This is a genomic window from Klebsiella sp. JB_Kp004, from assembly GCF_040065795.1.
Classification (GTDB): Bacteria; Pseudomonadota; Gammaproteobacteria; order Enterobacterales; family Enterobacteriaceae; genus Klebsiella; species Klebsiella quasipneumoniae.
This window is the reverse complement of the sequence record NZ_JBEAKW010000049.1, coordinates 57,377-98,153: the sequence shown is the minus strand read 5'-3', so window position 1 is coordinate 98,153 and position 40,777 is coordinate 57,377. Positions and strand designations below refer to the sequence as shown.

34 protein-coding genes and 1 pseudogene (1 of these 35 only partly in view) are annotated in these 40,777 nt (G+C 62.2%); 23 read left to right on the top strand and 12 right to left on the bottom strand.

Annotation, left to right across the window (positions count from 1 at the left end):
* Positions 1–356: 356 nt before the first annotated feature.
* A complete protein-coding gene (entS, locus tag ABLX76_RS23345) occupies positions 357–1,598 on the bottom strand; it encodes an enterobactin transporter EntS (RefSeq protein WP_048334354.1) in 1,242 nt (413 codons plus the stop codon).
* Between the two features lie 112 nt (positions 1,599–1,710).
* On the opposite strand from entS, the gene fepD reads away from it, so the two are divergent.
* From fepD to fepC, 3 genes are read left to right on the top strand one after another with little or no spacing between them, the layout of a single operon-like run.
* Positions 1,711–2,718 (top strand): Fe(3+)-siderophore ABC transporter permease, encoded by a 1,008-nt coding sequence (fepD, locus tag ABLX76_RS23340; protein ID WP_023288781.1) that lies wholly within the window; start codon positions 1,711–1,713, stop codon positions 2,716–2,718.
* On the top strand, positions 2,715–3,707 hold the full coding sequence (fepG, locus tag ABLX76_RS23335; protein ID WP_065882562.1) for an iron-enterobactin ABC transporter permease: 993 nt from the start codon (positions 2,715–2,717) through the stop codon (positions 3,705–3,707). Before fepD ends, fepG begins: the two co-directional genes overlap by 4 nt.
* Positions 3,704–4,498 carry an iron-enterobactin ABC transporter ATP-binding protein gene (gene fepC, locus ABLX76_RS23330; protein ID WP_032455067.1) on the top strand — a complete coding sequence of 265 codons (795 nt, stop codon included), beginning with the start codon at positions 3,704–3,706 and terminating at the stop codon, positions 4,496–4,498. The genes fepG and fepC overlap by 4 nt, the downstream gene beginning before the upstream one ends.
* 64 nt (positions 4,499–4,562) lie before the next feature.
* Here fepC and entF read toward each other — a convergent pair whose 3' ends face one another.
* Genes entF through fes form a run of 3 tightly spaced genes read right to left on the bottom strand, consistent with a single transcriptional unit; the run spans position 4,563 to position 9,894 of the window.
* Positions 4,563–8,444, bottom strand: a complete 3,882-nt coding sequence (entF, locus tag ABLX76_RS23325; RefSeq protein ID WP_348875358.1) for an enterobactin non-ribosomal peptide synthetase EntF — start codon at positions 8,442–8,444, stop codon at positions 4,563–4,565.
* A gap of 10 nt (positions 8,445–8,454) precedes the next feature.
* Entirely contained in the window at positions 8,455–8,658 is a 204-nt protein-coding gene (locus tag ABLX76_RS23320) for an MbtH family NRPS accessory protein (protein WP_032455062.1), read from the bottom strand.
* Positions 8,659–8,685: 27 nt separating this feature from the next.
* Positions 8,686–9,894, bottom strand: a complete 1,209-nt coding sequence (gene fes, locus ABLX76_RS23315) for an enterochelin esterase (RefSeq protein WP_348875357.1) — start codon at positions 9,892–9,894, stop codon at positions 8,686–8,688.
* Between the two features lie 259 nt (positions 9,895–10,153).
* Here fes and fepA point away from each other — a divergent pair, with 259 nt between their 5' ends.
* Both fepA and entD read left to right on the top strand, forming a co-directional pair.
* Entirely contained in the window at positions 10,154–12,382 is a 2,229-nt protein-coding gene (gene fepA / locus ABLX76_RS23310; protein ID WP_087826796.1) for a siderophore enterobactin receptor FepA, read from the top strand.
* A 66-nt stretch (positions 12,383–12,448) separates the two neighbouring features.
* Positions 12,449–13,078: an enterobactin synthase subunit EntD gene (entD, locus tag ABLX76_RS23305; protein WP_348875355.1), complete on the top strand. Its 630-nt coding sequence runs from the start codon at positions 12,449–12,451 to the stop codon at positions 13,076–13,078.
* 34 nt (positions 13,079–13,112) lie between these two features.
* Here the strand turns inward: entD and ABLX76_RS23300 are convergent, their stop codons facing one another.
* On the bottom strand, positions 13,113–14,048 hold the full coding sequence (locus tag ABLX76_RS23300) for a transketolase C-terminal domain-containing protein (protein WP_032455057.1): 936 nt from the start codon (positions 14,046–14,048) through the stop codon (positions 13,113–13,115).
* Positions 14,041–14,871: a transketolase gene (locus ABLX76_RS23295; protein WP_032455056.1), complete on the bottom strand. Its 831-nt coding sequence runs from the start codon at positions 14,869–14,871 to the stop codon at positions 14,041–14,043. Before ABLX76_RS23295 ends, ABLX76_RS23300 begins: the two co-directional genes overlap by 8 nt.
* A 382-nt stretch (positions 14,872–15,253) precedes the next feature.
* Here ABLX76_RS23295 and ABLX76_RS23290 point away from each other — a divergent pair, with 382 nt between their 5' ends.
* The 8 genes from ABLX76_RS23290 (at position 15,254) to ABLX76_RS23255 (ending at position 24,195) form a co-directional block, all read left to right on the top strand.
* Positions 15,254–16,204 carry a sugar-binding transcriptional regulator gene (locus tag ABLX76_RS23290; RefSeq protein ID WP_002893602.1) on the top strand — a complete coding sequence of 317 codons (951 nt, stop codon included), beginning with the start codon at positions 15,254–15,256 and terminating at the stop codon, positions 16,202–16,204.
* Between the two features lie 347 nt (positions 16,205–16,551).
* Positions 16,552–18,072: an FGGY-family carbohydrate kinase gene (locus ABLX76_RS23285; RefSeq protein WP_023288770.1), complete on the top strand. Its 1,521-nt coding sequence runs from the start codon at positions 16,552–16,554 to the stop codon at positions 18,070–18,072.
* Positions 18,073–18,232: 160 nt separating this feature from the next.
* Positions 18,233–19,168 carry a D-ribose ABC transporter substrate-binding protein gene (locus tag ABLX76_RS23280; protein ID WP_023288769.1) on the top strand — a complete coding sequence of 312 codons (936 nt, stop codon included), beginning with the start codon at positions 18,233–18,235 and terminating at the stop codon, positions 19,166–19,168.
* 43 nt (positions 19,169–19,211) lie between these two features.
* A complete protein-coding gene (locus tag ABLX76_RS23275; protein ID WP_032455053.1) occupies positions 19,212–19,832 on the top strand; it encodes a DUF2291 domain-containing protein in 621 nt (206 codons plus the stop codon).
* 1 nt (position 19,833) lies between these two features.
* Positions 19,834–21,378: a sugar ABC transporter ATP-binding protein gene (locus ABLX76_RS23270; protein WP_023288767.1), complete on the top strand. Its 1,545-nt coding sequence runs from the start codon at positions 19,834–19,836 to the stop codon at positions 21,376–21,378.
* Positions 21,379–21,395: 17 nt separating this feature from the next.
* A complete protein-coding gene (locus tag ABLX76_RS23265) occupies positions 21,396–22,463 on the top strand; it encodes an ABC transporter permease (protein ID WP_023288766.1) in 1,068 nt (355 codons plus the stop codon).
* 60 nt (positions 22,464–22,523) lie between these two features.
* Positions 22,524–23,321 (top strand): SDR family oxidoreductase, encoded by a 798-nt coding sequence (locus tag ABLX76_RS23260; protein WP_002893589.1) that lies wholly within the window; start codon positions 22,524–22,526, stop codon positions 23,319–23,321.
* A gap of 88 nt (positions 23,322–23,409) precedes the next feature.
* Positions 23,410–24,195 (top strand): SDR family oxidoreductase, encoded by a 786-nt coding sequence (locus tag ABLX76_RS23255; RefSeq protein ID WP_023288765.1) that lies wholly within the window; start codon positions 23,410–23,412, stop codon positions 24,193–24,195.
* 52 nt (positions 24,196–24,247) lie between these two features.
* Here ABLX76_RS23255 and ABLX76_RS23250 read toward each other — a convergent pair whose 3' ends face one another.
* A complete protein-coding gene (locus tag ABLX76_RS23250; RefSeq protein WP_348875354.1) occupies positions 24,248–24,853 on the bottom strand; it encodes a glutathione S-transferase family protein in 606 nt (201 codons plus the stop codon).
* 254 nt (positions 24,854–25,107) lie between these two features.
* Here ABLX76_RS23250 and ABLX76_RS23245 point away from each other — a divergent pair, with 254 nt between their 5' ends.
* Complete coding sequence (locus ABLX76_RS23245; RefSeq protein ID WP_348875353.1) at positions 25,108–26,001, top strand: LysR substrate-binding domain-containing protein; 894 nt, start codon at positions 25,108–25,110, stop codon at positions 25,999–26,001.
* Here the strand turns inward: ABLX76_RS23245 and ABLX76_RS23240 are convergent.
* Both ABLX76_RS23240 and ABLX76_RS23235 read right to left on the bottom strand, forming a co-directional pair.
* Positions 25,998–26,726: a mechanosensitive ion channel domain-containing protein gene (locus tag ABLX76_RS23240; protein ID WP_322938080.1), complete on the bottom strand. Its 729-nt coding sequence runs from the start codon at positions 26,724–26,726 to the stop codon at positions 25,998–26,000. The genes ABLX76_RS23245 and ABLX76_RS23240 overlap by 4 nt on opposite strands.
* Positions 26,727–26,833: 107 nt before the next feature.
* Positions 26,834–27,254: pseudogene (locus ABLX76_RS23235) on the bottom strand (hypothetical protein).
* Positions 27,255–27,479: 225 nt separating this feature from the next.
* Between ABLX76_RS23235 and ivy the strand changes: the two are divergent.
* Entirely contained in the window at positions 27,480–27,926 is a 447-nt protein-coding gene (gene ivy, locus ABLX76_RS23230) for an Ivy family C-type lysozyme inhibitor (RefSeq protein ID WP_023288761.1), read from the top strand.
* Positions 27,927–27,972: 46 nt separating this feature from the next.
* Here the strand turns inward: ivy and betT are convergent, their stop codons facing one another.
* Positions 27,973–30,006 (bottom strand): choline BCCT transporter BetT, encoded by a 2,034-nt coding sequence (gene betT / locus ABLX76_RS23225; RefSeq protein ID WP_023288760.1) that lies wholly within the window; start codon positions 30,004–30,006, stop codon positions 27,973–27,975.
* Positions 30,007–30,134: 128 nt separating this feature from the next.
* Between betT and betI the strand changes: the two genes are divergently transcribed.
* From betI to betA, 3 genes are read left to right on the top strand one after another with little or no spacing between them, the layout of a single operon-like run.
* On the top strand, positions 30,135–30,722 hold the full coding sequence (gene betI / locus ABLX76_RS23220) for a transcriptional regulator BetI (RefSeq protein ID WP_023288759.1): 588 nt from the start codon (positions 30,135–30,137) through the stop codon (positions 30,720–30,722).
* 13 nt (positions 30,723–30,735) lie between these two features.
* Positions 30,736–32,208 carry a betaine-aldehyde dehydrogenase gene (gene betB, locus ABLX76_RS23215; RefSeq protein ID WP_243805539.1) on the top strand — a complete coding sequence of 491 codons (1,473 nt, stop codon included), beginning with the start codon at positions 30,736–30,738 and terminating at the stop codon, positions 32,206–32,208.
* A 13-nt stretch (positions 32,209–32,221) separates the two neighbouring features.
* Entirely contained in the window at positions 32,222–33,886 is a 1,665-nt protein-coding gene (gene betA / locus ABLX76_RS23210) for a choline dehydrogenase (protein ID WP_085551163.1), read from the top strand.
* Positions 33,887–34,026: 140 nt separating this feature from the next.
* Here the strand turns inward: betA and ABLX76_RS23205 are convergent, their stop codons facing one another.
* Positions 34,027–34,722 (bottom strand): GNAT family protein, encoded by a 696-nt coding sequence (locus ABLX76_RS23205; RefSeq protein WP_048296987.1) that lies wholly within the window; start codon positions 34,720–34,722, stop codon positions 34,027–34,029.
* 205 nt (positions 34,723–34,927) lie between these two features.
* Between ABLX76_RS23205 and ABLX76_RS23200 the strand changes: the two genes are divergently transcribed.
* From ABLX76_RS23200 to ABLX76_RS23180, 5 genes are all read left to right on the top strand, one after another.
* The gene (locus ABLX76_RS23200; protein ID WP_032455044.1) at positions 34,928–36,496 is read left to right on the top strand and encodes an ABC transporter substrate-binding protein; all 1,569 of its coding nucleotides are present in this window, start codon (positions 34,928–34,930) and stop codon (positions 36,494–36,496) included.
* Between the two features lie 120 nt (positions 36,497–36,616).
* Positions 36,617–37,639, top strand: a complete 1,023-nt coding sequence (locus ABLX76_RS23195) for an ABC transporter permease (protein WP_065882575.1) — start codon at positions 36,617–36,619, stop codon at positions 37,637–37,639.
* Positions 37,639–38,472 (top strand): ABC transporter permease, encoded by an 834-nt coding sequence (locus ABLX76_RS23190; protein ID WP_065882576.1) that lies wholly within the window; start codon positions 37,639–37,641, stop codon positions 38,470–38,472. The genes ABLX76_RS23195 and ABLX76_RS23190 overlap by 1 nt, the downstream gene beginning before the upstream one ends.
* Positions 38,465–39,301, top strand: coding sequence for an ABC transporter ATP-binding protein (locus ABLX76_RS23185; protein WP_023288752.1), 837 nt, complete (start codon positions 38,465–38,467; stop codon positions 39,299–39,301). Before ABLX76_RS23190 ends, ABLX76_RS23185 begins: the two co-directional genes overlap by 8 nt.
* A complete protein-coding gene (locus tag ABLX76_RS23180) occupies positions 39,288–39,992 on the top strand; it encodes an ABC transporter ATP-binding protein (RefSeq protein WP_348875351.1) in 705 nt (234 codons plus the stop codon). Before ABLX76_RS23185 ends, ABLX76_RS23180 begins: the two co-directional genes overlap by 14 nt.
* Positions 39,993–40,512: 520 nt before the next feature.
* Here ABLX76_RS23180 and ABLX76_RS23175 read toward each other — a convergent pair.
* Positions 40,513–40,777: the 3' end of an aspartate aminotransferase family protein gene (locus ABLX76_RS23175; RefSeq protein ID WP_348875350.1), read on the bottom strand. It continues 1,073 nt past the right edge of the window; 265 of the gene's 1,338 nt are visible here — the last part of the coding sequence; the start codon falls outside the window, past its right edge — the gene reads right to left on this strand; it ends in the stop codon at positions 40,513–40,515.

Sequence of the window (40,777 nt, the reverse complement as noted above, 5' to 3'; positions counted from 1 at the left end):
GACGGGTACGCGGTCGGAACACCTTGCCGGGCGGCGCGGCGCTTGCCCGGCCTACTGAGCTTGCACCGACCTGCCGTACCCCAGGCCCGGTAAGGCGCAGCCGCCACCGGGCATCATGACGAGTATGCGGTCGGAACGCTTTGCCGGGCGGCGCTGCGCTTGCACCGGCCTACTGAGCTTGCACCGGCCTGCCGTACCCCAGGCCCGGTAAGGCGCAGCCGCCACCGGGCATCAGGACGGGTACGCGGTCGGAACACCTTGCCGGGCGGCGCGGCGCTTGCCCGGCCTACAACGCCCGAGGCCCCAGTACCGTAGGCCCGGTAAGGCGTAGCCGCCACCGGGCAATCACACCGTACTCAGCTTTCGTTGACTATTTCCGGGCGCTGGAAACGGCGCAGCTCGCGTAGCAGCCCCACCAGCAGCACGCCGACGAGGGCCAGCGCCCAGCCGCTGGCGCTGGCGGAAGCGACCGGCGTCATCACCGCCCCTAACCCGCCGAGCAGCGCCGCGCCGATGGCGTCGCCGGTAACGTTTTGCGCGGTCCACAGACCGTTAATTCGCCCGAGCATATGTTCCGGCGTCTGGGTCTGGATCAGGGTGTACTGCAGCAGCGAGCTAATAGCGCTCAGCCAGCCAAACAGCGCCAGGCACAGCGCGCCCAACGCCCAGTGCGGCATCAGGCTGAACAGCGCAATGGCGACAAAGGAGCACACCGTCGTCGCCAGCATCAGCGCACCCGGCCGCACGGTCTGGGCCAGCTGGCCGCTGGTCAACGCCCCCAGCGCCGCGCCGAGCGGGATCGCGGCGTACAGCAGGCCAATCTGCCCTGCCGACATCTGCCAACTCCCGGCCAGCGCCGGATAGAGGACCCGCACCGCGCTGGCCATGGTCAGCAGGCCGCCGAGCAGCGCAATCCCGCCGATAAGCGGACTCTGGCAGAGGAAGGTCAGCCCTGCCAGCAGGGAACGCAGCGGATGCTCGCGCGGCTGCGGAGGCGGCGGCAGCTGTGGCAGACGCAGCAGGGTTAAGGTGGTGATAAAGGTCCCCGCCGCCGCCAGGCCGAAATTCCAGGCCACGCCGCCGGAGGCCAGCAGCAGGCCGCCGATCATCGGCGAAATCACCGAGCCCAGGCGCACCGTGAGCATAGTGATGGCCCCGGCCTGCATCAGATTTTCCCGCCCCACCAGCGCCGGCGTCGCCGCCAGCAGCGCGGTCACCCCCAACGAGGCGAAGAACCCATCCCAGATCCCCAGCAGGTAGATCGCCGCCAGCGACGGCTCCGGCAGCAGGGCGTTCAGACACAGGCCGACAAAGCCCACGCCGCAGGTGCCGCGCGCCAGCAGGATCAGGCGTTTGCGCTCATAGCGGTCGGCCAGTACCCCCCCCACCATCAGGCCAATAAACATCGACGCGCCGGTCAGCGTCACCGACAACCCGACCTGCCAGGTCGAATGGGTCATCATCTGGATCTGCACCGGAATCGCCACGCCCAGCAGGCCAAGCGACAGAATAGAGATAAAGCGAGCGATAAAAACGGCGCGAAACGCCGGGTGAGTTTTCAGCAGGCTGAGGTTGAGCAGCCAGGATTGTCGGTTCATTACAGCGCCTTGTCGTTATTTTTAATACCCTTTTTACTGTGGGTCATGCTACCATAGCTGAATAAAATCGATAACGATAATTACTATCATTATCATATCAGGGATGTCAGTTATGTCGTTTTCTACGACCGCGGTACGCTCTGTCGCCGTGCCCGGATTGTTGCTGTTACTCGCCTTAGCCGCCGCGCTTAGCCTGACCATCGGCGCCAAATCGTTGCCGATCGGCACGGTATTCACCGCCTTTAGCGGAACCTGTCAAAGCGCCGACTGCACCATCGTGCTGGACGCGCGCCTGCCGCGCACCCTGGCCGGTCTGCTGGCCGGCGTCGCCCTCGGCCTCGCCGGCGCGCTGATGCAAACGCTCACCCGTAACCCGCTGGCCGACCCCGGCCTGCTGGGGGTCAACTCCGGCGCCAGCTTCGCCATCGTCCTCGGCGCGGCGCTGTTCGGGATCACCTCCCCGCAGGAGCAGCTGCTGCTGGCGTTTTGCGGCGCGCTCTGCGCCTCGCTGCTGGTGGCCTTCACCGGCAGCCAGGGTGGCGGCCAGCTGAGCCCGGTGCGCCTCACCCTCGCCGGGGTCGCCCTTGCGGCGGTACTGGAGGGGCTGTCCAACGGCATCGCCCTGCTCAACCCGGACGTCTACGATCAGCTGCGCTTCTGGCAGGCCGGTTCGCTGGATATCCGCACCCTGCAGACGCTGAAAATTGTCCTGCTGCCGGTGGCGATGGCGGGGATCGCCGCCCTGCTGCTGAGCCGGGCGCTTAACAGCCTGAGCCTCGGCAACGATACCGCCACCGCCCTCGGCAGCCGCGTCGCCCGCACCCAGTTGATCGGCCTGATCGTTATCACCGTCCTGTGCGGCAGCGCCACCGCCGTGGTCGGGCCGATCGCCTTTATCGGTCTGATGATGCCGCATATGGCGCGCTGGCTGGTGGGGGCCGATCATCGCTGGTCGCTGCCGGTCACCCTGCTCGCCACCCCGGCGCTGCTGCTGTTTGCCGACGTGATTGGCCGCCTGCTGGTGCCCGGCGAACTGCGGGTATCGGTGGTGAGCGCCTTTCTCGGCGCGCCGGTGCTGATCTGGCTGGTGCGGCGCCAGCCGCGCGGAGGTGGCCTGTGATTGCCCCGTCCCGCCGCCTGATAGCCAGCTGTCTGCTGCTGTTGGCCGCCAGCCTGTTGATTTCCCTGCTCGGGCTGGCGCAAGGCCCGGTGCCGCTAACGATTGACCAGGTCTTCTCCGCCCTGTTCGGCGACGCGCCGCGCAACGTCGCGATGGTGGTGAACGAATGGCGGCTGCCGCGGGTGTTAATGGCGCTGCTCATCGGCGCCGCGCTCGGCGTCAGCGGCGCCATTTTCCAGTCGCTGACCCGTAACCCGCTCGGCAGCCCGGACGTGATGGGCTTTAACACCGGCGCCTGGAGCGGCGTGCTGGTGGCGATGGTTCTCTTCGGCCAGAACCTGACGGCGATTGCCCTGGCGGCGATGGCCGGCGGGGTACTCACCTCGCTGGTGGTCTGGCTGCTGGCCTGGCGCAACGGGATCGAGACCTTTCGCCTGATTATTATCGGCATCGGCGTACGCGCCATGCTGGTAGCCTTCAACACCTGGCTGCTGCTGCGCGCCTCGCTGGAGACCGCCCTTTCTGCGGGCCTGTGGAACGCCGGATCGCTTAACGGCCTGACCTGGGGTAAAACCTGGCCGTCGGCGCCGCTGATCCTGCTGATGCTGGTGGGCAGCGCCCTGCTGGTTCGTCGGATGCGGCTGCTGGAGATGGGCGACGATACCGCCTGCGCGCTGGGCGTGCAGGTTGAGCGTTCGCGCCTGCTGCTGATGCTGGTGGCGGTGGTGCTCACCGCCGCCTCGACGGCGCTGGCCGGGCCCATCTCATTTATCGCGCTGGTGGCGCCGCACATCGCCCGCCGCCTGAGCGGCACGGCCCGCTGGGGATTGAGCCAGTCGGCCCTGTGCGGCGCGCTGCTGCTGGCGCTGGCCGATTACGGCGCCCAGCGGCTGTTTATGCCCTGGCAGCTGCCGGTGGGCGTACTAACCGTCAGCCTCGGCGGTATTTACCTTATTGCATTGTTGATTCAGGAGTCCCGCAAAAAATGAGTGCTGTCCCCTCCCGTTTGCGCGGCGAGCAGTTAACCCTGGCCTACGGGAACAAGACCATCGCCGAGTCGCTGAACGTGACCATCCCTGACGGCCACTTCACCGCCATTATCGGCCCCAACGGCTGCGGCAAGTCGACGCTGCTGCGCACCCTCAGCCGTCTGATGACGCCGGCCAGCGGCCATGTCTGGCTCGACGGCGCGCAGATCCAGCAGTACGCCAGTAAAGAGGTCGCCCGCCGCATCGGCTTGCTGGCGCAAAATGCCACCACTCCTGGCGATATTACGGTGCAGGAGCTGGTGGCCCGCGGGCGCTACCCGCACCAGCCGCTGTTCACCCGCTGGCGCAAAGAAGATGAAGCGGCGGTGAATAATGCGATGCGGGCCACCGGGATCAGCGACCTGGCGCTGCAGAGCGTCGATACGCTTTCCGGCGGCCAGCGGCAGCGGGCGTGGATTGCGATGGTGCTGGCCCAGGAGACGGCGATTATGCTGCTGGATGAGCCGACCACCTGGCTGGACATCAGCCATCAGATCGACCTGCTGGAGCTGTTGAGCGAGCTGAATCGCGAGAAGGGCTATACCCTGGCGGCGGTGCTGCACGATCTTAACCAGGCCTGCCGCTACGCCACCCACCTGATCGCCCTGCGCGACGGTAAGATCGTCGCCGAGGGGGCGCCGAAGGAGATCGTCACGGCGGATCTGATTGAACGGATTTACGGTCTGCGCTGCACGATCATTGAGGATCCGGTGGCGCATACGCCGCTGGTGGTGCCGCTGGGCCGCCGGTAATTTCCCCTTTCCCCGGCTTGCGCGACGCTGAGCCGGGCTACCTGCTGTAGCCCGAACTCAACCGTTATCCCAGAATCTCCCTGACCACCGGGCCGATGGCTTCAAAGGCCTGCGGGGAGATAATGTCGACGTGGGCGCAGTTCTGGCTGAACACCTCCAGCTCGCCCACCCACGGGCCCCATACGACCTGCGGATCCATCCCCGCCTGCCGCGTCTTCTCCGCCACGAACAGCGTTGCCTTGCCGTCAAACTTCGCGCTGTGCGCGGTGGTTAACAGCCGCACCGCGTCGGCATAGTTGCCTTCGATGGCGCTGAACAGCTCGCCGGAGGCTTGCCCCTGCTGGGCGGCGAGGAACGCTTCGCGCTCGCGGGCAATTTCCGCCAACACCGCCGGATCCAGCCCGTTCGCCTCTTTCTCCGCCCAGTTTTGCGTCTCCGGCGGCCAGGTATCCAGCAGGCCGAGGAAGGCCACCGCTTCGCCGCGCTGGCGCAAGCGGGCGGCAATGCCCTGGGCTAAGGTACCGCCGAGCGAATAGCCGAACAGGTAATAAGGACCGTGCGGCTGCTGCGCCAACAGCGTTTGCAGATGATGCTCGCACACCTCGTCGAGGCTGGCGGCGCCGGCCATCGGCCCCTGCGGGCGCGGCGACTGAATACCGGTAATCGACCAGCGCGGGCTGAGATAGCGCGCGAGCACGCTGAACTGCCAGGCGAAGCCGGAGGCCGGATGGAAACAGAACAGCGTTGGGCCGTCGCTCTCGCGCAGCGGCAGAAGCGCATCCAGCCCCAGGCGCTGAGCCTGCTCATCGCTGAGATCGGCGGCCAGCAGCGCGCTCAGTTTGCCCACCGTCGAGGCCACCATCACCTGCCCCGGGGTCACCTGCCGCGCCAGCTGGCGGCTGAGCTGCGCCGCCAGGCGCATCGCCAGCAGCGAATGGCCGCCGAGGGCGAAGAAATCGGCGTCGATATCATTCACCTCGCAGCCCAGCAACTGACTGAAGGCGGCGGCGACAACGGTTTCCATCCCGGGCTCCGGCGGCCGGCCGCTGCGCTCGCCGCCGAGGGTCGGCAGCGGCAGCGCTTTGCGGTCCAGTTTGCCATTGGCGCTGAGCGGCAGGTCGGGGAGCTGCATCAGCACCACCGGGACCATATGCGGCGGCAGCTGTTCCGCCAGCCGCGCTTTCAGCGCCGCGGTATCCAGCGGCAGGCCGGAGTCAGAGACCAGATAGCCCACCAGCTGCCGGGCATCGCCGCCGGTCGCCGCCGCCTGGTTGAAGACACAGGCGTGACTCACCGCCTGCGCCACGTCCGGCAGGGCCGACATCACCCGGTCAATCTCGCCAAGCTCGATGCGCTGCCCGCGGATCTTCAGCTGATCGTCGCTGCGGCCAAGATACTCCACCGCGCCGTTCGCCAGCCAGCGCGCCACGTCGCCGGTGCGATACATCCGCTCGCCGGGGGCAAACGGGTCGGCGATAAAGCGGCTGGCGGTGAGGTCCGGACGCCCCAGATAGCCCTGCGCCAGCTGAATGCCGGTGAGATAGAGATCCCCGGCCACCCCCGGCGGCACCGGGCGCATCGCGGCATCAAGAATGCGCAGCCCGGTGTTCCATACCGGCCAGCCAATCGGCACGCTGCTGCCAGTCACCTCCGCCAGCTCAGGCCCGCAGGCCGGATACCAGCTGACGTCCACCGCCGCTTCCGTCGGGCCGTACAGGTTATGCAGCGGCGCGCCGGTCAAGCGCTCCCATTCGCGGCACAATTCTGTCGGCAGCGCTTCGCCGCTGCAGAATACCCGCCGCAGCGTGCGGCAGGCGGCCACGCTGTCGGCATCCAGCGAGGCGACAAACGCCGCCAGCATCGACGGCACAAAGTGGGTGGTGGTCACGCCGTAGTGGGCGAAGAACTGCTGCATCGCCTGCGGGTCGCGGTGCGCCTCCGGCTCGGCCATCACCAGCTGCGCGCCGGCGATAAACGGCCACCAGAACTCCCACACCGAAACGTCAAAACTGCACGGCGTTTTCTGCGCCACCACGTCGTCGGCAGATAACGTATAACGATCCAGCATCCACAGCAGGCGGTTGACGATGGCGGTCTGGCCGACCATCACCCCTTTTGGCCGCCCGGTGGAGCCAGAGGTAAAGATGATATAGGCGGTATGCTCCGGTTTTGACAGCGCCAGCGGCGCGTCATCCGCAACGGCCAGCGGCTGCTGGTAGCAGAGGCTCTCCAGCCCGGGGATATCGCTGAAGCGGGCCAGCTGATCCTCCGTGGCGATCAGCAGCGACGGCCGGGCGTCTTCCAGCATCATCCGCAGGCGGTCGTCCGGGTAGCCAGTGTCCAGCGGCAGCCAGGCGGCTCCCGCTTCGACAATGCCATGCAGCGCCAGGGTCAGGAACACCGAGCGCGGCAGGGCCACCGCCACGCTGTCGCCCGGCTTCACGCCTCGCTGACGCAGCAGCTGCGCGAGCGCCACCACCTGCTGACGCATCTCACGATAGCTGAACTGCCAGTTAGCATCCGCCAGCGCCGGGGCATCCGGGGTCTTCCGCGCCTGGTCGGCCACCAGCGCGCTGAGGGTGGTGGCGGGCAGCGGCATAGCGGTATCGTTGACCGCCGCCAGCCGGGCCTGCTCGTCGGCGGAGAGCATCTCCGCTTCGCCGCAGCGTAGCGTCGGATCGGCGGCAAACTGCGCCAGCAGCGCGGTCAGTCGCGCCATGTGGCGACGCAGCTCGGCTTCATCGTACCGGGCCTTGTTAGCGAGGATCTCCAGCGACAGCCCGCCGGTCTCATCCGGGAACAGCGCCAGCTCGAGATCGTTGACCGGGCCGGTGGCGAGGGTGTGAGTCACCGCCTCGACGCCGTCGATATCCACCTGGTAATCAAAGACTTTGACGTTCAGCACCGGGCCGAACAGCGGTTCGTCCCCGGCCGCTTTGCCGCTGTCGCGGACGATCTGCTCGGCGTCATAGCGCTGATGGCGGCGCATCTTTTTCAGCTGCGCGGCGAGGCGCATCGCCAGGTCCGCCAGCGTCTCCTGGGCGTCAATATGCACCGCCAGAGGCAGGACGTTGAGCACCGGCCCCGTCGAGGTCAGCGCCGCTGAGCCCATCCGGCGCATAAAGATAAAGCCCGCCGCGTAGTCCATCCGGTTGCACAGGCGGCCCAGCCACAGCGTGGTGAGCGCCAGCGCCAGGTCAGCGGGCTGACACTGCGGCGCATGGCCGGCCAGGCGGCGGAAGGCGTCGGCGTTCATCGCCAGCTTCATCCGCCAGATATCGCTCCCGGCGGCGCGCCCGCCCAGCGGGGCGGCAGAGAGCGAGGCGGGAGCCGGTAACGCCTGGCGCTGGGCCTGCCAGAAGGCTTTATCCCTCTGCCAGGCCTCGCTGCCGGCGTAGCGCTGGTACTCGTCCACCACTTCGGCAAAGGGGGTGAAAGGCGATTCCGGGGTGGTTTCTCCACGCTGCCAGGCGCGGTAAATGGCGGCGATCTGTCGGGTAATCGCCGGGAAACTGAAGCCATCCACCAGCAAGTGGTGATAGCGCTGATACCAGTACCAGTGGTCGTCGCCGACGCGCAGCAGCTGATGGCACACCAGCGGGTTGCCGCCATCGACGCGCAGATCCTGCGCCAGATCCGCCTGCATCCGCTCCGTGGCGGCGCGGTGCGGATCCGGCGCCGTACGCAGGTCAACGATCGGCGGTTCGCCAAAGGTGCGTTCCGCCGCCAGCCACTGCCAGACTTCCCCTTCCTCTTCCTCAAAGCGCAGGCTGAGGGTATCCGCCTGCTGCAGCCCGGCGACAATCGCCTTACCCAGCAGCGCCGGGTCGAGCGCGCCGCGCAGTTCAACATAGTGGGCCACGCTCCAGGCGCCAGGCAGAGTGGAGAGGCGCTCGGCCATCCAGATCCCCGGCTGCGCGGCAACCAGCGGTAAACGAGTGGTCATGGTCAGCTCCTTATGCCGCATGATGGGCGGGGGTCAGTGTCGGCCAGTTGGCCGCCAGCCAGGCGTTGCACGCCTCGACCGACTGCGGAGGGCACACCACCGTCCAGCCGGCAGGCAGCGCGCAATGCCCCGGCCACAGGCTGAACTGCCGCTGGTCATTGCGCAGAATGTAAAACTGCCCTTGCGGATTGTCGAAGGGGTTACTGAATTGCATATCAAACTCCTGTCGTAAAGCGCTGTGCTAAGGGGGCGACAGCAGAGGCTGCCAGAGCTGGATCAGCCCCGCCGTCAGCCCGCCGCGCCAGCAAAGCGCATCATGCCCGCCGTCAACCTGACGCCAGAAAATCGTCTGCTGCGTTGTGGTAAGTTGCGCCAGCAGCGCCTGGTTGGCGCGAAAAATAATCGGTTCACGCTGGCCCGCCTCCAGCCAGATGCGCAGCCCGGCCGAGGACGCCTCGCCCTGGCGGAGACGTTCGCCGATAAAGCCCGTCCCGCTGCCATCGCGATGCGGCCACCAGTAGGAGCCTGACTGGCTGAGCACGCAGCCAAAGCGCTGCGGCCAGTTGAGGGCGGCGAACATTGCCGCCAGGCCGCCGAAGCTTTGCCCGGCCACCACCGTCCGCTCCGGGCGGTCGCTGAACGGGACGTGACCGCGGACCAGCGGCAGGAGCTCCTCCTGCACCGCCAGCCAGAAATCGCGATGACAGGGCAGCTCAACCCCGCGGCGCTGGTTGTCGATCGCGTCGATCAGCAGGTAGACCGCCGGCGGCAGCCTCCCCTCGCGGGTCAGCGCGGCCAGCGGCGACCACACCGGCATGCTTTCGGCCCAGAACTGGCCGTCAAGCAGGATCGCCAGGGGCCGCGTTTGCGGGTCGACGGCCTCGCCGGGGGTGTAGATCCAGACCCGGCGATGGTTGCCCAGACGCGCGCTGCGCCACTCAAGGCAACGGGCGGGAGGATGCGCCTCATTAAGCTGATCCCAGCCGGGCTGCGCCGGCGCCTGCGGCATCTCCAGGGCGGAGACGCCATGGCCGCGTCCGCCCCGCCAGCTGTGCGGGTTCAGCGGATCGGCTATCGCCCGCGGCAGCAGTTTGCGCCAGCCTTCGCGCAGCAGCGCGCGGTCCGGCTTATCGGCGCTGAACACCTCAGGGGAAAAATCATCGTCACGGTCGGAGGGAATAAAGCAGTAGCTGCCGCGCCAGGTCGGCGACAGCGTGGTTCGCCAGCACCAGGCGTCGGTCCCGGGCAGACGTTGCAGCGATTGCGGTCGCGCATTTTGATGGTGGTCGGTCACGCCGGTGATATAGAGCCATACCCGACGGCGTGGAGAACGCGTTTCATCCCCCGCCGGATCCCGCCACCAGAACGTCACCTCGATGGCGTCATCCACCGCCCGGGACTGCGGTCCCTGCAGAGTTCGCCACCACTCCTCGCTTCCTGTCGTTAACATTCAGTCATTAACCCTATGTATCGCGTGACTTTTTTAATTAATTGTCATTCTTTATTGATAATATTATTGATAACTATTTGCATTTGCAATAGCGTATTAGCGCGCCGTGGGAAGCGCGTCTTTCACAACACATGTCGAAGAGAGCTTATTCAGCTAGCAACGGAGTGCCTTTGCCCTCTTCCGGCAACATTTATGCCGCCTCCCCTCCCGGTGGGAAGGGGCGTTTGGGGAACGTGGCGACAAAAAAGCAGGAATAACAATGAATAACAGGATCAAATCCCTGGCCTTGCTGGTCAATCTGGGAATTTACGGGGTTGCTTTTCCGTTAAGCGCAGCGGAAACCGCCACCGACGATAAAAACAGCGCCGCGGAAGAGACCATGGTGGTCACCGCCGCCGAGCAGAACCTGCAGGCGCCGGGCGTCTCCACCATCACCGCCGATGAGATCCGCAAACGTCCGCCGGCGCGCGACGTCTCGGAGATCATTCGCACCATGCCGGGGGTCAACCTGACCGGCAACTCCACCAGCGGCCAGCGCGGGAATAACCGCCAGATTGATATCCGCGGCATGGGCCCGGAAAATACCCTGATCCTGATCGACGGCAAGCCGGTCACCAGCCGCAACTCCGTGCGTCTCGGCTGGCGCGGCGAGCGCGACACCCGCGGCGACACCAGCTGGGTGCCGCCGGAGATGATCGAACGCATCGAAGTGATTCGCGGCCCGGCCGCCGCCCGCTATGGCAACGGCGCCGCCGGCGGCGTGGTGAATATCATCACTAAAAAAACCGGCGATGAGTGGCACGGCTCCTGGAACACCTATATGAACGCCCCGGAGCACAAAGACGAAGGCTCCACCAAGCGCACCAACTTCAGCCTCAGCGGCCCGCTGGGCGGCGATTTCAGCTTCCGCCTGTTCGGTAACCTCGACAAAACCCAGGCCGACGCCTGGGACATCAACCAGGGCCATCAGTCCGAACGTACCGGGATCTATGCCGACACCCTGCCGGCCGGGCGCGAAGGGGTAAAAAATAAAAACATCGATGGTCTGGTGCGCTGGGAATTCGCCCCGATGCAGTCGCTGGAGTTTGAGGCCGGCTACAGCCGCCAAGGCAACCTCTATGCAGGCGACACCCAGAACACCAACTCCAACGACCTGGTAAAAGAGAACTACGGCAAAGAGACCAACCGTCTGTACCGCAACACCTACTCGGTCACCTGGAACGGCGCCTGGGACAACGGGGTGACCACCAGCAACTGGGCGCAGTACGAACGTACCCGCAACTCGCGCAAAGGCGAAGGCCTCGCCGGGGGGACCGAGGGGATCTTCAACAGCAACCAGTTTACGGATATCGATCTGGCGGATGTGATGCTGCACAGCGAAGTCAGCATCCCGTTCGACTATCTGGTTAATCAGAACCTGACGCTGGGCAGCGAGTGGAACCAGCAGCGCATGAAGGATAAGGCCTCCAACACCCAGGCGCTGTCGGGGGGAGAAATTCCGGGCTACGACAGCACCGGCCGCAGCCCCTACTCGAAGGCGGAGATCTTCTCCCTGTTCGCTGAGAACAACATGGAGCTGACCGACACCACCATGCTGACCCCGGCGCTGCGTTTCGATCATCACAGCATCGTCGGCAACAACTGGAGCCCGTCCCTCAATCTGTCTCAGGGCCTGTGGGACGACTTCACGCTGAAGATGGGTATCGCCCGTGCCTATAAAGCGCCGAGCCTGTATCAGACCAACCCGAACTACATTCTCTACAGCAAAGGCCAGGGCTGCTACGCCAGTAAAGACGGCTGCTATCTGCAGGGGAATGAAGATTTAAAAGCCGAGACCAGCATCAACAAAGAGATTGGCCTCGAGTTTAAACGCGACGGCTGGCTGGCGGGCGTCACGTGGTTCCGCAACGACTATCGCAACAAAATTGAAGCGGGCTACGCCCCGGTTTATCAAAATAATAAAGGCACCGACCTCTACCAATGGGAAAACGTGCCGAAAGCGGTGGTGGAAGGCCTGGAAGGTACGCTGAACGTCCCGGTGAGCGAGACCGTGAACTGGACCAACAACATCACCTACATGCTGCAGAGTAAGAATAAAGAGACCGGCGATCGGCTGTCGATTATCCCGGAATACACGCTGAACTCCACGCTGAGCTGGCAGGTACGCGATGACGTTTCGCTGCAGTCGACCTTTACCTGGTACGGCAAACAGGAGCCGAAGAAGTACAACTATAAGGGTCAACCGGTCACCGGCAGCGAGAAGAACGAGGTCAGCCCCTACAGCATCCTCGGCCTGAGCGCGACCTGGGACGTGACCAAATACGTTAGTCTGACCGGCGGCGTGGATAACGTCTTCGACAAGCGCCACTGGCGCGCGGGCAACGCCCAGACCACCGGGGGCGCCACCGGCACGATGTACGGCGCCGGCGCCGAGACCTACAACGAATCGGGCCGCACCTGGTATATGAGCGTCAACACCCACTTCTGATAGCGGGTTCTCCCTGCCCCGCCCTTGCAGGATAAAGGGCGGGGACAACCACGGTATTCTTGCCCTATGCGCATACATCACGCCCCCCTGCCGCTGGCCGGCTATACGCTGCAGCAGATCGATTTCGACCCGGCGACTTTCCAGCCTGAAGATCTGTTGTGGCTGCCCTACCACGCCAGCCTGAGCGGCTGGGGCCGCAAGCGGCAGGCGGAGCACCTGGCCGGGCGCATCGCCGCGGTGTACGCCCTGCGCGAGGTGGGAGAAAAACAGCCTCCCGCGATTGGCGATCGGCGCCAGCCGCTGTGGCCCGCGCCCTGGTTCGGTAGTATCAGCCACTGCGGCCAGCGCGCGCTGGCGGTGGTCGCTGACCGGCCGGTGGGCGTCGACATCGAGCGCCGGTTTACTCCACAGCTGGCGGCGGAGCTGGAGAGCAGCATTATCAACGAGGCGGAAAAAAAGGTGCTATTGCACAGCGGCCTGCCCTTCCCGCTGGCGCTGACGCTGGCCTTTTCGGCGAAAGAGAGTGGGTTTAAGGCGACGCCGACGGCAGGCCAGCGCGCGCTGGGGTTCACCGATTTTCAGATCGTGGAAATAACGGCAAGCACCTTAGCGCTTCGGTTTGCGGGGCAACGCTATCCGCTGTACTGGACAGCGTCGGAGGAGCAGGTCGTCACGCTTTGCGCATTGCAGCAGTAAACGCCCGCGCTTCACGCGACGGGCGTTCAGACCATCAGCCCCTGTTTTGCACCCGGGCGACGATGGCGGCGGCATCAAACCCGTGGTGTTGGCGCATCCAGCCGCGATCGGCGGCGGCGGCGTACTCCCCGTCCGGGATCCCCAACCGCTGCAGGGCAATGCCCACGCCCGCTTCCGCCAGCACCTCGGCCACCAGGCTGCCCAGCCCGCCGTTGACGTTATGCTCTTCGACGGTGATCACCGCTTTGCACGGCTTCAGCGCCGCCAGCAGCGCGGCGGTATCGCAGGGGCGGATCGACGGCACGCTGACCACTTTCGCCTGAACGCCGAGGTCGGCAAGCTGCTGCGCCGCCTCCACTACCTCATGCACCGTCGAACCGGTGGCTACCAGTGCGACGTCCTCTCCTTCGCGCAGAGTCAGCACGGCGCCGGGTACAAAGCGATACGACTCGTCAAGCAGCTCCGGCAGCGCCTTACCATCGAGGCGAATATAGACCGGCCCCTGATAAGCAAGGGCATAGTCGATAATCTGCCGACATTCGCGCGGCGTGGAGGGGGCGAAGATCTGGATATTGCCGAAGCCGCGCATCACCGCCAGATCGTCAATCGCATGGTGGGTGCTGGCCAGCGGACCGTAGCTGGCCCCGGCGTTAAGGCCAAACAGCTTCACGTTGGTGTTGTTGTAACAAACATCCACTTTGATTTGCTCATTGGCCCGCGAAATAAGAAACGGCGCGGCGTTACAGGTCACCGCCACTTTGCCGCCCAGCGCCAGACCGGCGGCGGTGCCGACCATACTCTGCTCAGCGATGCCGACGTTCACCAGCCGGCCGGGAAATTGCTTAATAAAGGGGGCGATTTTGGCCGTCGACGTGGAGTCGGCCACCACCGGCACCAGATCGACACCGCTTTCCACGGCGGCGATAAAGGCCTCGACCATGACGTTAGCCAGGTGTTCTGCATTACTCATCTTTCAGTTCCTCCAGCGCCAGAGCGATCTCTTCACCTTTCGGCACCCGGTGGTGCCACTCCGGGCGCCCCTGGATAAAGGAGATCCCCGCGCCTTTCGTGGTGTTGGCAATAATGACGTTTGGTTTACCCTTCTGCTGCAGCCCCTCGATGGCCGCGACCACCGAGGCCATATCGTTACCCTGGCATTCGCTGACCTCCATGCCGAAGGCGCGCCATTTGTCGGCCAGCGGATCGGTATTCATGATTTCGCGCGTCGGCCCGGCCAGCTGGAGGTTGTTCTTATCATTAATAATGACCAGGTTATCCAGCCCGTAGTGCGCCGCCGCCAGGGCGGCTTCCCAGTTACTGCCTTCCGCCAGTTCACCATCGCCGGTGATCAAAAAAATGCGGCGGGTGCTGTTGCTTTTCTTCGCGGCCAGCGCCAGCCCCACCGCAACAGGCAAACCGTGGCCCAGCGCGCCGGTGTTCAGCTCAATACCCGGCGTTTTCTGCCGCACCGGGTGGCCAGGGAGATGGGAATTGGCATGCTGGTAAGTCTCCAGCCACTCCACCGGGAAGAAGCCGGCTTCCGCCAGGACGCAGTAGTAGCAGCCCACTGCGTGGCCTTTCGACTGGATGTAGATATCGCGCTGCGGGTCGTCGAGCCGATCCGCCGCCACGTTGAGGACCCGGAAATAGAGCGCGGTTAACAGTTCGACCTGCGAAAGGTCGGCCCCGGTGTGGCCGCCGGCCGGACTATTGGCGTTTAAGCGCACAATGTGGCGCCGCACCGCGCGGGCTTTACGCTCCAGCGTCTGAATATCAAATCTGTAGGGATTCATTTCACACCTCTGAATTTATTTTCAGCATGGAATATTTATTCCAGCAAGAACTAAAAAAACCAGATATCCCTATGCCGGGTGGTAAGCCTTCTGCCACAGCGCCCTACTCAGGAACATTCTGCCTCCCGCTCCGGACTTAGCCCGGAGAAACACATTGACTTGAAATCTCCTTGAATATATATTCAATGATGATTCTTTATTCGATTATGACCTGGCTGTTTTGTTTTTGTCCATAGTCGATTTTGAGGATTGGCAAAAGTTAGACGCCTGTCACACTTAAGTGTGATTTTTTTTCGCGTATGATAGAAGCCTCTATACCCTAAATAAAATGGCTGCCGCTAAGCGCCTGAACACAGGCGATAAATGATTTTCGAGGATTAATATGGCTAAGCAGGATGAACAACGGCTATTGGTTAAGATTGCCACGCTTTACTACCTGGAAGGACGAAAGCAGTCTGATATCGCCCAACTTCTCTCGCTCTCACAGTCATTTGTCTCCCGCGCCATCACCCGCTGCCAGAAAGAGGGCGTCGTCAAGATCAGCGTCGTACAGCCGTCAAACATTTTTCTGAAGCTCGAAAAAGGGCTTGAGGATCGCTACGGTCTTAAGCAGGCGGTGGTGGTGGATACCGAAGAAGAGGCCAGCGATCACACCATTAAGCGGGCGATTGGCTCCGCCGCCGCCCACTATCTGGAAACCCGTCTGCGGCCAAAAGATCTGATTGGCGTCTCCTCCTGGAGCTCAACCATTCGCGCGATGGTCGATGAAGTTCATGCGCAGAACCTGAAGGCCAGCGGCGTGATCCAGCTGCTCGGCGGCGTCGGGCCCAACGGTAACGTGCAGGCGACGATTCTTACCCAGACCCTCGCCCAGCGCCTGAACTGCGACGCCTGGCTGCTGCCGTCGCAGAGCATTGAGGGATCCATGGAGGAGCGCAACCGGCTGCTGGCCAGCAAGGACGTCGCGGACGTGGTGTCGCGCTTTGACGAGGTGGATATCGCCATCGTCGGCATCGGCATTCTCGAACCCTCCCAGCTGCTGAAAACCTCCGGGAACTACTATCACGAAGATATGCTGCAGGTGCTGGCGGCGCGCGGCGCGGTGGGCGATATCTGCCTGCACTACTACGACAAAAACGGCCATCCGGTGTTACGCGATGATGAAGATCCGGTGATCGGCATGGCGCTGGAAAAGGTCAAAAAATGCCCGAACGTCGTCGCGCTGGCCGGTGGCACTGACAAAGTCGCGGCCATCAAAGGCGCCCTTACCGGCGGCTACATTGACGTTTTAATCACCGATTATCCTACCGCCCGCATGCTGGTCAGCGACTAACCTGCCGCGCTGTTTTTCCTCTCTGCCGCCCTGACGTGCTTTTTTAACCTCAGGGCTGGCTCTGTTAATACGTTTAAATTCAATAATTTAGTCAACCAACCCAGCCGCCTGCCGCCGCTTTTGCCGATCGGCGAAATGTGATTGCCAGCACAATTGATGATTTTTCCGGTAGCCCGTCACCGGGTTTGTGGCTTAAGGTATCAAATAAATAATCACTATCGAATATATATTCAGTGATTAAAAAGATGATAACGAAATGTCACATCATGGCCTGCGTAGACGCATGAGACGGTGGAAAAGATCCCGTCTCCGCTGTTCCAGGACACCGGGTGACCGAGGAGAGCACGATGCAGGCGACAGCAAAAGAGTTCATCATTGCCCTGGATGAAGGCACCACCAACGCCAAAGCGGTGGTGCTGGATAGCCGGGGTAAGGTTATCGTCAAATTCTCGCAGCCGCTGGCGATCCAAACGCCGCGCGACGGCTGGGTGGAGCAGTCGGGCGAGGCGCTGGTGGCCGCCTCGCTGGCGGTGATCGCCAGTGCGATAGCCCACGTCGGCGCGGAAAACGTCGCCGCGCTGGCCATCAGCAACCAGCGGGAAACCGCCATCGGCTGGTATCGCGACAGCGGCGAACCGATTAACGCGGCCATCACCTGGCAATGCACCCGCAGCGCCGCGTTCTGCGACACGCTGCGTCACGATCGTCAGGAACAGCGGATTAAACAGGCCACTGGCCTGCCGATCGCCCCGCTGTTCTCGGCCTCCAAAATGCGCTGGCTGCTGGATGCGACTGCCGATGGCCACCTGCGCGCCGAACGCGGCGAGATTTGCCTCGGCACCATCGACAGCTGGCTGCTGTGGAATCTGACCGCCGGAGACGCCTTCTGCTGCGACTACTCCAATGCCGCCCGCACCCAGTTGTTGAATCTGCACCGCGGCGAGTGGGACGACGAGATGCTGGCGCTGTTCGGCATTCCGCGCGCGGCGTTACCAGAAATTAAACCGTCGAGCGGCCTCTTCGGCCATACCAAAGGGCTGGCCGCCATTCCGGACGGTATTCCCATTATGGCGATGATCGGCGACTCCCACGCGGCGCTGTTCGGCCACGCGCTCGGCGAAGCGGGCTGCGTGAAAGCCACTTACGGCACCGGTTCATCGGTGATGGCGCCAGTCAAATCGGCGCAGTGCGATATCGAGGCGCTGGCGACCACTGTCGCCTGGCACGATGGCGACCAGCTGGTGTGGGGTCTGGAAGGTAATATTCCCCACACCGGCGATGCCGTCGCCTGGATGGCGGACAGCACTGGCCTGAGCGAGCTCTCTGCCGCCGAGCTGGCCCATGAGCTGAACACCCTTCCCGCCTCCGTTGATTCGACCCTCGGGGTGTACTTCGTGCCGGCGCTGACCGGCCTCGGCGCCCCCTGGTGGGACGACAGCGCCCGCGGCGTGATCTGCGGCCTGAGTCGCGGGGTGAAACGCGCGCATCTGATCCGCGCGGCGCTGGAATCCATCACCTATCAGATTGCCGACGTGGTGGTGGCGATGCGGCAACATGAAGAGTTTACCCTGACGGCGCTGATGGTGGACGGCGGGCCGACCAACAATGACTGGCTGATGCAATACCAGGCCGATCTGCTCGGCTGCCCGGTGATGCGCAGCGACGTACCGGAGCTGTCCGCCATCGGCGCAGCGTTGCTGGCGCGCAAAGCGCTCCATCCGGGGTCGACCGCCGACCTGCAGGCCTTCTTAACCGAACACAGCACCTTTCAGCCCGACATGGCCCGCCACCAGCGCTTGCAAACTCGCTGGCAGGAGTGGCGCCATGCGGTCGACCGAACATTATGGAAACCGGACTCGCCAGCCTGACCGCCGGACTGCGCGACGACATGCATTCACTTATTACAGGAGAAACCCGGCCCATAACGATATCGCTATCCCTGAATGTATTCAGGGGAAATTTCAGACCGTAAAAGCCTGCCCGCTCAGGGGCTCATTTGTTCGAATATAAAAATACAGGAACAGAGTCATGAAATTACGTAAAACCCTTTTAACCGCTGCTACCCTGACCGCCTTATCCTTTGCCGCGCACGCCGCGGAGAAAGGCACCATTATGATCATGGTCAACTCGCTGGATAACCCGTATTACGCCTCGGAAGCCAAAGGCGCCAGTGAAAAAGCGCAAGCTCTCGGCTATAAAACCACCGTGCTGTCCCATGGCGAAGATGTCAAAAAGCAGAATGAGCTTATCGACACCGCCATTGGTAAAAAGGTGCAGGGCATTATTCTTGATAACGCCGACTCCACCGCCAGCGTCGCCGCCATTGAAAAGGCCAAAAAAGCCGGCATTCCGGTGGTCTTAATTAACCGTGAAATTCCGGTTGATGATGTGGCGCTGGAACAAATTACCCACAATAACTTCCAGGCCGGCTCCGAGGTCGCCAACGTCTTCGTCGAGAAAATGGCGGAGAAAGGCAAATACGCCGAGCTGACCTGCAACCTCGCCGATAATAACTGTGTCACCCGTTCTAAATCTTTCCATCAGGTCATTGACCAGTATCCGGATATGGTCAGCGTAGCCAAACAGGATGCCAAAGGCACCCTGATCGACGGCAAGCGCATCATGGACAGCATTCTGCAGGCTCACCCGGACGTGAAAGGCGTGATCTGCGGCAACGGGCCGGTGGCCCTCGGCGCGATTGCGGCGCTGAAGGCGGCCAACCGCAGCGATGTGATCGTCGTCGGCATCGACGGCAGCAACGATGAGCGCGACGCCGTGAAGGCCGGCACCCTGCAGGCGACCGTGATGCTGCAGGCGCAGGCCATCGCCGCTCAGGGCGTCACCGATCTGGATAATTACCTGCAAAAAGGCGAAAAGCCGGCTAAACAGCGCGTGATGTTCCGCGGCATCCTGATTACTCAGGATAACGCCGATAAAGTCCAGGATTTCAACATTAAGTCCTGAGTTCGGGTGGTTGCGCCCCTGCGGGGGCGCAGAGGAGAGCATTATGTTTAAGAAAACCTGTCTGACGCTGGCCGTGCTGGCGCTTGGGGGCTGTCGCATCGTCTCGCAGCAGGAGCTGGCAGACCTGAAATCGCCGCCCAACCCGCATATGGCAAATATGGATAAAACCTGGCAGCAGAGCATCGTACCGCAGGTGGTGACGAAAGCGCGCCCGGCGGCGGAATTGATGAGCGCGCTCAAGGCGGCAAAAGACATTGATAGCGCCTGCAAAACCCTCGGCTACCGCGCGCAGGACGAAAACCCCTGCATCTTCTACGTCAAGGTTTCAGGTACTGTCAGCAAACTCGATACCGCCTCGCGCAGCGGCAAGATGACCCTGTCCGACCCCAGCGTCGGCAAGGTGACGGTGCAGATTGGCCCCACCCTGCGCGGCACCCAGCTGCGCGACGGCTACAGCGGCGCCAGCTATCAGGACTTTAATGACCAGGTGCTGTTCGGCGAGTACAGCAAGAATATCAACAGCCAGGCAGTCAAAATGATTCAGACCGCCAACCTCAAAACCGGCGACAGCGTGGAGGTCTACGGCGTCTTCTCGGCCTGGGATATTCCGCCAACTCTCCCGGAAATTACCCCGGCGAAAATCGTTCACGCGGGGGGGCAATAATATGGCGCCGCAAGAACTCGTCGCTCCCCAGCCCGCTGAGTCCGAAGTGATTATCGAAACCCGCGGCCTGTCACGCGTCTATCCCGGCGTGACCGCCCTGGATAATGTCAATTACCGGGTCTATCGAAATAAGGTCAACGTGCTGATCGGAGAAAATGGTGCGGGTAAATCCACCATGATGAAAATGCTTGCCGGTGTGGAAACGCCCTCCTCCGGGCAAATTATTCTCGATGGCGAAGCGGTTTCATTACATTCGACTCATCAGGCAGAAAAACTCGGCATCAGCATTATTTTCCAGGAGCTGAATTTATTTCCCAATATGAATGTGATGGACAACATCTTCATGGCAAATGAATTCTTTCAGAAAGGACGCATCAACGAAAAATACCAGTACGCGCTGGCCAAATCGCTGCTGGAGCGACTGGAGCTGGATGTCGATCCCTACACCCCGCTGGGCGAACTCGGTATCGGCCACCAGCAGTTAGTCGAGATTGCCCGCGCGCTGTCGAAAGACACCCGGGTGCTGATCATGGACGAACCCACCTCGGCGCTCAGCCAGTCTGAGGTGAAAGTTCTGTTCAAGGTGATCGCGCAGCTTAAGCGCCGCGGGGTGACCATTATTTATATCTCTCATCGCCTCGAAGAGCTGATGGAGATCGGCGACAACATCACCATTTTCCGCGACGGTCGCTTTATCAGCGAGCGTCACGTCAGCGACGCCAGCGTGCCGTGGATAATTGAGCAGATGGTCGGCGATAAGAAAAAACACTTTGATTATCAACCGGCGCCAAAAGGCAACGCGGTGCTTGACGTCAAGGGGCTGACCGCGCTGCATCCCAGCGGCGGCTACAAGCTCAATGACGTTACCTTCACTCTTAGCAAAGGCGAAGTGATCGGCATTTACGGCCTGCTGGGGGCCGGACGCACCGAGCTGTTTAAAGGTCTGGTGGGGCTGATGCCCTGCCAGCGCGGCGAGGTGCATCTCAACGGCGAAAGCATCGGCAAATCACGCTTTCAGCAGCGTCTGAAAAAGGGGCTGGCGCTGGTGCCGGAGGACCGCCAGGGCGAAGGCGTGGTGCAGATGATGTCGATTCAGGCCAACATGACGCTCTCTGATTTCAGCCTGCAGGGGTTTCGCCGCGCCTGGCGCTGGTTGAATCCGCAAAAAGAAGAGACCTGCGTGAAAACGATGATCCAGCAGCTGGCGATCAAGGTCAGCGACGCCAATTTGCCCATCACCTCGCTGAGCGGCGGTAATCAACAAAAAGTGGTGCTGGGTAAAGCGCTGATGACCCAGCCGCAGGTGGTGTTCCTCGACGAACCGACGCGCGGCATTGACGTCGGCGCGAAAACCGACGTCTATCACCTGATCGGCAAAATGGCCCAGCAGGGGCTGGCGGTGATGTTTTCATCTTCAGAGCTGGATGAGGTGATGGCCCTGGCCGACCGCATCCTGGTGATGGCCGATGGCCGCATTACCGCCGATCTACCGCGTCATGCGGTGACCCGCGAACAGTTAATCGCGGCTTCAACACCTCAAGATTAATCAGGCTGGAATCCATCATGAACCAGAAATATATGATTTATATGTACCTGCTGAAGGCCCGCACCTTTATCGCCCTGCTGCTGGTGATCGCATTCTTCAGCGTGATGGTACCCAACTTCCTGACCGCCTCTAACCTGCTGATCATGACCCAGCACGTGGCGATCACCGGCCTGCTGGCCATCGGCATGACGCTGGTCATTCTCACCGGCGGCATTGATTTGTCCGTCGGCGCGGTGGCGGGGATCTGCGGCATGGTGGCGGGCGCGCTGCTGACCAACGGCCTGCCGCTGTGGAACGGCGACATCCTCTTCTTTAACGTCCCGGAAGTGATCCTCTGCGTGGCGATCTTCGGCGTACTGGTCGGCCTGGTGAACGGCGCGGTGATCACCCGCTTCGGCGTGGCGCCGTTTATCTGCACCTTAGGCATGATGTACGTCGCCCGCGGCTCCGCGCTGCTGTTTAACGACGGGAGCACCTACCCGAATCTCAACGGTATGGAAGCGCTGGGCAACACCGGTTTCGCCACCCTCGGCTCCGGCACTCTGCTCGGCGTCTATCTTCCCATCTGGCTGATGATCGGCTTCCTGGTGCTGGGCTACTGGCTGACCACCAAAACGCCGCTTGGCCGCTACATCTACGCCATCGGCGGCAATGAGTCCGCCGCCCGCCTTGCCGGCGTGCCGATTGTGAAAGCGAAAATATTCGTCTATGCCTTCTCCGGCCTGTGCGCGGCCTTTGTCGGCCTGATCGTCGCATCACAGCTGCAAACCGCGCACCCGATGACCGGCAACATGTTTGAGATGGACGCCATCGGCGCCACCGTGCTCGGCGGCACCGCGCTGGCCGGCGGCCGTGGTCGGGTGACCGGCTCGATTATCGGCGCCTTCGTGATCGTCTTCCTTGCCGACGGCATGGTGATGATGGGCGTCAGCGACTTCTGGCAGATGGTGATCAAAGGCGTGGTGATCGTTACCGCCGTGGTCGTCGACCAGTTCCAGCAGAAGCTGCAGAGCAAGGTCATCCTGATGCGCCGCCATGAGGAGAAACTGGCCGCCCTCCCCCCCAACGGCGCCACCTCCAGCTAACCGGCAACGATTCACATCTTCCGCCGGGCCTGGTGCCCGGCTCAGCGAAAGGGAAAAAATATGCAACGAGATTTCCAGAACAAAACGGTGGTGATCACCGGCGCCTGCCGCGGCATTGGCGCGGGTATTGCCGAGCGCTTCGCCCGCGACGGCGCAAACCTGGTGATGGTCTCCAACGCCGAGCGCGTTCATGAGACCGCCGAAACCCTGCGTCAGCGCTATCAGGCGGATATTTTATCGCTGCAGGTCGATGTCACCGACGAAGCCCAGGTGCAGGGGCTGTATGAGCAGGCCGCCGCCCGCTTCGGCACCATTGACGTCTCGATTCAGAACGCCGGGGTCATCACCATTGATTACTACGATCGGATGCCAAAAGCCGATTTCGAGAAAGTGCTGGCGGTCAATACCACCGGCGTCTGGCTATGCTGCCGCGAGGCGGCCAAATATATGGTGAAACAGAACCACGGCAGCCTGATCAACACCTCATCCGGCCAGGGGCGTCAGGGCTTCATCTACACCCCTCACTATGCCGCCAGCAAGATGGGCGTGATCGGCATTACCCAAAGCCTGGCCCACGAGCTGGCGCCGTGGAATATCACCGTCAACGCCTTCTGCCCGGGCATTATTGAAAGCGAAATGTGGGATTACAACGACCGCGTGTGGGGCGAAATTCTCAGCACCGAGCAGAAGCGCTACGGCAAAGGCGAGCTGATGGCGGAGTGGGTCGAGGGCATTCCAATGAAGCGCGCCGGCAAGCCGGAAGATGTCGCCGGCCTGGTGGCGTTTCTCGCCTCCGACGACGCCCGCTATCTCACCGGACAGACCATTAATATCGATGGCGGTTTGATTATGTCCTGAGCACGGTAGCCCGGATTAGGCGCGACGCGCCGCTATCCGGGACGTCAGGCTCCCGACGTTCGACACTCTATTGAAGAGAATAATCATTATGATCGGTAAAGACTTTGCACAACAGCTGTTTAGCCTGCAGGATCGCGTCGCCTTCGTTACCGGCGCCGGCAGCGGCATTGGCCAGACTATCGCCTGCAGTCTCGCCAGCGCCGGCGCGCGGGTGGTCTGTTTTGATCTTCGCGACGACGGCGGGCTGGCGGAAACGGTCAGTCATATTGAATCTATAGGCGGCCAGGCCTGCGCCTACACCGGCGACGTCCGCCAGCTGGCCGACCTGCGCGCCGCCGTCGCGCTGGCCAAAAGCCGCTTTGGCCGCCTCGACATCGCCGTCAACGCCGCCGGGATCGCCAACGCCAATCCGGCGCTGGCGATGGAGAGCGAGCAATGGCAGCGGGTGATCGATATCAATCTCACCGGGGTGTGGAATTCCTGCAAAGCGGAAGCGGAACTGATGCTGGAGTCCGGCGGCGGGTCGATTATCAACATCGCCTCGATGTCGGGGATTATCGTTAACCGCGGCCTCGACCAGGCGCATTACAACTGCTCCAAAGCCGGCGTGATCCATCTGTCGAAAAGCCTGGCGATGGAGTGGGTGGACAAAGGGATCCGCGTCAATTCCATCAGCCCGGGATATACCGCCACGCCGATGAATACCCGCCCGGAGATGGTGCACCAGACCCGCGAGTTTGAAAGCCAGACGCCGATGCAGCGGATGGCGAAGGTGGAAGAGATGGCCGGCCCGGCGCTGTTCCTCGCCAGCGACGCCGCCTCGTTCTGCACCGGCGTAGACCTGGTGGTCGACGGCGGGTTTGTCTGCTGGTGATCCTCTCCTGCTTCAGGGCGCCACGCTGCGGCGCCCCTCGCCATCCCCGCCGTTAACTCAGGGGATACTGTTGAAACGCCGGCAGCGCCTCTCCTTTCTCCGCCAGTGCGCGGATATGCGGAAACGCCGTTGCCGGCACCACCGTCGGGATCATCAACTGGATAAAGGACCAGACCACCGTGCTGGTGACCAACACCTGGTCCGGCTGCGCGGCGGCAACGCGGTCTGCCAGCCGGGCGTCCCATTCCCGACAGGCGGCGAGCAGTTGACCGGTCACCCGGGCTATCCACGGCTGATGCTGCTTCTCCTCCGGCCGCAGACGGTGCTCATAAACATGCTGGACCGCTTTTTCACTGGCGGCGAGGATCACCCCCAGCAGGTGCAGGTCGCGGGCCAGCGCCTCGGGATGCGCGGGAAGCAGCCGGCGTCCGCCGGGATGGGTCGTTTCGAAATAGTGGAGGATCAGCGTGGAGTCCATCAGCTGTGTCCCGTCATCGAGAACCACCGTCGGCGCCTTGACCACCGGATTAATACGGAAGAATTCATCAAAGCCGCTAAAGACCGACAGCGGCAGGCTCTCAAATTCCACGCCATAGAGCGCCAGAGAAACCGCCACGCGTCTTACATAAGGTGAATCCATCATACCAATGAGTTTCATCGTCACTCCTGCCTGCGATAAAGGGGTTGCTGGCTTACCTTACTGGAAAACCCGCCCCGCGAATATCAGGGGATGCTTACCGCAAAGGTTAGAAAAACTAACAAATTGGCGCCACGGGATAGTCCGCCGGTCTCCCCTGTGCTATACCGACTGAGAGCGCCTGAAGCCCGTCCACTGTCTGATCGCGGCGGCTTTAAAACCCGCTAACCCGGTAGTAACGTTAACGTATTGACGCCCTGACAAGAGAGATCACCATGGCAGATTTTCCCACAGTCGCCAGCCTGCGCAGCTTTGAGGCGGTGGCGCGCCTCGGCAGCGTGACGCAGGCCGCCCACGAGATGAGCGTGACCCATTCGGCGGTCAGCCAGCACATCAAACAGCTGGAAGCCCTGGTCGGCGTCACACTGTTTGTCCGCCACGGCCGCGGGGTGCGCATCACGGAAGAGGGGCGGCTCTATGCCCTGCAAATCCGCGAGGCGTTACAGCACATCGCCGACGCCACGCGGATGGTGCAGATCAAACCCCGCACGATGGAACTGACCCTGGCGACGCTCCCCTCCTTTGGCTGCCACTGGCTGCTGCCGCGGCTGGCGCGCTTTCAGGCGCGGCATCCGCAGATCGCGGTGCGCCTGCTGACCAGCCTGGCGGTGGTCAACCTGCAGCAGGAGGGTATCGATCTGGCCATTCGCATGGGGCAAGGCGACTGGGAGGGGATGGAAAGCCGGCATCTGTTTGCCGATGAACAGCTGGTGGTGGCCGCGCCGCACTATCGCGGCGGCGACCTGCCGACCACCCCGCAGGCGATCGCCGCCAGCGATATCGTTTTTTCCATGGAGTCCTGGAACGCCTGGTGCAGCCAGGCGGGGCTGGAAAAGACAATCATTCCTGCGGGCCTGCGCCTGAACGACTCCAACCTGGTGCTGGAGGCGGTTCGCCTGGGAGCGGGCGTGGCGCTGGAGCGGCGCTCGCTGGTGGCGGGGGCGATAGCCCGCGGCGAGCTGGTGCAGCTCACCGCCGTCACCGTCCCCTACCCCTGGCACTACTGGCTGATCGTCTCCCCGCAGGCGGAGAACCGCCCGGAAATCGCCCGGTTCATCGCCTGGCTGGAGGAGGAGATCGCCCTCTGGCGCCAGCAGCTCAGCGCTTAGCCTTCCGCCGACGGCGGCAGGCCCGCCCGGGCGGCGTGCTCCTGGGAGAGACGCCAGAAATCGTGCCCGGCGGGATACTGATAGAGGCGCAGGGAAAATTGCCCGGCCACCGCGGTAATGTACTCAAATATCGCCGACTGGGTATTCTCGTAGTCTTTCCACAGCGTCGAAGAGGTAAAGCAGTAAATCTCTAACGGGATGCCCGACGGCGACGGTTTCAGCGTCCTCGCCACAATATACATCTCCTTAATAATATCCGGTCGCTCGGCGAGATAGTGCATCAGGTAGTGGCGAAACAGGGTCAGGTTGGTCAGGCCGTTATCGACAAACCAGCGGTCCGCCACGCCGCCGGGATCCCGACCGTCAAGCAGCGTGGTCAGAGGCTCGCTTACCCCGCGGATAGTCAGCATCGAGGAGAGCATCTCCTGGTTGAGAAAACGCACTGAGTGCTGATCGATGGCGATGCTGCGCATGATCCGCCGCGCCCCGGAGGAGAACATCGCCTGCCAGTTGGTATAGGTCTCGGTGAGGAAATTCTTGGTGGGAATACGGGAAATGGTATTGTCCCAGTTACGGATAGTAATGGTGTGCAGCGCGATATCCGTCACCTCACCGCTGAGGTTCTTGTCAGGCATTTCAATCCAGTCCCCCAGCTGGAGCACGTCGTTGGACGACAGCTGAACGTTCGCCACCAGCGACAGCAGGGTATGCTGGAAGACGATCATCAGCACCGCCGCCACCGCCCCGAGACTGGAGATAATAATGATCGGCGATTTGTTCGACATCACGGCGAGGATCATAATCGCCGCCAGGATGTGGACTAAGATTTTGCCTATCTGGATATAGCCCTTAATGGAATGATTTTTACGTTTGGTTTTTCGCAGATAAGAGCTGTTGACAATATCCAGCATCTCGTTGAAAAACACCGACATAAAAATAAAAAACAAGATCCCGCAGATGGTATTAATCGCCGTCACCAGCGATGCCGGCATCGCCGGCATAAACTGCAGAACGTAATAGACGATAATAACCGGAATGAAATTGGACAGCTTTTCGGCGATGCGTCGATCCTTCTCCAGCGGCACGTCCTGTTTATGGCTACCAAAGAAGACCTTACGCACCACTTTAATCAGCAAGAACTTGCATAAAAGGTGGGCAAATATGCCAGAGAGCAGCAGCAGAATAAGGTTAAATCCCACCGCCAGCGCCGGATTACTCTCAATAAACGTCAGTAGATGATTCACATACGCCATGCTTTATCGCCTGAATAACTATGCCATTTCGCTAACTGCTTTATCACAAGGGCATATATTGGAAAATTTTAATCAATCCGCATCATGGCATATCGCTTAGCGTAACGTCCATGCGCGCACCGCTGCTAATCATTCACGGGATTTATGTCATAGTTTGCATTAATCATTTTCTACGCTCACTATAAAGAGGCTTGTTATGAGGACGGAATAAGTCCAGGAGGAAACATGTTTAAAACGCTTACCGCTATTATCGCCTTAGCCGCCTCCGCCAGCGTCATGGCGCAAGGCGACGTCACGCTGAACAGTCTGGCCCACGATACCGCCACCCGGGCGTCGTTTAACCAGATGGTCAAAGGCCATCAGCTGCCCGCCTGGGTGACCACCGGCGGCACCGGGTCGCCGGCGCAGACGGTGAAGCTGGGTAGCGAATCCTGGCAGGTGTTAAGCGCCTGCAAACCCCACGACTGCGGCCATGAGCGTATCGCGGTGATCTGGTCGGAAAAAACCAAACAGATGTCAGGCGTATACTCGGTGGTCGATGAAAAAACCGACCAGGAGAAGCTGACCTGGCTTAACGTCAGCGACGCCCTGTCCATTGATGGCAAAACCGTGCTGTTTGCCGCCCTCAGCGGCAGCCTCGACAACCATCCGGACGCTTTTAACTACCAGTAACGGCCCGTCGCCCCCGTCAGTCTTTCCCCGACGGGGGCTCCCCTGACTAGCCATCCGGGAACATCACGCTGTTCCCCGGCGCTTCCCTGTGCAGATGGATAAAGTTCAGGTGCCGCTCGTACTGGTCGAGAATATCGGTGATCACCTGCTCTTTGCTGTAATCCATCAGGTCGTTACCCTGGCTGCCCTCCAGCAGGAAGGTCTCCAGCCGGTAATAGGTGGATTTCCCGCTGCGCGCCCGATAGGTAAAGCCCGGCACCGAGTACTGCTGCGGCCAGATCTTGTAGATAAAGTTCTGCTCGTCGCCCATGTGCACCAGCAGATCGAGGTGACCAAGGTTCTCGCCCTCTTCCGGCGGCAGGCTCTTCAGTTCCACCGCGGCGCCGCGCAGCCGTAGTTCCTGGGCAACCTCCTCCATCGCCGGGAAGCACACCGTCTCCATCATCTGTTTGGTATAGCGCGTGCCCGGGTAATTCATCAGCCGCGACAGGCGCTTCTTCCAGCTCAGCCGATCCTGCAGGCCGAGCGGGCGCGGGGCAGTGTCGCGGCTGGCGCTGACCCGGCGGTAATCTTCCACCTTCAGGGACTTATACAGTCCGGCCATCACGAAGAAAATCACAAAGCTGAACGGCAGCCCCATGATCACCGTGGTGTTCTGCAGCGCCGAGATGCCGTTGGTCATCAGCATCCCGAGGGTCAACAGACCGATAGCCACCGACCAGAAGATGCGCAGCCAGTTCGGGGAGTCGCTGTTGATGTCCTTCAGCTTCGAGGTAAAGTTTCCCAGCACCAGCGCGCCGGAGTCGGCAGAGGTGACGTAGAACAGCAGACCGGTAATGGTCGCCACCGACGCGCTAAAGGTAAACGCCGGATACTGCGCCAGCAGGCTGTAGAAGCCGCGCTCCGGGTGGAGCATCGCCTCCCCGGCAAAGGCCGCGTCGCCGTGGATGATCTCATACAGCGCGCTGTTGCCGAACACCGACAGCCACAGCAGAGTAAAGGTGAACGGAATAATCAGGGTGCCCATCACAAACTGGCGGATGGTGCGCCCGCGCGAAATGCGCGCCAGGAACAGGCCAACGAACGGCGACCAGGCCACCCACCACGCCCAGAAAAAGAGCGTCCAGTTGTTCATCCACTCCACCGGGCGGTCGAAGGCGAAGCTGTTCAGCGTCATGCCCATAAAGCGGTTGACGTAGTCGCCGACGTTCAGCACTAACGCATTGAGCAGGAAGGAGGTATCGCCCATGAACAGCACGAACAGGATCAGCCCCAGCGCGAGCGCGACGTTCAGCTCGGAGAGCACGCGGATGCCCTTGTCCACCCCGGAGGTGACCGAGATGGTGGCGATGATCACCGACAGCGCTATCAGGGCCGCCTTCGCCGCCAGCGAGTCAGGAATATCGAACAGCACGCTCAGACCGTAGTTGAGCTGCACCACGCCAATGCCGAGGGTGGTGGCGATGCCGAAGATGGTGCCGATCACCGCCGCGATATCGACGCTGTGGCCGATGGGGCCATTAATCTTTTTCCCGAAGATAGGATAGAGCGCCGAGCGGATGGTGAGCGGCAAATTATAACGATAGCTAAAGTATCCCAGCGCCATGCCCATCAGGGCATACATCGACCAGCCGGTGAGTCCGTAGTGGAATAGCGTCCACACCATCGCCTGGCGCGCCGCTTCGATGGTCTGCCCCGCCCCTTCCGGCGGCTGCATATATTGCGTCACCGGTTCGGCGACCGAGAAGAACATCAGGTCGATGCCGATCCCGGCGGCGAACAGCATCGCCGCCCAGCTGAGCAGGCTGAACTCGGGCTTAGACTGCTCCGGCCCGAGCTTCACCGAGCCGAAGCGCGAACAGGCAATGCAGACGACGAAGACGATATACAGCGTCGCCGCCAGCAGATAGTACCAGCCGAAGGTTTTCGACACCCAGTCCAGGGTGCGCCCAATCCACTCGGCAGAAAAATCGCGAAAAAAGATCGTCATCAGGGAAAACAACAAAATCAGTCCGGCCGAGGTATAAAAAACCACCGGATTGATTTTGTCCTTTTCTCTGTTTTGCGAAAGATCTGTCATCCAGTATCCCCACTGTTTTTGTAACTATTAAAATTCAATAACGTAACAATTAAGACACATTTTATATTGAACGTCCAATCAAAAACCGCTTTAATAGTTAACCAACGCTGATGAATGGAGTGGCAAAAATGCCCAAACTGGGGATGCAGCCAATCCGGCGCAGGCAACTGATCGACGCCACGCTGGACGCAATAAATGAAGTCGGAATGCACGACGCGACCATCGCGCAGATCGCCCGGCGAGCGGGCGTATCGACGGGGATCATCAGTCACTATTTCAAAGACAAAAATGGTCTGCTGGAAGCGACCATGCGCGACATCACCAGCCAGCTGCGCGACGCGGTGCTTAACCGTCTGCACGCCCTGCCGGACGGCAGCGCCGGAGAGCGTCTGCAGGCGATAGTCGGCGGCAACTTTGATGAGACGCAGATCAGCAGCGCGGCGATGAAGGCCTGGCTGGCCTTCTGGGCCAGCAGCATGCACCAGCCGATGCTCTACCGCCTGCAGCAGGTGAGCAGCCGCCGCCTGCTGTCAAACCTGGTGTACGAGTTCCGCCGCGAGCTGCCGCGCGAGCAGGCCCAGGAGGCCGGCTACGGGCTGGCGGCGCTGATAGACGGCCTGTGGCTGCGGGCGGCGCTCAGCGGCAAACCGCTGGATAAGACGCTGGCGCAGTCGCTGACCAGCCACTTTATTCGTCAGCATTTACCGAACCCATAACCGAGGAGGCGTTATGTCCCGAATGGCAGAACAGCAGCTTTATATTAATGGTGGTTATACATCGGCCACCAGCGGTCGCACCTTCGAGACCATCAACCCTGCCACTGGCGAGGTGCTGGCGACCGTTCAGGCTGCCGGACGCGAGGATGTCGACCGCGCCGTTGAGAGCGCGCGGCGCGGGCAAAAAATCTGGGCGGCGATGACCGCCATGGAACGCTCGCGCATCCTGCGTCGCGCCGTCGATATCCTGCGCGAGCGCAACGACGAGCTGGCAAAGCTGGAAACCCTCGACACCGGTAAAGCGTATTCCGAAACCTCAACCGTGGACATCGTCACCGGCGCCGACGTGCTGGAGTATTACGCGGGGCTGATCCCGGCGCTGGAAGGCAGTCAGATCCCCCTGCGCGAGACGTCGTTCGTCTACACCCGCCGCGAACCGCTGGGTGTGGTGGCCGGGATCGGCGCGTGGAACTATCCGATCCAGATCGCCCTGTGGAAATCGGCGCCAGCGCTGGCCGCCGGCAATGCAATGATTTTCAAACCGAGCGAAGTCACCCCGCTCACCGCCCTCAGGCTGGCGGAAATTTACAGCGAAGCGGGCCTGCCGGACGGGGTGTTTAACGTCCTGCCGGGCTTGGGTGCGGAGACCGGCCAGTACCTGACTGAACATCCGGGCATCGCTAAAGTCTCCTTTACCGGCGGCGTCGCCAGCGGCAAAAAGGTGATGGCCAACTCCGCAGCCTCATCGCTGAAAGAGGTCACCATGGAGCTGGGCGGTAAATCGCCGCTGATTATTTTCGACGATGCGGATCTCGATCTCGCGGCCGACATCGCCATGATGGCCAACTTCTTCAGCTCCGGCCAGGTGTGCACCAACGGCACCCGCGTGTTCGTCCCCGCGAAGGTTAAGGCGGCGTTTGAGCAGAAAATCGTTGAGCGCGTGGGCCGCATCCGCGCGGGCGATCTGTTCGATGAAACCACCAACTTTGGCCCGCTGGTCAGCTTCCCGCACCGTGACAATGTGCTGCGCTACATCGCCAAAGGCAAAGCAGAAGGCGCTCGCCTGCTGTGCGGCGGCGACGTGCTGAAGGGCGAAGGCTTTGACAACGGCGCATGGGTGGCCCCGACGGTGTTTACCGACTGCACCGATGAGATGACCATCGTGCGCGAGGAGATCTTCGGCCCGGTGATGTCCATCCTCAGCTACGCGTCCGAAGAAGAAGCGATCCGCCGCGCCAACGATACCGACTACGGCCTGGCGGCGGGTATCGTCACTGCCGACCTGAACCGCGCCCACGGCGCCATTCATCAGCTGGAAGCCGGCATCTGCTGGATCAACAGCTGGGGGGAATCCCCGGCGGAGATGCCGGTCGGCGGCTATAAGCACTCCGGTATTGGCCGCGAGAACGGCGTGATGACCCTGCAGAGTTACACCCAGGTGAAGTCCATCCAGGTTGAGATGGGTAAATTCCAGTCCATATTTTAACCGGGAGGTTTTTTTGCAATTTGACTACATCATTATTGGCGCCGGCTCCGCCGGCAACGTTCTGGCGACACGACTGACTGAAGATCCAACCACCACCGTCCTGCTGCTGGAGGCCGGCGGCCCGGACTACCGGTTCGATTTCCGCACCCAGATGCCCGCCGCGCTGGCTTACCCGCTGCAGGGCAAACGCTACAACTGGGCCTACGAGACCGAACCGGAGCCCTATATGAACCACCGCCGCATGGAGTGCGGGCGCGGCAAAGGGCTCGGCGGCTCCTCGCTGATTAACGGCATGTGCTACATTCGCGGCAACGCTCTGGACCTTGATAACTGGGCCGCCGCCCCGGGACTGGAACACTGGAGCTATCTCGACTGCCTGCCCTACTACCGGAAAGCGGAAACCCGCGATATCGGGCCCAACGACTATCACGGCGGCGATGGCCCGGTGAGCGTCACCACGCCGAAGCCCGGCAATAATCCGCTCTTCGAGGCGATGGTTGAAGCCGGGGTGCAGGCGGGGTATCCGCGCACCGACGATCTCAACGGCTACCAACAGGAAGGCTTTGGTCCGATGGACCGCACTGTGACGCCACAGGGCCGTCGCGCCAGCACCGCCCGCGGCTACCTCGACCAGGCGCGCGGTCGCCCCAACCTGACCATCCGCACCCATGCGCTGACCGATCACATTATTTTTTCCGGCAAGCGCGCGGTGGGCGTCGAGTGGCTGGAGGGGGAAAGCACTATCCCGTCAAAAGCGACGGCCAACAAAGAGGTGCTGCTGTGCGCCGGGGCGATTGCCTCGCCGCAGATCCTGCAGCGCTCCGGCGTCGGTAACCCCGAGCTGCTCAGGCAGTTCGATATCCCGGTGGTGCACGATCTCCCCGGCGTGGGTGAGAATCTGCAGGACCATCTGGAGATGTACCTGCAGTACGAGTGCAAAGAGCCGGTGTCGCTCTACCCGGCGCTGCAGTGGTGGAACCAGCCGAAGATCGGCGCCGAGTGGCTGTTCGGCGGCACCGGGATCGGCGCCAGCAACCAGTTCGAAGCGGGCGGTTTTATCCGCAGCCGCGCCGAGTTCGCCTGGCCGAACATTCAGTACCATTTCCTGCCGGTGGCGATTAACTACAATGGCTCCAACGCGGTGAAAGAGCATGGCTTCCAGTGCCACGTCGGCTCGATGCGCTCCCCCAGCCGCGGCCACGTGCGTCTGAAGTCGCGCGACCCGCACGCCCATCCGGCGATCCTGTTTAACTATATGTCCCATGAGCAGGATTGGCAGGAGTTCCGCGACGCCATTCGCATCACCCGGGAGATCATGAACCAGCCGGCGCTGGATAAGTATCGCGGCCGCGAAATCAGCCCGGGTATTGACTGCCAGAGCGATGCCGAGCTGGATGAGTTTGTGCGCAACCACGCCGAGACCGCGTTCCACCCGTGCGGGACCTGTAAGATGGGTTACGACGAGATGGCGGTGGTCGACGGCGAAGGCCGTGTCCACGGTCTGGAAGGAGTGCGGGTGGTCGATGCGTCAATTATGCCGCAGATCATCACCGGCAACCTGAACGCCACCACCATTATGATCGGCGAGAAGATGGCTGACGCCATTCGCGGCCGCCAGCCGCTGCCGCGCAGCACCGCGGCGTATTATGTCGCTGGCGACGCGCCGGTTCGCCGCTAATCGTTTAGGCCGGACGGCGGCTATGCCTTGCCCGGCCTACGGTCCGGGCGGCCAGCGGTTAATGTAGCCACTTACGCCACCGGTATCGGCGGCGTCAAAATCGCAGAGGCGTTCCTGGAAGGTCGGGACAGCCTCTGATGTTAGCGAAACGCCTCCAGGCGTTTGATCTGCTGCCCGTCGGCAGCAAAGTTCTCCGCCGCCAGCCACGCCCGCAGCGCCGCATCGCGCGCAGGCCACTCGCCATCGATGATGGACAGCATATCGCTGTCGCGCGTCCGCCCTTTGCGCACCAGCCTCTGCCGCAGGCGCCCTTCCCAGCTAAAGCCCAGCCGCTCGGCGGCCCGGCGCGAGGCGACATTCATCGAATCGCATTTCCACTCCAGCCTACGGTAGCCATGATCAAAGCCGTTCTTCAGCAACAGCCAGACCGCTTCCGTTCCGAGCGGGGTGTTTTTCATCCGTCGCGACCAGGTGACATGGCCGATCTCAACCGTGCCCATTTCCCGTTCGATCGCCATATAGCTGACGATACCCACCGCCTGCTCGCTACGCAGGTCAATCACCGCGTAGGGCACCAGAGCATCATCATTCACCTTGCCCGCGATCCAGTGGGCGGTCGCCGCTACGCTCTCCGGCCGCGTAGACGCCAGCCACGTCCAGTCGCTGTTGTCGCCGAGCGCATAGGCGGCAAACAGATCCGCCGCATGACGGTCAACGTCCAGCGGCTCCAGTCGACAAAAACGGCCATTTAACGCCGTTCGCCGCAGGACTCGCGCCCCCTGCCAGCCAGGGACAAGATCATTCACCTGCTGGCCAAACTCATTGATTTCCGGCACACCCACCTCCTCGCAATAGACAATGCGTTATAGCAAGAAGCCAGCAGCCGAGAAAGGCGCTTCTGCACGCCTGGCAATAACCTGTCGTTCTTGATTATGCGTTTTTAGCATAAGGATATCCTTATTTTGACTTTACGCCTTTTGGCAAGCGGCCTAACGTAGCGAAGCATAAAAAATTAAAATAACCATTTTTCAGGGATTGCATATGACCAAGAAACTGTTGCCTTTACTGGTACTGACGGCGCTCTCCGCCGCCGCGCATGCCGCCACGCCGCCCAACACGCTGGTGGTCGCCCAGGGTCTCGACGATATCGTCAGTCTCGACCCGGCGGAAGCGAACGAACTCTCCAGCATTCAGACGGTGCCCAGCCTCTACCAGCGTCTGGTACAGCCGGACCGCAACAACCCTGAAAAAATCGTACCGATCCTCGCCGAAAGCTGGCAGGCCGACCCGGCGGCGAAAACCCTGACCATCAAACTGAAGCCGGATGCCAAATTCGCCTCCGGTAATCCGCTGCGCCCGGAAGATGTGATTTTCTCTTACACCCGCGCGGTGACGCTGAATAAATCGCCGGCGTTTATTCTCAACGTGCTCGGCTGGCAGCCGGACAACATCGCCAGCCAGCTGAAAAAGGTTGACGACCATACCCTGACGCTGCACTGGACCGCCGACGTCAGCCCGGCGGTGGCGCTGAATATACTCTCCACCCCCATCGCCTCCATCGTTGATGAAAAACAGGTGGCGCCGAACGCGAAAAATAACGACTTCGGCAACGACTGGCTGAAGATGCACTCGGCGGGCAGCGGCGCCTATAAAATGCGCGTCTACCAGCCGCATCAGGCCATCGTGCTGGAAGCCAACGCCAGCTCCCCCACCGGCGCGCCGAAGATCAAGAGCATCATTATTAAAAACGTCCCCGACCCGGCTTCCCGCCGCCTGCTGATCCAGCAGGGGGATGCCGACGTGGCCCGCGATCTCGGCGCTGACCAGATTGCCGCCCTGCAGGATAAACCCGGCGTGAAGGTGCTGAGCATCCCGTCCGCCGAGCAGAACTATCTGGTGTTTAATACCGCCAACAGCGCCAACCCGCTGCTCAATAATCCGGCCTTCTGGGAGGCGGCGCGCTGGCTGGTCGATTATGAGGGCATCACCAAAAATCTGCTGAAAGGCCAGTACTTTATTCACCAAAGCTTCCTGCCGGCCGGCCTGCCGGGGGCGCTGGAGACCAATCCATTCGCCTTCGACCCGCAAAAAGCTAAGGCTATCCTTGATAAAGCGGGCATTAAAGATGCGCACTTCACCCTCGACGTGGAGAACAAACCGCCGTTTATCACCATCGCCCAGTCGCTGCAGGCCAGCTTTGCCCAGGGCGGGGTGAAGGTGGATCTCCTGCCGGCCGCCGGCAGCCAGGTCTATGCCCGGGTGCGCGCGAAGCAGCATCAGGCGGCGATCCGCCTGTGGATCCCCGACTACTTTGATGCCCATTCCAACGCCAGCGCCTTCGCGTGGAACGATGGTAAATCCAGCACCGTGGCCGGGCTCAACGGCTGGCAGATCCCTGAGCTGAATAAAGCCACCCTCGCCGCGGTGGCGGAGCCGGACCCGGCGAAACGCCTCGACCTGTACAAAACGATGCAGGAAACCCTGCTGCAGCATTCGCCATACGTCTTTATTGACCAGGGGAAAACCCAGATCGTGGTGCGCGATAACGTGAAGGGCTATCAGCAGGGGCTGAACGCCGACATGGTCTGGTACGATAACGTGACCAAGTAAGCGGGTTATGTTACCGGGCACGGCGGTCTCGCCCTGCCCGGATGACCGTTTTTCCACCCGGACCCGGTGGGCGTCGCGCCGCCGGGAACCATGTTGATATACCAGGAATTTCCATTTTCCATGCCATCGTTTTCCACTCATCTTACCCGCCTGCTGCAGGGGCTGTTGACGCTGCTGCTGACGCTGTTCGGGCTGCTGCTGGTCACCTTCTCGCTCTCCGCGCTGTCGCCGGTCGACCGCGTACTGCAGATCGTCGGCGACCATGCCAGCCAGTCGACCTATGATCAGGTTCGCCATCAGCTGGGCCTCGACCAGCCGCTGCCGGTGCAGTTCTGGCACTATCTGGTCAACCTGGCCCATGGCGATCTCGGTATCGCCAGCGCCACCGGCCAGCCGGTGCTCCACGATCTGCTGGCGGTCTTCCCGGCGACCCTTGAGCTGGCGACCCTGGCGCTGATCGTCGGCGCGATACTGGGCATCGTCGCCGGGGTGCTGTGCGCCCGTTACGCCGGTTCGCCGTGGGATCTGGCGGTGCGCACCTTTACCCTGTTGGGCAACTCGGTGCCGATATTCTGGCTCGGCCTGCTGATGCTGGCCCTGTTCTACGCCCGGCTGCAGTGGGCGCCGGGCCCGGGTCGTCTCGACGATATTTATCAGTACACCGTCGAGCCGCGCAGCGGTTTTGCGCTGATCGACACCTGGCTCTCCGGCGATACAGCGGCTTTCAAAAATGCTATCGGCCATCTGCTGCTGCCGGGGCTGGTTCTGGCCTATTACTCGCTGGCGAGCATCACCCGTCTGACCCGCTCCGCCTGTCTCAGTGAAATGAACAAAGAGTACATTCTGCTGGCGCGGGCCAAAGGGGCCGGTGAGATGACGATTCTGCTGCGCCACGTCCTGCCCAATATCCGCGGCACCCTGCTGACGGTGACCGCCCTCGCCTGGACCTCAATGCTCGAAGGGGCGGTGCTCACCGAAACCGTCTTCTCATGGCCGGGGATCGGTCGCTACCTCACCACCGCGCTGTTCGCCGGGGATACCACGGCGATCATGGGCGGCACGCTGCTGATCGGCGTGAGTTTTGTGCTGATCAATAACCTGACCGACCTGCTGGTGCGGTTAACCGACCCGAGGGTGCGCTGATGCCGACTTATCTGTTTTTGCGCCGTCTGCGCCGCTCACCCGCCGCCTTCAGCGGCCTGACCCTGGTGATCCTGCTGGTGTTGACCGCGCTGTTCGCTCCGTGGCTGGCGCCGCACGATCCTAACTGGCAGGATGCCGCCGCCCGCCTGCAGGGCCCGGGCGCGGGGCACTGGCTCGGCACCGACAGCTACGGCCGCGATCTGCTGTCGCGCCTGCTCTACGGCGCCCGTCCGGCGCTGGGTCTGGTCGCGCTGGTGACCGCCATTACCCTGCCCGTCGGTCTGCTGGTGGGTATTCTCTCCGGCTACTATGGCGGGTGGCTGGAGCGGATACTGATGCGCTTTACCGACGTGGTGATGTCGATGCCGCGGCTGATCCTCGCCTTCGCGTTCGTGGCGATGCTCGGCCCGGGGCTGGTCAACGGCGCGCTGGCGTTAGCCCTGACTACCTGGCCGGCCTACGCCCGTCAGGCGCGCAGCGAAATTCAGCGCCTGCGCCATAGCGACTATCTCGCCGCGGCGGAGATGCTGGGCATCCGCGGCCGGCGGCTGCTGGTCGGCCATATTCTGCCGCTGTGTCTGCCGTCGGCGATTGTCCGGCTGGCGCTCGATCTGGCGGGCATTATCCTCGCCGCCGCCGGGCTCGGCTTTCTCGGCCTGGGCGCCCGCCCGCCGATGGCGGAGTGGGGAGCGATGATTGCCGACGGGATGCAGGTGATTTTCGATCAGTGGTGGATCGCCGCCATCCCCGGCGCGGCGATCCTGCTCGCCAGCCTGGCGTTTAACCTGCTGGGCGATGGCCTGCGCGATATTCTGGAGCCGCAACATGACTGACATCCGACTGACCGTCCAGGGACTCGCCGTCGACTACCCCACCGCCCGGGTGGTGGACAACGTCAGCTTCACCCTCGGCAACGAGCGGCTGGCGCTGGTGGGGGAATCCGGCTCCGGCAAATCGATGACCGCCCGGGCGCTGATGGGCCTGGTGCGCAAGCCCGGGGTGGTGAGCGCCGAACGGCTGGAGGTGCTGGGGCGCGATGTGCTGACCCTCAGCGCCCGCGGCTGGCGCGAACTGCGCGGCAACGATATCGCCATGGTGCTGCAGGATCCGCGCTATGCGCTGAATCCGGTGCAGTCCATTCAGACGCAGCTGGAGGAGGCGTTAACCCTGCATCAGCGTCTCCGCCGCCGCGCTCGCGCCGAGGCGGTCAAAGACGCCATCGCCGCCGTCGGTCTGGATCTCCCGGTCCTCAGCCGCTATCCCGGCGAGCTCTCCGGCGGGATGGGGCAGCGGGTGATGATCGCCCTCGCGCTGCTCAATAACCCGAGGGTGCTGATAGCCGACGAGCCGACCTCGGCCCTTGACGCCCGCCTGCGCAACCAGATCCTCGAGCTGCTGGTGGAGCAGTGCGCGCAGCGGCAGATGGCCATGTTACTGATCAGCCACGATCTACCGCTGGTGGCCGCGCATTGCGATCGCGTGCTGGTGATGTACCAGGGGAGACAGGTCGATGAGATGCCGGCGCGGGCGCTGCCGACCGCGACGCACCCTTATACCCGCACCCTGTGGACCTGCCGGCCAAATGCGCAAACCTACGGTCAGATGCTGCCGACCCTCGACAGAACCCAGGACTTTACGGAGACGACCCATGGCGATCGTTAATCTTAAGGATCTACAGGTAACATTCGGCGCGAAGACGGCGGTTTCCGCCGCCAGTTTCCGTGTCGACGCCGGGGAAACCTTCAGCCTGATCGGCGCCTCGGGCTGCGGCAAATCGACGATTTTGCGCGTGCTCGCCGGATTACAGCGCGAATGGCGCGGCAGCATGGCGCTGCTGGGCCAGGCCATCGCGCCGGGCGCCCGCTTTCAGGGCGAGCTGCGACGCAATGTGCAGATGGTATTTCAGGATCCGTATGCTTCGCTGCATCCCAACCATACCCTGTGGCGCACCCTGGCGGAGCCGCTGCAGATCCACGACATCCGCGACGTTGCCCCGCGGGTAACCACCGCCCTTGAGCAGGTGGGTCTGGCCGCCGACGCCGCACGCCGCTATCCGCACCAGCTCTCCGGCGGTCAACGGCAGCGCGTGGCCATTGCCCGCGCCCTGCTGCTGCGTCCGCAGATCCTGCTGCTGGATGAGCCGACCTCGGCGCTGGATATGTCGGTGCAGGCGGAAATCCTCAATCTGCTTAATCGCCTGAAACAGGAGCACGGCATGACCTATCTGCTGGTCAGCCACGATGCCGACGTCATCGCCCATATGTCCGATCGGGCGGCGTTTATGGCGGAGGGTGTGATCCAGCGCTTTTTCGATCGCGAAGCGCTGCTCAACGGGGAACACCGGATGAAGTGAGGTCAGCTGAGGAGCCGTCGTTTTGTCGGTGGCGCTTCGCTTACCTGGCCTGGAGGGGCCGTGCAGCCAGCCGTTAATTAACCCACTTGCGCCACTGAAACTGCCGGTGCTGACGGCCTCAAAATCGCTGAGACGTTCCCGGAAGGCCGGGGCAGCCCGCATGGATGCGGGCTGAGGGCCGTGTTTTGCACGGACGCTGCCTCGGCCCGACCCGAAGCCTGCAGGGATAAGTCGAAGGCACCACGCAGTGGCGATTTTGCTGGCCGGAGCCCGGGGGTACAGGGGGCGGCGGCGACTGGCCGCCCCCTGTGCGCTCCCTGCGCCGTAAGAGACATAACGCAGAAAATTAACCGGGAGCGCAATCTGCCCGGAATTGACATAACGCAGACGATTAGCCGGGAGCGCAAACTACGCTGAAGCCACAGATAACATAAAAAACCACACGGCAGCGCTTCCCCTCCCCCTGGCCCTCTCCCGGAGGGAAAGGGAACCGTCCGGCGGTCGCTTCCACTACCCTCCCCTACTTCGCCAGGCTGGCAAAGCGGGCGAAGACCGCATCAAAAATCCCCAGCCCCTGCGCCACCTGCTCAGCAGTAATGGTGCACGGCGGTACCACATGAATGCGGTTCTCCACCACAAAGGCCAGCAGCCCGGCTTCGGTCAGGGCCCCTTTGATCGCGGCCATGTCGGCGGCGGTCAACGGCGTTTTTTGTTCACGGCTGCTCACCAGCTCCAGTGCCTGGAACAGGCCGCGACCGCGCACCTCGCCGATAATGGCGTGCTTC

What these genes read in the sequence shown, in the direction of transcription:
- ABLX76_RS23245 (WP_348875353.1), top strand. Translation starts at nt 25,108, where the DNA reads ATGGCAGATTTTCCCACAGTCGCCAGCCTGCGCAGCTTTGAGGCGGTG.
- betB (WP_243805539.1), top strand. Translation starts at nt 30,736, where the DNA reads ATGTCCCGAATGGCAGAACAGCAGCTTTATATTAATGGTGGTTATACA.
- ivy (WP_023288761.1), top strand. Translation starts at nt 27,480, where the DNA reads ATGTTTAAAACGCTTACCGCTATTATCGCCTTAGCCGCCTCCGCCAGC.
- ABLX76_RS23275 (WP_032455053.1), top strand. Translation starts at nt 19,212, where the DNA reads ATGTTTAAGAAAACCTGTCTGACGCTGGCCGTGCTGGCGCTTGGGGGC.
- entS (WP_048334354.1), bottom strand. Translation starts at nt 1,598, where the DNA reads ATGAACCGACAATCCTGGCTGCTCAACCTCAGCCTGCTGAAAACTCAC.
- fes (WP_348875357.1), bottom strand. Translation starts at nt 9,894, where the DNA reads ATGTTAACGACAGGAAGCGAGGAGTGGTGGCGAACTCTGCAGGGACCG.
- ABLX76_RS23285 (WP_023288770.1), top strand. Translation starts at nt 16,552, where the DNA reads ATGCAGGCGACAGCAAAAGAGTTCATCATTGCCCTGGATGAAGGCACC.
- ABLX76_RS23200 (WP_032455044.1), top strand. Translation starts at nt 34,928, where the DNA reads ATGACCAAGAAACTGTTGCCTTTACTGGTACTGACGGCGCTCTCCGCC.
- betI (WP_023288759.1), top strand. Translation starts at nt 30,135, where the DNA reads ATGCCCAAACTGGGGATGCAGCCAATCCGGCGCAGGCAACTGATCGAC.
- ABLX76_RS23195 (WP_065882575.1), top strand. Translation starts at nt 36,617, where the DNA reads ATGCCATCGTTTTCCACTCATCTTACCCGCCTGCTGCAGGGGCTGTTG.
- ABLX76_RS23320 (WP_032455062.1), bottom strand. Translation starts at nt 8,658, where the DNA reads ATGCAATTCAGTAACCCCTTCGACAATCCGCAAGGGCAGTTTTACATT.
- ABLX76_RS23180 (WP_348875351.1), top strand. Translation starts at nt 39,288, where the DNA reads ATGGCGATCGTTAATCTTAAGGATCTACAGGTAACATTCGGCGCGAAG.
- ABLX76_RS23295 (WP_032455056.1), bottom strand. Translation starts at nt 14,871, where the DNA reads ATGAATCCCTACAGATTTGATATTCAGACGCTGGAGCGTAAAGCCCGC.
- ABLX76_RS23190 (WP_065882576.1), top strand. Translation starts at nt 37,639, where the DNA reads ATGCCGACTTATCTGTTTTTGCGCCGTCTGCGCCGCTCACCCGCCGCC.
- fepA (WP_087826796.1), top strand. Translation starts at nt 10,154, where the DNA reads ATGAATAACAGGATCAAATCCCTGGCCTTGCTGGTCAATCTGGGAATT.
- betT (WP_023288760.1), bottom strand. Translation starts at nt 30,006, where the DNA reads ATGACAGATCTTTCGCAAAACAGAGAAAAGGACAAAATCAATCCGGTG.
- ABLX76_RS23185 (WP_023288752.1), top strand. Translation starts at nt 38,465, where the DNA reads ATGACTGACATCCGACTGACCGTCCAGGGACTCGCCGTCGACTACCCC.
- ABLX76_RS23260 (WP_002893589.1), top strand. Translation starts at nt 22,524, where the DNA reads ATGCAACGAGATTTCCAGAACAAAACGGTGGTGATCACCGGCGCCTGC.
- ABLX76_RS23265 (WP_023288766.1), top strand. Translation starts at nt 21,396, where the DNA reads ATGAACCAGAAATATATGATTTATATGTACCTGCTGAAGGCCCGCACC.
- ABLX76_RS23250 (WP_348875354.1), bottom strand. Translation starts at nt 24,853, where the DNA reads ATGAAACTCATTGGTATGATGGATTCACCTTATGTAAGACGCGTGGCG.
- ABLX76_RS23300 (WP_032455057.1), bottom strand. Translation starts at nt 14,048, where the DNA reads ATGAGTAATGCAGAACACCTGGCTAACGTCATGGTCGAGGCCTTTATC.
- entD (WP_348875355.1), top strand. Translation starts at nt 12,449, where the DNA reads ATGCGCATACATCACGCCCCCCTGCCGCTGGCCGGCTATACGCTGCAG.
- fepD (WP_023288781.1), top strand. Translation starts at nt 1,711, where the DNA reads ATGTCGTTTTCTACGACCGCGGTACGCTCTGTCGCCGTGCCCGGATTG.
- ABLX76_RS23240 (WP_322938080.1), bottom strand. Translation starts at nt 26,726, where the DNA reads ATGATCGTCTTCCAGCATACCCTGCTGTCGCTGGTGGCGAACGTTCAG.
- ABLX76_RS23290 (WP_002893602.1), top strand. Translation starts at nt 15,254, where the DNA reads ATGGCTAAGCAGGATGAACAACGGCTATTGGTTAAGATTGCCACGCTT.
- entF (WP_348875358.1), bottom strand. Translation starts at nt 8,444, where the DNA reads ATGACCACTCGTTTACCGCTGGTTGCCGCGCAGCCGGGGATCTGGATG.
- ABLX76_RS23255 (WP_023288765.1), top strand. Translation starts at nt 23,410, where the DNA reads ATGATCGGTAAAGACTTTGCACAACAGCTGTTTAGCCTGCAGGATCGC.
- ABLX76_RS23270 (WP_023288767.1), top strand. Translation starts at nt 19,834, where the DNA reads ATGGCGCCGCAAGAACTCGTCGCTCCCCAGCCCGCTGAGTCCGAAGTG.
- fepC (WP_032455067.1), top strand. Translation starts at nt 3,704, where the DNA reads ATGAGTGCTGTCCCCTCCCGTTTGCGCGGCGAGCAGTTAACCCTGGCC.
- ABLX76_RS23280 (WP_023288769.1), top strand. Translation starts at nt 18,233, where the DNA reads ATGAAATTACGTAAAACCCTTTTAACCGCTGCTACCCTGACCGCCTTA.